Raw genomic sequence first — 57,370 nt, 5'->3', positions numbered from 1 at the left:
ACTGACCCCATAAAGCTGGACGATTACACGCCTATACCTAAACGGCCTGATTTCTGTATTCAACAGGATTCAGCCACCAAGGGCGGGGGTGCGCTGGCACCGTTAAACGGCGCATCGCCCATGCCGTGGGTTTTCAACTAACCTTGATAGTGTTCCTCATCCCGTTGATCGCCTGGTGGATGCGGCGCTGATCATTTTCATCCCGTGCTACACCTTCGCCTTCAACGGGTTGTTTGATCGCACGGTTGGTTTGCCAACTTCGGCGCTGCCGGATCCGGTTTGAAAACACTGAATGCCTGTTAGGTTCCTGAAGCGTCGAATCGCTAACGGAGTAGCTCAATGGAACATGCACTGAAGATTCTGGGAAAAGCCTCGTCCATCAACGTCAGAAAAGTCCTCTGGACCTGTGAGGAACTGGGTGTTGCCTACGAACGTGAAGACTGGGGCGGCGGTTATGCGTCGACCCACACGCCGGAGTTTCTCAGGCTCAACCCCAACGCACGGGTGCCGGTGATCATCGATGAGGCCGGCGTGCTGTGGGAGTCCAACACCATCTGCCGCTATCTGGCGGGCAAACACCACAACACCGATCTGCTACCCCACGAATCGGCGGCCCGCGCGCGGGTGGAACAGTGGATGGATTGGCAAGCGACTGAACTCAATACCTCCTGGAGCTATGCGTTCACGGCATTGATACGCAAAGATCCGGAGTTTCAAGACCCACATCACATTGCCGCCGGTGTACAACGCTGGAATCAGAAAATGGGCATCCTTGAACATCAACTCGCCGTCACCAAAGCGTATGTCGCCGGGCCGCACTTCACGCTGGCGGACATCGTCATCGGTCTGTCGGTCAACCGCTGGCTGATGACACCGATGGAGCGCCCCGACTGCCCGGCTATCGACGAGTATTTCCAGCGGTTGGCACAACGCCCGGGATTCCTGAAACACGGCTGCAACGGCCTGCCTTGAGCGGCTAAGTTTCTCCAACGATAAGCATTGGTTCAGCCCCGGCCTGATTCGCGACGGCATCTTCGCCACCGGCCGCCAAAGCGTGTTCGGCTTTTCCGATCAGGCCGCCTTCGCCTCGGCGACTTTCCTCGAGTTGTTCCTTGGCGCGAGTCCGTTGAGCCCATTGGCCGACCGCTTTGGTGCCTAAACGCATGCGCAGCTCGGCATTTTCCTTCGCGTTTTTCGTGCAGTGTCTGTCGGTGCCCGCGGTGGCGTTGATGGATTCGACGAAGCCAGCAAGATTCTCGATGGCATCGAAGCCCGCGGCGTGAAGGATCAGGGCACCGGGCGTTTCGCCGATATCTGGCAGCCGCCTTATCGCCGTCGGGCGTTGATACTGATCGTGTTCCACGTGTTCCAGGCCATCGGTTTCTTCGGGCCCAGAACCCGCAACCTGGCGCTGGAAAATATCGCTCACCGCTAAAGCGGTTGCCGTCTGCCGCCCGGCGGCAAGAACGACCGCTGCCATTGCCCAATCGTCCGGCCTGACCTCCGCCACCCAGCAGGTCAGCGCGGCAAGCACCCTCAGCGACAACGTTGATGAAGCGTTCGCGAAAACCCGCGCGGCCCTGCAAACCTCTATCCCGGACGATAGCAAAACCAAGTCCACCGACCGCGCGGCCATGACCGACTTCAAGGACTGCATGAGCAAAACGCCGGAACAACGGCTGCGCGACAGCATCCTGAAAGAGTCGTGCATTACCGACGATCAATTGAAAGCCATGCCGCCGGAGCAACAACTGGCCATTGGCAAAGAGATCGCCGAGCGCATCCAGGACAAGATGAAAACGGCGCCACTGAAAAGGCTAATGGCCCGCGAGTAGTCGAATGACCGCTCATCGGCTTTACCTGACTAAAGCCGCTTACCTGTCAATTGTGACAGTAGACAGTCGTGAGGGACTGGCAAATCATAAACGTGTTGCGGCAATCATTTGCTCGCACTAACGATCAACCGAATGGAGGCTGATATGTCTATAAATGCACCCGCTACTACCACACTTTCACTGGACGACAACGCAACCAGTCAATGCGAATCAGCGACTGTGACGTCAACCCAGTCATCAGAAAATTTTCGCGGAACCTGCACCGCAAAATTCATGAAAGAGGGTAACGAAGTGGCGCCAGCCTTTGATGGCTCGCGCTTTCAAATTAATTACGACTCGTTCTTTCCGAAAACGATCAGTTACATTCACATCGGCGACACCATCGATAACGGCCGCTATCTTGATTTCACCATCGACCCTGCGCGCGGAGACGGTACTTATCCAATCCCCCTGACCAATAGCAATACTCGCTTCATTTATTACCAGCATGGTTTCAATGTCGACGCGGGAGAATTGACTATTAACGTCGACAACGGCAATTGCAGCGGCACATTTAGCCTCACGGTTACTGGCAACCCAAGCGGGGGCGACGATGAAACTTTGAATATCGTAGAAGGTAAATTCGAAATCATAGCTTCTTGATTCGCCTTTAGACGGCCCCTCGAAAGCGTGAGCTTCCCGGGGGCCAAATCTCTCGGGTAATCAGTTAATCTGCAACGTCGAATTAAACTGACTGATCGCATCCACCACATGCCGTGACCCTTGCTGAATCTCCAGGATCACCTCCCCCGCTTCGTTCGCCAGTTCCACGCCTAACCCGGTGCGACTCAAACTCGATTGCATGCTCGACACCGCACTCAACGACAAGTCATGGTTCCTGCGCACCACATCGACAATCTCCAGCGTCGCCTGACTGGTGCGAGCGGCGAGGCTGCGAACTTCATCGGCAACCACCGCGAACCCGCGTCCGTGTTCCCCGGCCCGGGCCGCTTCGATCGCGGCGTTTAGCGCCAGCAGGTTGGTCTGATCGGCAATGCCGCGAATGGTCTGAACGATGGTGCCGATGATGTCGGACTGTTTGCTGACGGCATCAATGCTCAGCGCCGCTTCGTTCAAGTCTTTGGAGATATCCTGGATGATCTGCACCGTTTGCTGCACCACCTGAGAACCTTTCTGCGCACACGCGTCGTTTTGAACCGAGGTGCTGTGGGCCGACTCCGCGGCGGTTTGCAGGGTGGTCACCTGATCGGTGATGTCGCTGGCGAACTTGACCACTTTGTACAATCGACCCTTGGTGTCAAACAGCGGATTGTAGGAGGCTTCCAGGAACACCGTATGACCGTGCTTATCTTTGCGCTCGAAACGGTGCGAGTGATATTCGCCGCGATTGAGTGACGCCCAGAACGCCTTGTACTGCGGGGACTCGGCGTCGGCGCGGTGACAAAACAGGCTGTGGTGCTGGCCAACCACTTCGTTGAGCGAGTAATGCATTGTCTTCAAAAAGTTGTCGTTGGCTGTGATGACCTTGCCTTCCGGGGTGAATTCGATCACAGCCATGGAACGACCGATCGCCGCGAGCATGCTCTCGTTTTCATGCTCCTTGGAGACCTTGGCGGAGACATCAGTGGCGACTTTGATCACACTCCGAACCTGACGATCATCGCCGAACACCGGCATATAGCTGGCTTCGAGCCAGATCTCCTTGCCGCTCCTGTTCAAGCGTAAAAAGGTCCCGCTCACCGGTTCGCCACGGGCCAGGTCACGCCACAACTTGGCGTAGGCTTCACTTCGATAAAACGCTTCTTCGCAAAAGATCCGGTGATGCTTACCGCGCACTTCTTCGGCGCTGTATCCCATGACACTGCAAAAGTTGTCGTTGGCATCGAGCACGATCCCTTCGGGGGTGAACTCAATCATCGCCATCGAGCGGCTGACGGCGGCCAACTTCGCGTTAGCCTCGGCCAGCGCGCAACTGAATCGTTCGATTTCCAGCAGGTCAGTCTTGTGGCGTCGGTTAAACATAGTCGTATCACCTTCAGCGCAGTCTTTTGTTTGATGAAAGTTCTTTGCTCTTTCAACAGCTCCACCACTACGTTCCAAGGAACAGGCACACGCATCCCTCCACAGGAAGGACTTGGTCAGGTGATCAATGATGTTTAACCAGAGAGTCCATGCAGCAACGCTCTTATCAAGACATCCATCTCTTGGGTTGCGCACACTTTTAACGTATTTGACGGCCTTCACATGGCGAACAACATAGTGAGTAAGAGTCAGCATAGACAGGCGAGGCAGGTAAGCAAGGCCACTAGTCGGCCAGTATTGAGGACAAAATCGGTTCAGCTTCGGTATGGGTCATTTCTGAACGAGCATGCCCATCAATGCCTGCACCGCCGCCGAAGGTTGCTTATTTGCAGCGGCCACCAAAGCAAACTCTCGATCGATACGCGGTTTGACCGGCACCACGCGCAGCCCCTTAAGTTGGCTCGGCAGCGTCATTTCCGGCACCAGCGTCACGCCGATGTTTTCCCGCACCAGGGTGAACGCACTGCTCCATTCACGGACCTCGACCCGCACATCAAGCAGTTGCAGCCCGGCATCCTCCGCCAGGCTGCGTGCGTTGGTCGAACAACCGCCCGTGGCCAGTACAAAAGGTTGCTCCGCCAACTCCGCCAGGGAGACGCCTTCTTCATTGGAACGGCGAGCCAAGGGATGGCCGCCAGGCACCACCGCCATCCAGGCATCACGCCCCAGGCGAGCGGCATTACGCTCAGGCGCCGGGTTCAACACCACGCCGACATCCACCAGCCCGGCGCCGAGCAGCGTTTCCACTTCATCGTCGCTGACCTCCAGCGCGACCACCTGAATGCCGGGATAAAGCCGGTTGAACTGAAGCAGCAGCGGCGGCAGGAAAGTCGCCAACACCATGGGGAAACTGGCCAGGCGAATCGTCCCGCGTTGAATATTTTTGGTGGCATCGACGCTGCTGCGGATGTTTTCCAGGGCACCGAGCATGGTTCTCGCGTGTTCGATCACAGACAGGCCGATTGCCGTCGGCAAGGTCTGGCGATTCTCTCGACTGAACAGTTGAACGCCCAGGGCTTCTTCAATCAACGCCAAGGCCTGGCTGGCACCGGACTGGGTCATGCCGACCCGCTCGGCAGCCCGGGTTATGTTGCCCGTGTCAGCCACCGCCACCACCATTCGCCAATGCATCAGATTCATCATGGCAGTAGCTTTCCTTATGGCGGTTTTGTGAAAGATTAATTTTACCGAGGGTGCCGCGCACTATGACACTGGCGCAAATCCCCAGCCAGAGCCCTGCCAATGAAGTTGTATTACGCCCCACACGCCTGCTCGCTCGCGCCGCATATCGTGCTGCGCGAACTGGATTTGCCGTTCGAATTGATCCACGTCGACAACACCACCAAGAGAACCGCCAACGGCGAGGACTTCCTCGCCATCAACCCCAAGGGTTACGTCGCGGCATTGCAACTGGACAATGGCCAAGTACTGACCGAAGGCCCGACAATCCTGCAATACCTGGCAGACCTGCGACCCGAAGCGAACCTGGCACCGGTGAGCGGGACGTTCGAGCGGGTGCGGGTGCAGGAGTGGCTGAATTTCATCTCGACCGAGATTCATGGCGGGCTGGGCTGGCTGTTCAGTTCGCAGTTTCCGGATGAGGTGAAAACGCTGATCAAGGAGAAACTGTTCAAGCGTTTTGTTGTGTTGAGCCAGACGCTGGAACACCAGGATTATTTGATGGCTGACGGGTACAGCATTGCCGATGCGTATTTATTTACGGTGTTGCGCTGGGCGCACCTGTTTGCCATCGATTTGAATGAGTGGCCGGCGTTGGCACGGTTTCAGGCACGGGTTGATCAGCGGCCAGCCGTGAAGGCGGCGTTGGCCGCGGAGTTGCTGTAGGCCTCAAGACCATCGCGAGCAGGCTCGCACACAGGGGACCTCATTTCGCAATTAGTGGAATGGGGGTCTGGGCTGTCGATGGCCTTCACCCCGTGAAGCGGCGGGAGCCCGAGGGCCGAGCTCCCTTGTCGCGGAATCAATGACCGAACACATCCACCTTCTTGGCCTTCTTGTCCGCGCGCTTTTCATCGGCGGTTTTTGCCGGTTTTTTCTTTGCCGCTTTCTTTGAATCCATGCCTTTGGCCATGATACTTACTCCATTCATACGGGATGTGAGATCAGGTATACACCTATCGTTACACGCGCGTTCTTTTATAATCGCCCGCTTTGCGCACCGACAGTCGAAGACCATGCCCTACACCCAATACACCTTGCTCGCCGAGCCTTTATGGCCTTTGATGAACAAGTTTTATCGCGCTCACCAATCATCGATGAAAGCGGTCCGCGACGCTCAACTCTGGGTGGCCAGGCGCGAGGAGATCATTGGCGCACTGTGTTTACGACCGGTGGCGGACGGGCATTGGCTGACGGGTTTGTTTGTCGATCCGGCCTGCCGTGAACAGGGTATCGCGGCGACGTTGATCGCCGAGGCACTCAAGAACCTTGAAGGCCCGGTGTGGCTGTTTTGTCATCCGGACTTGCGCGGGTTTTATGAACGTCGGGGGTTTACCTTCGACCCGCCACTGCCCTACCCCATGGCGGAACGCTTGAGCCGTTATGCGCGCAGCAAACCGATGATCGCCATGGGTTTAAAAGCCTCTGGGTGATTCAGGAGAGTGTCATTGGTCTGCGTTCGGATCGAGATCCGGAAACATCACGTCGGTAAACCCGAACTTGCTGAAGTCACTGATGCGCGACGGGTACAACCTGCCGATCAGGTGATCGCATTCATGCTGCACAACCCGCGCATGGAATCCCGAGGCGATGCGTACGATCGGATTACCCTTGGGATCGAACCCTTCGTACCGAATGTGCTGATAGCGATCCACCGCGCCGCGCAGGCCGGGCACCGACAGACAGCCTTCGAAACCCTCTTCCAGCGTCGGGCTCAACGGCGTAATCAACGGGTTGATCAGAATCGTCTGCGGCACGGCTTCGGCGTCCGGATAACGTTCGCTGTGCTCGAAACCGAAAATCACCAGTTGCAGATCAACGCCGATCTGCGGCGCAGCCAGGCCAACGCCGCCGACGCTTTCCATGGTCTGGAACATGTCGTCGATCAGTTGCCACAGCTCCGGGCTGTCGAACATGTCGGCGGGCACCGGCGGGGCAATGCGCAGCAGGCGCTCATCGCCCATTTTCAGAATTTCACGGATCATTTGATGACTTCGTCAGTGGTCGGCTTGATCGAGTGGTCGCGACCCAGTCCCGACACGTGGTGTTTGGGTTCGTGGTTGTGCTCGTCGGGGACTTTTTCGCCATCATTCTTGCCCTCGGTCGACATGTGTTCGATCACGGCATTCATCTCTGCGCCGAGCAACAGCACCGCGGCGGAAATGTAGAAGTACAGCAACAGCACGATGATCGCGCCGATACTGCCATACATGGCGTTGTAGTTAGCAAACATCTTGACGTATAGGCCGAAACCCAGCGACGCGATGATCCACACCACCACCGCCAGCACCGAGCCCGGAGTAATGAAGCGAAACTCTTGTTTGACGTCGGGCATGACGTAATAAATCAGCGCCACCGCCATCATCAACAGAATCACAACCACCGGCCAGCGCACGATGGTCCAGAGCGTCACGATGAAATCTTCAAGGCCGACTTGCGAGGCGATCCAGCCCATCACCTGCGGCCCGAGCACCATCAGCGCGGCGGCCACCAGCAGCATGCCGGCGATGCCGATGGTGTAGATAATCGACAGCGGAAAGCGCTTCCACACCGGCCGACCTTCAACCACATCGTAGGCGGCGTTCATCGCGCTCATCATCAATCGCACACCCGCGGATGCGGTCCACAGGGCAATCACGATACCGACCGACAGCAAACCACCCTTGGATTGCTGGAGCTGGTCGATGACCGGGTTCACCTGCTCCAGCGCCTGGGGCGGCAGGACCAGCTCCGATTGCAAGCGCAGCCAGGAGAAGAAGTCCGGCAGGTGCAGGAAACCGATCAGAGCGATGAGGAACAGAATGAAGGGGAACAGCGAGAACAGCATCTGGTAGGCCAACGCCGAGGCATAAGTCGACATCTCGTCGTCGACGAACTCGGTGATCGTGCGCGCCATGACACGGTGCAGGCGCTGACCTTTCATGTGTGGGAAAAACATTAGCGTCTCCTTTCGCCGCAAAAAAAGTTGAAGTCGTGCCGACGCAGGGGCCGTTTTCTACATCAAAGTAGCCTACTTGGCGAGTTTGAAACAATTTCCTTGTGCAAGTTCAGGCCGACACATAAACGGCCATCCGCGGATGGCCGTTTATGTTGCTCATCAAAGGGCCTGATCAAGCCTTGTCGATGCCTTTTTTGAGAGCATCCTTGGCTTTGCCGACCGCTTGCTGGGCTTCGCCTTTCTTTTCCTGCACGACGCCTTCGGCGCGCATTTTGTCGTTATCGGTGGCCTTGCCGACGCCTTGCTTGACGTTGCCGGCGGCTTCGTTGGCCATGCCTTTTACTTTATCGCCAGTGCTGCTCATGGTGTTTCTCCTGTGAACCATTCAATGGGGAACGTCGTTACACAAGGTTGACCGGGGGCGTTTGCGCGGAGTTTCATTTATTATCCCGGCGACATTTCATCGTTCAGTGCAGGTTGGGCTTTATGTTTGCCGACCAACCCCCGAGAATGCGCAACGTATTCAGGCCATGGCGCTGAAGATCCAATCCCGTAGGAATGTTATGAAACTCGATAAAAAGCAGGCCATTGCCCGCAGAAACCATGAACTTGGCGGTGCTGTGCTTGGCGTCAACAACTGCCATTTCACCGAATTGAACCGCAACCGCAACATCTGGTGGTTTGATATTCAGGTCGCACGTCTGGCCATTGGTCAGTACGAATGGGTTCACCTGCTGATGCACACCCCGGATACCGACGAACTGCTGCACCTGAAAGTGCCGACGGTGTTCCTGCGCGAGAAGCTCGAAGGTCTGGTGGTGCGTAACGAAGGTAAACGCAAAGCGGCCCTGAGCCTGGAATTGAGTGCCGACAAGGACTCGTACCTCCAGGACATGCGCCCGGCGGGTACCAACGTCAATTTCGCGCAGTTCCGCCTCTGAATAGATCGTTCCCACGCGCGTGGGAACGATCAGCAGGCAACAAAAAGCCCCGCATTTGCGAGGCTTTTGTTTGTTACGCGCTTACCTTTTTGACGCCGAGCTTCTTCAGCTCTTCGTCGCGCAACTCGCGGCGCAGGATCTTGCCGACGTTGGTGGTCGGCAGCGCATCGCGGAACTCCACGGAGCGCGGAACCTTGTAGCCGGTGACGTTGGCGCGCATGTGCTCCATCACCTGTTCCTTGGTCAGCGTCACGCCTGGTTTGGCGACGATGAAGATCTTGATCGCCTCGCCCGACTTCTCGTCCGGCACGCCGATGGCCGCGCATTGCAGCACGCCCGGCAGGGTCGCCAGCACGTCTTCGAGTTCATTCGGGTACACGTTGAAGCCGGAAACCAGAATCATGTCTTTCTTACGATCGACGATGCGCATGTAGCCGTCAGGCTGGATCAGCGCGATGTCACCGGTCTTCAACCAGCCTTCGCTGTCGAGGATTTCATCAGTGGCGTCCTGACGCTGCCAGTAGCCCTTCATCACTTGCGGGCCTTTTACACACAGCTCACCGATGTCGCCTAACGGCTGTTCAACGCCGGCATCGTCGATGACTTTGCACAGGGTCGACGGAACCGGAATCCCGATGGTGCCGATCTGGATGTTCTGGATTGGATTGACGGTGGCCACCGGGCTGGTTTCGGTCATGCCGTAACCTTCGCAGATGGCGCAACCGGTGACCGCTTTCCAGCGCTCGGCGGCGGCCAGTTGCAGGGCCATGCCACCGGACAGGGTGACTTTCAATGCAGAGAAATCCAGCGTGCGGAAACCTTCGTTGTTGCACAGGGCGACAAACAGCGTATTGAGCCCGACGAAACCGCTGAATTTCCACTTCGACAGTTCCTTGACCATCGCCGTCAAATCGCGCGGGTTACTGATCAGGATGTTGTGGTTGCCGATCAACATCATCGCCATGCAATGAAAGGTGAAGGCATAGATGTGGTACAGCGGCAGCGGCGTGATCAGGACCTCGCAACCCTCATTGAGGTTGGAACCCATCAGCGCCTTGCACTGCAGCATGTTCGCCACCAGGTTGCGGTGGGTCAGCATCGCACCCTTGGCCACGCCGGTAGTGCCGCCGGTGTATTGCAGCACGGCAACGTCGCTGCTGACCGGGTTGGCTTCGGTGACTGGCTGGCCGCGGCCCTTGCTCAGCAGGTCATTGAACTTGATGGCCTTGGGCAAGTGATACGTCGGGACCATCTTCTTCACATACTTGATGACGCTGTTGACCAGCAGGCGCTTGAGCGGCGGCAGCAGGTCGGCTACTTCGGTGACGATCACGTGCTTGACACCGGTTTTCGGCACGACGATCTGGGCCAGGTGCGCCATGTTGGCCAGGCAGACCAGGGCCTTGGCACCGGAATCGTTGAATTGGTGTTCCATTTCCCGCGCGGTGTACAGCGGGTTGGTGTTGACCACGATCAGCCCGGCGCGGATGGCGCCGAAGACGGCGACCGGGTACTGCAACACGTTGGGCAACTGCACGGCGATTCGATCGCCCGGCTGCAAGTCGGTATGCTGTTGCAGGTACGCGGCAAAGGCACCGGACAACTCGTACAGTTCACCGTAGGTGATTGTCTTGCCCAGGTTGCTGAACGCCGGTTTGTCGGCAAAGCGTTGGCAGGACTGCTTCAACACCGTCTGAATATTCGGATACTCGTCCGGATTGATGTCGGCAGCAATCCCGGCAGGGTACTTATCCTTCCAAAAGTCTTCGATCATGGAAGCCCACTCCTCAGCAACGCGAATTCATCACCGCATTTGATGCGATTATTATTGGTGTGTGTTTGTTGGTGAGTCTGGCTTTTTATAGAGGCCGAGAAGTCACAAAGCGCGCCGAGAGTAGCAGCTTTGCCAAGGGCCGACTAGAGCCAAAAACAGCCTCTACAGTCACTTTGATGACTAAATAGAGGCCGGCGGTCATTTTAGAGCAAAGATTCTATATGGCTCTGCAAGCCTTTAAAACCGGGGCCTATCCAAAAATTCAACGATCAGGCGATATCACGCAACTCCCGCCGCAAGATCTTGCCCACCGGCGTCATCGGCAACGACTCACGCAAGACGATGTGCTTGGGCACTTTGTACGCCGTGAAGTTTTCCTTGCAGTAAGCCTTCAGCTCTTCAAGGCTGACACCCGTTTCACGGGCCACCACAAACAGCTTCACTGCCTCCCCCGAACGCTCGTCCGGCACACCGATCACCGCACAGTTGGCGACTTTCGGGTGAGCCATTACCACCTCTTCGATCTCGTTCGGGTACACGTTGAAACCCGAAACGATGATCATGTCTTTCTTGCGATCGACGATGCGCACAAAGCCGTCCGGGTCGATCACGGCGATGTCTCCGGACTTGAACCAGCCCTCGGCATCCAGCACTTCGGCGGTGGCCTCGGGTTTCTGCCAGTAGCCTTTCATGATCTGCGGGCCCTTGATGCACAGCTCGCCGCGCACGCCAAGCGCCTGCTCGACGCCTTCATCGTTGATGACTTTCAGCGTGGTGCCCGGGACCGGCAGGCCGACCGTGCCGATGCGCGACTTGTCGCCGTACGGGTTGGTGCAGGCCACCGGCGAGGTTTCGGTCAGGCCGTAACCTTCGGTGATGCGACAACCGGTGAGCTGTTCCCAGCGTTGCGCCGTGGCTTTGACCAGCGCGGTGCCGCCGGAGTTGGTGAGTTTGAGGCTGGAGAAATCCAGGGTCTTGAAATCCGGGTGGTCCATCAGCGCGACGAACAGCGTGTTGAGTCCCAAAAGGGCCGAGAACCGCCAGTTCTTCAGCTCCTTGATGAAACCGCCGATGTCCCGCGGATTGGTGATCAGCACGTTGTGGTTGCCCGAAACCATCATGCACATGCAATTCGCGGTGAACGCATAGATGTGGTAAAGCGGCAGCGGCGCGACCATGACCTCTTGCCCTTCGCGCAACAGCGGCTGGCCGTCATCGCCGAACTGCTCCAGGCACGCCCGCACTTGCTGCATGTTGGCCACCAGGTTGCCGTGGGTCAGCATCGCGCCCTTGGCCAGCCCGGTGGTGCCGCCGGTGTATTGCAGTACGGCGATGTCGTCGAGCCCGATCTGCAGCGGCTTGATGCTCAGGCCCCGGCCCAGGCGCAGCGCGCTCTTGAAAGAAATGGCCTGCGGCAAGGAGTACGCCGGGACCATCTTCTTGACCTTGCTCACCACGGTGTTGACCAGCCAGCCCTTCGCCGCAGGCATCAGGTCGCCCATCTTCGCTTCGATCAGGTACTGGATGTCGGTGTCGGGCAGCACCTCCTGGATTTTCTGCCCGAACATGTTCAGGTAAACCAGCGCCCGGACACCGGAATCCTTGAACTGATGACGCATCTCCCGCGCGGTGTACAGCGGGTTGGTGTTGACCACGATCAGTCCGGCGCGCAAGGCACCGAACACGGCAATCGGGTAATGCAGGATGTTGGGCATCTGCACCGCAATGCGATCCCCGGGCACCAGGTCGGTGTGGGCTTGCAGGTAACCGGCGAACGCGGCGCTGTAGCGCTCCAGTTCAGCGTAGGTCAGGGTTATGCCCATGTTGCTGAACGCCGGGCGGTCAGCAAATTTCTTGCAGGAACGCTCGAACACCTCGATCACCGACTTATAGGCCCCTTGATCGATGTCCAGGGGCACGCCGGCCGGGCGTTTGTCATTCCAGAAATCAGGTTGCATTGTTCTTGTCCTCGTTACCTGAACCTATCCGGGGCCGCTTTTCTGTCCTTCTTCACAAAGAGCAAAAAAGCGGGGCTCCACGGACACTAGCAGCTAAGGCGAATCAGGCAAATATGCGCACGGTCGACATTGATCGTGTGAATCTTGCTGCCGTGGCGTGGCCTGATCAGACGGCACGCTTTGGATGCGCTATACAATGCAACGACCTCGCGTAAAGGAATCGCCATGATCCACGACACTTTCTGGCTGACCACCAGCGACCGCAGCCGTCTCTTCGTCAACCAGTGGTTGCCCGCAGGCAATCTCAAGGCACTGATCCTGCTGGCTCACGGCATGGCGGAACACAGCGGCCGCTACGCGCGTCTGGCGGAAAAACTCTGCGATCAAGGCTACGGCGTGTACGCGCCGGATGTGCGCGGACATGGCAAAACTGCCGAAAACGGGACACTCGGCCATTTCGCCGATTCTGATGGCTGGGCCAAAGTGGTGGGAGACCTCGCGTGCCTCAATCAGCACATCGGCCAGCAGCATCCCGGCGTGCCAATTGTGTTGCTCGGCCACAGCATGGGCAGCTACATAGCCCAGGCCTATCTGCTGCATCACAGTGCCAGCCTGCACGGGGCGATTCTCAGTGGATCGAACTTCCAGCCCGTGGCGCTTTATCGCGCGGCACGGCAGATTGCCCGGCTCGAACGCCTGCGCCAAGGCCCGAAAGGCCGCAGCGCGCTGATCGAATGGTTGTCGTTCGGCGCCTTCAACAAAAAATTCAAACCGGCGCGCACCCGTTTCGACTGGCTCAGCCGCGACCCGGCGGAGGTCGACCTGTACGCCAACGACCCGCTCTGCGGCTTTCGTTGCACCAATCAGCTGTGGATCGATTTGCTCGGTGGGTTGCAGCAAATCAGCAAAGCGTCCAATCTCGCTCAGATTGATCCGGGGCTGCCGTTGCTGGTCATCGGCGGTGAATGTGATCCGGTGAGCGAAGGCAAGCGTCTGAAAGATCTGGCCCACGCGTTGCGCGTTGCCGGCAGTCAGAGCCTGCAACTGACCATTTACCCGCAGGCACGGCATGAACTGTTCAACGAGAGCAACCGCGATGAAGTGATCAATGACGTGTTGAGCTGGATCGCCCAGGCGCTGAGCCACCGCCGGCCACCCAGATCGGAATAGTTTTTTTGAATTTATTTATTCGTGACAGGAATTGAAACAGATGACCCAGGTTACCAACACCCCTTACGAGGCCCTTGAAGTCGGCCAGACCGCCAGCTACAGCAAGACGGTCGAAGAGCGTGACATTCAGTTGTTCGCCGCCATGTCCGGCGATCACAACCCGGTGCATCTGGACGCTGATTTCGCCGCCGGCACCATGTTCAAGGAGCGCATTGCTCACGGCATGTTCAGCGGGGCGCTGATCAGTGCTGCTGTAGCCTGTGAACTGCCTGGGCCGGGGACTATTTATATCGGTCAGCAAATGAGCTTTCAGAAGCCGGTAAAAATTGGCGACACGCTGACCGTGCGTCTGGAGATTCTCGAGAAGCTGCCGAAGTTTCGTGTGCGGATTGCCACTCGCGTGTTTAACCAGCGAGATGAGTTGGTAGTGGATGGCGAAGCGGAGATTCTGGCGCCGCGCAAGCAGCAGACGGTCACGTTGCCTAAGCTGCCCGCAATCAGCATCGGCTGAACCACTGCCCGCTACCTGACACTGATCGTTCCCACATCGAGGCGTCGAACCGTCCACGTGGGAACGATCAACGGCTACCCTCCTGCACCTGCACACTCGCCGTCATCCCCGAGCTCAAATTCATCCCCTCCGGCAACTTATCAATCTTGATCCTTACCGGAATCCGCTGCGCCAACCTCACCCAGTTAAACGTCGGCTCGACCTCTGCCAGCAACTGCCCATCCGGCGTGGTATTGCGATCGGTAATCCCACGACTGATGCTTTCCACATGCCCCTGCAACGCCTCCCCCGCACTCATCAACCAGATCTTCACCGGATCGCCAACACGAATCCGTGGCAACTTGGTTTCTTCGAAATACGCCTGCACATAGAAAGTCGAATCGTCGATCAACGCCATCACCGATTGCCCGGCATTCACGTAGTTGCCTTCGGCCAGACGCAGGTTGGTGATGTGACCGCTGCGTGGCGCATGGACCTGACTACGGGCGAGGTTGATTTCCGCCACCTTGGCTTCGGCCTGGGATTCACGCAGTTCGCCACGGGCGATGCCGGCGTTGATCTGCGCGTTCTCGCGCAGCTCGGCACTGATTGCCTGCGGACCGAGGGCTGCGCGACGACTGGCTTCGCGCTCGCGCAGATTGAGTTGCTGCTGTCGGGTCTGAACCACCGCGTGGGCTTTCTCCAGCGCCGCCTCGAAACGTTCACGGTCGATGCTCAGCAACACATCACCGGCCTTGACCTGCTGGTTATCAAAAGCCTTGAGCTCACGCACCCAACCCGAGACGTCCGGAGCGATCACCACCACGTCGGCGCGGATCCGCGCATCCCGAGTCCAAGGCGTGAGCATGTAGTACTGCCACAAATGGAAGCCGGCAAATATCGCCGCCACCACCAGGCACAAGGTCACCGCGACACGTATTGGTGTACGCATTTTCAACTCCTTATAAAGGTCCGAGGACGACGGTGATCAAGGTCAATACACAGACGTACAAGGCGCAATCAAATAATGCTTCGTGCCAGATCCAGCGGCCAACCGGCGTCAGGCGCAAGAGCATGCGCAAGGCCCCGGTCACGAGCAGCGCCAGCAGCACATAAATCAGAAACGGACTGAGCAGCACGCCACCCACCGACCACTCACGCAAGCCCATGGCTTTGCTCCTGTTGACGGCACCAGGCGCGCCAGCTGCTTTGCAATTGCAGCACCGCGCCTTGAGCCAGTTTCACCGCATCGCTGGGAGGCAATGCGTACAAGGTCTTCAAGAACTCTTCGCTCGGCTGCGCCAACGCCTCAGCGTGACTGCCGGCCGGGCCTTGCTCGAGGATTTTTTCCAGCTGGTCGAGATAACGCCGCTGAGGCGCACTGACCGGTGCCCGCGCCACCGCCAGACTCAAACGCAAATGCAGCAATTCGTCGCCAATGTCCAGGCCGAGCAGGCCATCGTCCCAGCGGCTGCGCGCCGGTTCCGGCAACTCGGGATAGTGCCGCGCCAATTGCAGCAAACGGTCGGCCATGCGCCCGCCAAACCAGCTTTCGGCTCCGCGCAGATTGCGCCGGGTCAGGCGCCCCAGATCGTCGAGGGTCGCCGCCAGCAAACGTTGGCCATGCCACGTCGGGTTGCGCAGGATCAGCAAGTGAAACGCCAGCACTGCGGCGCCGACACCAACCACGATGGATTGAGCGCTGTTGAAGAACATCGCAACATCAAATTTCATCGCGTTGAGCGGCGAAACCAGCACGATGAAGTGCAGACAAAATGAGGTAGCCGTCGCACCGATCTGCGGTTTGGCCATGCCCAGTGCACCGAGAAACAATGGCACACCCATGCCCATGCACAGCAAGGCAAAACCACTCCATTGCGGCAGCAGAATCTGCCCGACGATAAACGCAGCCGGAATTGCCAGGAAGATCCCGCGCATAAAACTCATGCCGATCTGAGCACCATTTTCGCGGCTGGCAAACAGACTACACACCACACACGTCAACAGCAGCGCACCGGAGGCAGCGGGCCAGGCGGTTGCCAACCAGAAGCACGAGACCACCAGAAACGCCAACGCACTTCGGGCACCGAACATCAGCGCCAATGACAGATCGCGGTGTGGTGTCAGGGTTCTTGGTGGATCGACCGTTTCCGTGCCCTCCTCAACGGCGTTCAACGCAGCGCTGGCCGCCATGGCGGTATCGAGCAACAAGGTGAAACGGGCCAGGCAGTAACTCTGTGCGGAGCTGATGTGCGGGTCGTGGGAAGCGTCGAGCAACCTTGGACGCAGCGCTTGCAGGGTCGTGGTATCCGGGCTGTTGAGCGCTTCTTGAACCTCCGTCATCCAGGTCAACAGCGGCTCGGTTTCCCGGGGTTCCAATTGCTTCCACTGGCGGCGTACCGAACGGGCAATGCGCAGCAGCATCAACAACTTTTGGCTCAAGCCGCTGACCGCGCGTGCTCGTTGCCGCCCCTGGCCTCCTTCAAACCAGGCATGTTCGCGCTGGGCATCGACGGCGACGATTCTCCCAAGGATTTCCAGCAAGCCTTTACGCGCTTGACCATCACCGGCCAACGTCGCACGCGCAGCGTTCATACCGCTTTGCCACGCTGCTCGCGCCTGATCCGCCAGTTGCCGTTCGACCCGCATCGGCCAGAGCAGCGCACTGGCGGCGGTGGCGCAAAGAATGCCCAGGCAGATCTCTGTGCAGCGAGCCACGGCTTGATCGAACACCGTCAGCGGATGAGTAATGGCCGGCAGTGCGATGATCGCCACCGTGTAACCGGCCAGCACGAACGAATAGGACCAGGCGCTGCGCAGCAGGGTCGAACTCGCCGTACACAGACCCAGCCATAACGCCAAGGCCAACAAAAATAGCCAGGGCGTCTGGGCAAACAACCCCATGAACACCACTGACATGAACGTCCCGACCAGAGTCCCCAACAGCCGCGCCAAACCCTTCTGCACCACCATCCCCGACAAGGGTTGGGCGACGATGAACGCCGTCATCAACGCCCAGGCCGGTTGCTCCAGACCCCAGCGTAATGCCAGCCACAATGCCAGGCCGCCACCGATCAAAGTCTTGATTGCGAACTGTAAGGCGCGGCGATCAGGCGCAAATAAAGCCTGCAGGGTGATAGGCACGTAAAGGACTCTTGGAAAGGCGATTTAACGATAGTCGGGATCGGTCCAGTCACTTTGACACACAATTTATTAGCTAGCTAACATCTATCCAGTGCTGATTTTCGAACATAAAAAAACGCCAGACTGGCTGGCGTTTTTTGACAGACAACGAACGCTTACGAGCGTGCGCGAGCCTGGTTACGCAGGGCTTTTACCTGATCGTGATTGCGTTGCACGCCATGGTACTGACGTTCAACCAAGTCACGAATGCCCACCAGGTTATGTTTGTTGATTTTTTCGATGGCTTCTTTGTAAGCCTTCAGTGCATGGTCTTCACCCCGCTCGGCTTCGTTCAGCACGGCTTCTTCATCCTTGCCGGCGAACATCGCTTTGACGTCGACCCAGCGACGGTGCAAGTCACCGCTGACACTGGTGGACGTTTCCGGATCACCGCCCATCGACCGCACCTGCGCTTGCAGTTCGCAAGCTGCAGTGGCGCAGTCCGCCGCGCGTTGCACGAACAGGGTTTTGAGTTCTGGGTGTTTGATGTCTTCAGCACACGTCTTGAACCCTTCCTGACCGTCTTTGCTGGTTTCAATCAGGTCGTTGAGTACAGAGATGGCTTCTTTATTCATATCGGTCATTTTCAATTCCTCGCGGGTTGATGAAAGATGCAATAGCTATTGCATCCTGCATGCCAGCTTTGAAATGACTATTTATTCCTTATATTTCAATCGCTTATAAATAAACGCAAAAACTGTATCCGCTTTATTTGCATGATCTGTCATTTGGCCTGCATGCAGAATGCCTGTACTTTCCAGACTGTTTGAATCAAGACGACTGATTGATGAACCCTGAAAAGCTCGAACTGTTGATTACCCGTCAAATGCCCTTCGGCAAATACAAGGGCCGAATCATTGCCGACCTCCCCGGCCAATACCTGAACTGGTTCGCCCGCGAAGGTTTCCCCCACGGCGAACTCGGCGGCTTGCTGGCCTTGATGCAGGAAATCGATCACAACGGCCTGTCCGAGCTGCTCGAACCCCTGCGCGCCAAACATGGCAAACCGGCCCCTCGCCATTGAGACCCGACACCCAGACCTGGCCTCTGATTGAGTAACCCATGCCCGATAACACCCGCCGCTCCCGTGACGAAGCCTTTTGGCGAACCTTTGCCGACCGATACGCGGTTGAACCCGGCCCGGTCAACCTCGAAAACGGATACTTCGGGCGCATGTCGCGCACGGTGGTCGAGGAGTATCAGCGCAACATCGAACTGATCAACCGCAGCAACTCGGTGCACGTGCGGCAACGCTTCGAACAGGGCGAAAGCCTGGAGATTCGCAAACAGCTCGCCGAACTGGTGAGCGTACCCGCCGACACCGTCGCCCTCACCCGCAACGCTTCGGACGGTCTGCAATCGCTGATCCGCAACTACAACCGCCTGATGCCGGGCGATCAGGTGCTGATGTGTGATCTGGAGTACGACACGGTCAAAGGGGCCATGCGCTGGCTGGCACGTCATCGCGGTGTCGAAGTGATCGAGATCGAACACTCGCACCCCGCCAGTTTCGACAGCTTGCTGGCGAGTTACCGCGAAGCCTTCGTGCGTTATCCACGACTCAAACTGATGGCCCTGACCCACGTCACACATCGTTCCGGGCTGGTGATGCCGGTGCAGGCCATTGCCGCAGCCGCCAGGGAACATGGCATCGACGTGATCCTTGATGGTGCCCATGCGCTCGGCCAGCTCGAGTTCAATCTCGATAAACTGGGTATCGCCTTTGCTGGCTACAACCTGCACAAATGGATGGGTGCACCGTTGACTCAGGGCTTCATTTACATCGCTCCCGAGCGCCTGGCCGACATCGACCCGGACATGGGCGAGATGCATTTCCCGGTCACCGACATTCGCGCCCGCACGCCGTACAGCACGCCCAACATTCCGGCGCTGCTGACCCTGCCGCTGGTATTCGAGGAGCATCGGGCCATGGGCGGTTCCGCCGCCAAGGGCGCTCGGCTCAATTACCTGCGCAACCGCTGGGTGAGCGCGGTACGCGAGTTGCCGGGAATCGAAGTCATGACCCCAGACGACCCGCGACTGTATTGCGGCATCACTTCGATGCGCTTTACCCGGCATGCCGATCAACAGGCGATGGTCGAGCGGCTGCTCAAGGACTACAACCTGTTTACCGTGGCGCGCAGTGGTGCCGCGAGTGGTCCGTGCATTCGCATAACCCCGGGGCTTACCACCACGGGGGCAGATATGGATCGACTGGCCCGGGCATTGACCGAACTGCGCTGACGTCACACGGTGTGTTTGTCGAAGTCCTCGGGTTTGATCTGCGTCGATACCGCGAAGGTGTCGATGCCGATGGTCGTGTACCCGAAGTAGCCGTCTTTATTGGAGTCTCGACTCAGGGTGTGAACGTTCAAGGTCGAGGCTTCGCCGCCCATGTTTTCATAGAAAAAGTCTTGATCGTTGGTCAGCGGCGAAACGGCTCGACCGCAGTACTCCCTGGCGTTGAGTACCGAGCGCGAGGCCACCTCGGGAAAGTAGAGCTGACCGACCCAGGCAACATGCCGCTCTTGCTGGTAGTTGTTGCCTTCCATAGTGCGTACCACGACGTGAATGTGCAGGGCACGGCCGGCGTAGAACCCCGGATAAATCGTGGTGAACCGCACGATGCCGTTCTTGTCCGTAAATTGCCCGCCTCGCAGGCAGGTGTCGGCGTCGGTTCGCGGGATCGAGCCTATGCCGTCGACGTCGATTTCCTTATTCGGGTTGATCTTGCTCCAGCCCGAATACGCACCACGCGCATTGCAATGCCAGATATCCACTGACGCGTCAGTCACCGGTTGACCGGTCATGGTATCGACGATCGCCAGCCTCAACACCAAGGGAATGCCATCCATCCCTTCGCTGATGTTTCTTCTGATCAGTTTCGGATTTCGGAAATACGGACCGGCGATCTGTTCGGGTGAAAGCAGGTAAATCACTGATGGGGGTGAAACCGCAGTGTTGTCGTCCATGACGTTCTCTCTTCCATAAGATGAACGCAGGTTAGGGCGGGACGAAAGCCGATGTGCGGTAATTATTTATCGCGCCAAGCGGTTTTCACCGGGCAAAAAAAAACGGTGCACCGACCAAGCGCACCGTAAAGCCGTAGAACACACAACGAAGTGTTTGGTAAAAGCCGATCAGTCCAGCAGCGCCAATGCTTCGGCTGTGCATTCCTGAATGCGGGCCCAGTCGCCGTTCTTGATCCACTCAGGATCAAGCATCCAGCTACCGCCCACGCACATCACGTTTTTCAACGCCATGTAGCTTTTGATGTTGGCCGGGCTGACGCCGCCAGTCGGGCAGAATTTCACTTCGCCGAACGGGCCGCCGAGGGCTTTGATAGCCGCGACGCCGCCGCTGACTTCCGCCGGGAACAGCTTGAAGCGCCGATAACCCAGGCCATAGCCTTCCATGATGCCGGAGGCGTTGCTGATGCCTGGCAACAGCGGAATCGGGCTGTTGACGCTGGCTTCCAGCAGGTCACGGGTGATGCCCGGCGTGACGATGAACTGCGAACCGGCGGCTTCGGCAGCCGCCAGCATGTTGCGATCCAGCACCGTACCGGCACCGGTCACCAGTTCCGGCCGTTGCTCGCGCAGAATCTGGATAGCCTTGAGGCCGAACTGTGAACGCAAGGTCACTTCCAGGGCGGTCAGGCCACCGGCCGCGAGGGCGTCGGCCAGCGGCAGAATGTCCTGCTCGCGAGCGATGGTAATCACCGGCAGGATCCGCGCCTTGGCGCAGAGGCTGTCGATCAGGGCAGCTTTGTCCGCCATGGAAACGGTCGGGGATGGGGTTGTCATAGCGGCTGATCCTTGGCTCATGGGCACCAGTAAATCTCTAACGTAGGTTGCAGAAACGCGCGAATCGGCATGGCGGCGACATCATCACCAGCCAATGCGGCACTCAGGGTGGTCAGCTTGGACTGACCGGAAATCGATAGAACGGTGGTCTTGGCCGAGGCCAGAAGCGCGCGGCTCATGGTCAGGCGTTGATGCGGCACGGTCGGCGCCAGCATCGGCCAGCAGCGACGGCTGCCGTCGACTTTCAAGGCATCGGTCAGGTTCGGGCTATTGGGGAACAGCGAGGCGGTGTGACCGTCATCGCCCATGCCGAGTATCAGCACGTCGATCGACGGCAATTCCGTGAGCAAGCGATCCGCCTGCTCAGCCGCCAGTTCAAGGTTGGCCGTGGCGCTGTACAGACTCAGAAACTGAGCCTTGGCCGCCGGGCCTTGCAACAGGTAACGCTTGAGCAGACCGGCATTGCTGTCGACATGCTCTACCGGCACCCAGCGCTCGTCGGCCAGGGTGACGACAACCTTGGACCAGTCCAGTGTCTGCTTGGCCAGGTGCTGGAAAAACGCCACCGGGCTGCGCCCACCGGAAACCACCAAGGTCGCGGTGCCGCGCGCGTCGATCGCGTCACTCAGTTGCTTGGCCACATTCAGCGCCAGGCCTTCGGCCAGCAGCACCGGGCTTTTGAACCCATGGGCGCTGACGCCCTGAGGCAGTTTCAATTCAGATATCGCCATACCACGACCTCCCATCCCGCGTGATCAGTGCAATGGAGCTCATCGGCCCCCATGACCCGGCCGCGTACGGCTTGGGCGCATCACCGGACTTTTTCCACCCGGCGATCAACTGGTCACACCACTTCCACGCGGCTTCGATTTCATCTTTACGGACAAACAGGTTCTGATTGCCGCGCATCACTTCCAGTAACAACCGCTCGTAGGCATCGGGAATCCGTGCGCTGCGATAAGTGTCGGAAAAATTCAGCTGCAACGGACCGCTGCGCAGCTGCATGCCCTTGTCCAGGCCTTGTTCTTTGGTCATCACGCGCAAGGAAATGCCTTCGTCCGGTTGCAGGCGGATAATCAGCTTGTTGCTGATTTGCAGGCGCTGCTCGGGGGCGAAGATGTAGTGCGACGGTTCCTTGAAGTGAATGACGATCTGCGACAGCTTCTGCGGCATGCGCTTGCCGGTACGCAGGTAAAACGGCACACCGGCCCAACGCCAGTTGCGGATATCGGCACGCAGCGCAACGAAGGTTTCGGTGTCGCTCTGGGTGTTGGAGTTCGGCTCTTCCAGGTAACCGGGAACCGATTTTCCTTCGCTGTAACCGGCGATGTATTGACCGCGCACGACCTGAGTGGTCAGGCCTTCCGGGCTGATCGGCGCCAGCGCCTTGAGCACTTTGACTTTCTCGTCACGGATGCTGTCGGCGGACAGGTCGGCCGGCGGGTCCATGGCGATCAGGCAGAGCAGTTGCAGCAGGTGATTCTGAATCATGTCCCGCAGCTGGCCGGCCTTGTCGAAGTAACCCCAGCGACCTTCGATCCCGACCTTCTCGGCCACGGTGATTTCCACGTGGGAGATGTAGTTCTGGTTCCACTGGGTTTCGAACAGGCTGTTGGCGAAACGCAGGGCGATCAGGTTCTGGACGGTTTCTTTGCCCAGGTAGTGGTCGATGCGGTAGGTGCGGTTCTCGGGGAAGAACTGCGCCACGGCGTTGTTAACCTTGCGCGAGGATTCCAGGTCCGAACCAATGGGTTTTTCCAGCACCACGCGAGTGTTTTCGGTCAGACCGACTTTCGACAGGTTTTCGCAGATCGCGCCGTACACGGCGGCCGGTGTCGCGAAGTAGGCAATCACCCGCTGAGCACTGCCAGCCATTTCGGCCAGGGCCACGTAATCGTCAGCCTTGAGGAAGTCGACGTGCAGGTAACTCAGGCGGGCCAGAAAGCGTTCGACCACGGCTTCGTCCAGCTCTTGGGCGACGACGTAGCGGCGCAGCTCGGAGGCGATGAACGCCAAATGCTGCTGCTCGCTGCCAGGCTCACGGGCCAGCGCGATAATTCGCGTGTCCTCGTGCAAGAGGCCTGCGCCATCGAGCTGATAAAGGGCAGGAAACAGCTTGCGCAGGGCCAGATCGCCGAGGGCGCCGAACAAGGCAAAGGTGCACGGTTCAACCGTAATCGAAGGCATGATGTTTGTTCTTTTATCAAGTTAAGCTACAAATACCTTTTTTCAAGGCATCACTCAAGGGAAAATGTAGTAATAACCACAACATTTTCGCAAAATACAGATTCCGAGTGGTGGACGGTCGGAGCCATCAGTAGGATAGGCCACCGCTTGGGGCCGTATCAAAGGCCCAATTTGCATAGCCGACCAAGGAATCCGTATGGACCGCGTGCGAAATTTACTGGAACAGATCCAGAATCGCCTTGAAGACCTGAACAAGGCAGAACGCAAAGTCGCCGAAGTGATCCTGCTCAACCCACAGCAGGCCACCCGGTTCAGCATTGCCGCCCTCGCCCAGGCCTCAAAGGTCAGCGAGCCGACGGTCAACCGTTTCTGTCGATCGTTCGGCGTCAGCGGCTACCCGGAACTCAAGCTTCAATTGGCCCAGAGCCTGGCCAGCGGCGCTGCGTATGTCAGCCGTGCCGTCGAGGCCGACGATGATCCGGAGGCGTATACCAAAAAGATTTTCGGCAGCGCCATCGCCTCTTTGGACAGTGCGTTGCAGGCGCTTGACCCGAACCTGATCAGCCGCGCCGTCGACCTGTTGATCCAGGCCCGGCAGATCCACTTCTTCGGCCTCGGCGCCTCGGCCCCGGTGGCGCTGGATGCGCAGCACAAGTTCTTCCGCTTCAACCTGGCGGTCACCGCTCACGCGGACGTGCTGATGCAGCGCATGATTGCGTCGGTGGCGCACACCGGCGAGTTGTTCGTGATCATTTCCTACACCGGCCGTACCCGTGAACTGGTGGAAGTGGCGCGTATCGCCCGGGAGAACGGCGCGTCGGTACTGGGTTTGACCGCCGAGGGCTCGCCACTGGCCAAGGCCAGCACGTTGAGCCTGAACATTCCGCTGCCGGAAGACACCGACATCTATATGCCGATGACGTCGCGGATCATTCAACTGACTGTGCTGGATGTGCTCGCCACCGGCATGACCTTGCGCCGAGGCGTGGATTTTCAGCCGCATTTGCGCAAGATCAAGGAAAGTCTGAACGCCAGTCGGTATCCGATTGGGGATGAGTTTAATTAACCCACCATGATCGTTCCTACGTTCCCATGCGCCCGCGTGGGAACAATCACCCGTGCCTGCAAACTCAAATGCGACGTCTCCCCGGGTGCCAGGCTCAGGCTATCGCTCCCGCCACTCGCGGCTTCAACACACACAAACTCCGAAATCTCATTCCAGCTCACTCCCAGTAACGGCCGTGAGCCCGGATGCCAAACCACCGTGTCCGCATGGTCACCGGTATCGATGCACAACTCGCGCTGCCAGGCGTGGTCCTTGAGCTGTAATTCGCCGTCATGCTGGAACACCCGCTGACAGCCACCCTCCACCCGCAACTCACCTTCCTGATGACAAATTTGCCGTTTCAACTGGTCGTAACCTTGAGCCCCGTCAAGACCAGACAGCGCTACCTCGCCGACGTCGCCAATACGCCAATACGCATGCAACGCCTGACTCAATTGGCACGGCAGGCTGTCCTGATGCTCGGTACTCAGACGTAAATCCATGCGTTCGCCCAAGTGCGCGTGCAGGTCCACTTGCCAGTCGCACAACTGAAGTTGCCAGTGCAGACGCACGCCATCGTCATCAGTGCGGCTGTCCAGAAGTTTCCAGTCGATCAGCCGTGCCCAGCCATGCGACGGCCAGGCGTTTTCGCTCGGATGACGGCCATACCACGGCCAGCACACCGGAACGCCACCACGTATCGCGCCGACCTGAGGCCACTTCGCCGCGCACCAGAGCCAGGGCTTCTGGCCCTTTGGCTGGAAGTGCAGCAACTGCGCACCCTGTCGACTGAACACCGCCTGACACAGCGGATGGTCGATCACCAGCACGTCGCGCTTCTGATAGCGCTCCCACGCAAACACCGGACGTTCGCGCAAGGACTTGAAGAAGCGTTGTAGCGGATGCTCATGCATGTGCCACGGTCCTGAATATCACCCGGGGTGTGCAGCCCCAAAAAAAGCGGACAGCCTGGGCTGTCCGTAAAAATGCGCACATAGAGAGGAGCTTATCGCAACAGCGCTAGAACACCGACTGAATTTTCAGGCCGGCGACCAGCGCGTTGTCGACTTCATCGACGCCGCCTGGGTGAGTGATGTATTGCAGGTTAGGACGCACAGTCAGCCAGTTGGTAACGTGGAAGCCGTAGTTGATCTCATAGTTGTACTCGGTGCTACGCAGCGGCGAGAACAGCGGATCTTCGTAGTCGCTGACACCATTGGAGGCGTTGATCAGCTCAGCGTTTTTCTTCACGTCATCGTTGACATGGATACGGGCAAAACCGATCCCCAGGTCATCTTTTGGACGTGCATCGAACGGGCCCTTGTACACAAACATCAGCGACTGGTAGTTGTCGACGACGTTGGTGTCCTTGTCGTGGAACGTGGCGTTGGCGGCAATGTTCAGACCGCGGGACGCGTCACCGTTGTGGCTCGTGAGTTGTTGCTGCGCCACGAACCAGTAGCCGTGTTTGCTATCGTGGCTGCGATAGGCGTTACCGCTGGTGGCTGCATCATTGCCGTTTTCGTCTTTGCGGACGTCATCGGCATTGGCCGTGCTTTTGTAGTAACCGACACGGTATTCGCCCGGCAGGTTGTTAGGTTTAGGCAGCCAGACCAACTCGACCGGCAAGACGGTGCCCGCCGTACCACTGCCGCTGAGCTTGAAGCCGTTACCATGTTCCAGTTGCGACGGGTTCTGGTTGTAAGCGCCGATCTGCGCATAGAACTCGGGCGAGATGTTGTACTTCACACGCACAGCAGCCTGCATGACGGGCCAGTTGTACCAGATGTTGGTGGCCCAGTTACCCGCCTGAGAACCGCAGAACGCCAGGTTCTGGAACTCGCAAGGGAAGGTGTTGAAATCCTCGCCTTCGCCGAAGTAACCGGCTTTGACGTCCAGTTTTCCGTCGAGGAACTGGTGCTTGATCCACAACTGGGTCAGGCGGACCATATGACCACGGCCGTAGACTTCCTGGGACGAACTCAAGGTGCCGGCACGCGGGTCACCCACACGGTCATTGGAAATGCTCTGACCATTACGGTTGGTGAGCTGGATCTTGGCCTGGGTGTTATCCCAGCCCCACAGTTTTTGCAGGTCCAGTGCCACGCCGAGACCAAACTGATCGGCGTAACGCGCAGTCTTGTCGTTGTTGTAGCCGCCGTGGAGGTTGCCACCCACTTCACCGACGTAGTCCATCTTGATGTCGATACCCTGCTCGATCAGCTTGGTCCGCTCGCCACCCCAATCACCGGTCATCCATTCAGAATCGGCGCTGAACGCATCAGCCGCGTGCACGCTACCGGCCAGCATCATTGCCGCAATGGCTGACAACTGGCAGATAAGCTGAGCGTTGTTTTTCTTCTTCATCCCTACATCCTCGTTTTATTGTTATTAACTGTTTTTATCTAACGCGGTGACATCTAGATCCTCTGTGGGAGCAGGTTTTCTCCCACACTTTGTTCTTTAACGGCCCTTGAACTGCGCCACATTGGCACGGTGAGTCTCGGTTTTAGACTGACCGGCCACCCCCAGGCGCTCCCCGGTCTTGGCATCGAACAACAGCACTTTCGATGGATCGAATTGCAGGGTCAGGGTCTCGCCTACCGCTGGCGCGACATCTGGCGCCAGACGGCAGCAGACTTTGGTTTCGTTGAGATTGACGAACACCAGCGTGTCGGGACCGGTTGGCTCGGTGACCTGGACTTCGGCGCGAATGACCGGCAAACCATTCGGCTCGCTGCCCCCCAGCACGATCTGCTCCGGGCGCATGCCGAGGATCACTTCGCGGTCTTCAAGACCGGCGTCCTGCATACCCAATGGCAATTCGCAGCGTGCCTGACCACTATCGAGCAGCGCCACCAGTCGACCGTCCTTGCGCTGCAAACGCAGGGGGATGAAGTTCATCGGCGGCGAACCGATGAAGCTCGCCACAAACAGGTTGGCCGGGTTGTTGTAGATGTCTTTCGGCGTGCCGAACTGCTGGATGATTCCGTCTTTCATCACCGCCACTTTGTCGCCCAGGGTCATCGCTTCGATCTGGTCGTGGGTCACGTAGACCGTGGTGGTTTTCAGGCGCTGGTGCATCAGTTTCATTTCGGTACGCATCTCGACGCGCAGCTTGGCGTCGAGGTTGGACAGCGGTTCATCGAACAGGTAAATCTTCGGCCGCCGCGCCAGGGCACGGCCCATTGCCACGCGCTGTTGCTGACCACCGGAGAGCTGGCCGGGTTTGCGGCCGAGCAAATGTTCGATCTGCAACAGCTTGGCCACGCGAGCGACTTCTTCGTCGATTTCAGCGGCGGGCATTTTGCGAATTTTCAGGCCGAACGCGATGTTGTCGCGCACGCTCATCGTCGGGTACAGCGCGTAGGACTGGAACACCATGGCGATGTCGCGATCTTTCGGGCTCATGCCGCTGATGTCGGCGTCGTCTACCAGGATCGCGCCGCCGCTGATGTTTTCCAGACCGGCGATGCAATTCATCAGCGTGGATTTACCGCAGCCCGACGGGCCAACCAGGATCAGGAACTCACCGTCATCGATCTTCAGTTCGATGTTTTTCAGGGTGTCCGGCAAACCGGCGCCATAGGTCTTATTGACGTTGCGTAATTCGAGAGTTGCCATTGTTCTACCCCTTGACCGCGCCGGACGTCAGCCCACGCAGGAAATACTTGCCAGCGAATATGTAGACCAGCAGTGTCGGCAGCCCGGCGATCATCGCGGCAGCCATATCAACGTTGTATTCCTTGGCCCCGGTGCTGGTGTTGACCAGGTTGTTCAGGGCCACGGTAATCGGCTGGGCATCTCCACTGGCGAAGACCACGCCGAACAGGAAGTCATTCCAGATTTGAGTGAACTGCCAGATCAGGCAGACCATCACGATCGGGATCGACATCGGCAGCAGGATCTTCCAGAAAATCGTGAAGAAGCCCGCGCCATCAAGCCGTGCAGCCTTGACCAGCGCATCCGGAATGCTCACGTAGTAGTTGCGAAAGAACAGCGTGGTGAACGCCAGGCCGTAGACCACGTGCACCAGCACCAGACCGGTGGTGGTGTTCGCCAGGCCAATCTTGCCGAGGGTGAACGAGGCCGGCAGCAGCACGGTCTGGAATGGCAGAAAGCAGCCGAACAGCAGCAGCCCAAAGAACAGTTGCGAACCGCGGAAGCGCCACATCGACAGCACGTAGCCGTTCATTGCACCAATGAAGGTGGAGATCAGCACTGCCGGCACGGTGATTTTCACCGAGTTCCAGAAGTAGCTGCCGACGCTGTCCCAGGCCTTGATCCAGCCGATGCCGTCAATCACTTGCGGCCAGCTCAACAGGTTGCCGGTGCGGATGTCTTCCGGGGATTTGAAACTGGTCAGCAACATCACCACCAGCGGGATCAGGTAGATCGCGGCGGCCAGCAACAGCGTGGCGTAGATGGCGACGCGGCTGAAGCTGATCGCCGGTTTTGCGAGTTGATTACTCATGGCGTTTGCCTCGCAATTCGGAATACAGGTACGGCACCAGAATCGCCAGGATCGCGCCGAGCATCATCATGGCGCTCGCCGAACCAATGCCCATCTGGCCACGGCTGAAGGTGAAGGAATACATGAACATCGCGGGCAGGTCGGAGGAGTAGCCCGGACCGCCAGCCGTCATTGCCGCCACCAGGTCGAAGCTCTTGATCGCGATGTGCGCGAGGATCATGAAGGCGCTGAAGAACACCGGGCGCAGGCTCGGCAAAACGATCTTCAGGTAGATGGTCGGCAGGCTCGCACCGTCAACTTGCGCGGCACGAATGATCGATTGATCGACACCACGCAGGCCGGCGAGGAACATCGCCATTACAAACCCGGAGGCTTGCCACACGGCGGCGATCACCAGGCAGTAAACGACGCGATCCTGATCCACCAGCCAGTCGAGACGGAAGCCTTCCCAGCCCCAGTCACGCAGCATCTTGTCCAGGCCCAGACCTGGGTTGAGCAGCCATTTCCACGCGGTACCGGTGACGATCATCGAGAGCGCCATCGGGTACAGGTAAACGGTGCGGATGAAGCCTTCCTTGCGAATGCGCTGATCCAGCAGCACCGCCAGGAACACCCCCAACACCAGGCTGATGCCGATAAACATGCCGCCGAAGACCGCGAGGTTTTTGCTCGCGACCCACCAACGATCATTGCCCATCAGGCGGATGTATTGCTGCAGGCCGACCCATTTGTAGCTCGGCATGAAGCTGGAATTGGTGAAGGACAGAACGAATGTCCAAATGATGTAACCGTAAAAACCAACCAGGACGATCAGCATGCTTGGCGCCAAAACCAGTTTGGGGAGCCAGCGCTGCAGTGCGTCGAACGGTGAGGCTTTGCTGAAAACCGCCACAGAGCTCATCGGGATAATCCAGGTGAAGAAGTGGAATCGGGACTGCACGCGCCCGCCGCATGAGCGTGGGCACATGCAGGGCGGCGACAATCAGGGGTGTGACGCAGGTTTCACCTGCGCCGTTTTATGAACTTACTGGGCGGCTTTGACGGCCGATGCCAGTTGGGCGCTGGCCTTGACCGGGTCAGCATTCTTGTCGTTCATGAAGTTGGTCACTACATCGAAGATCGCGCCCTGCACGGCCAGGGACGTGGCCATGTTGTGCGCCATGCTCGGTTGCAGGCCGCCAGTCTTCTCGTCGGCAAGGAAATCCTTGGCAGCCGCTTGAGCGCAGGAATCGAAGCCCAGGCCGCTCATGTCGTTAAGCATGTCGGTACGCACCGGAATCGAGCCTTTGTTGATGCTGAAGACTTTCTGGAAGTCTTTACCCAGCGCGACCTTGGCCAGGTCTTGCTGAGCGGCGATGTCGCCTTTTCGATCAGACTTGAGCTTGAACACCGCCAGGGAATCGATGTTGTAGGTGAAGGCTTTTTCGGTACCCGGGAACGGCACGCACTGGTAGTCCTTGCCCGCTACTTTCTCGGCGGCGGTCCATTCGCTCTTGGCCCAGTCGCCCATCATCTGCATACCGGCCTTGCCGTTGATGACGTCGGCGGCCGCGATGTTCCAGTCACGACCGGCGCGGTTCGGGTCCATGTAGCCCGTGATTTTTTTCAGCTCGGTGAACGATTTGGTCATCTCGGCGCCCGAGAGGGTTTTCTGATCCAGGTCTACCAGGGCTTTCTTGTAACCGTCAGCGCCCATGACCGAGAGCACCACGTCTTCAAACACGGTGCTGTCCTGCCAAGGCTGGCCACCGTGGGCAAGCGCGATGAAGCCGGCGGCTTTCAGTTTGTCGCCGGCGGCATAGAATTCTTCGAGGGTAGTCGGGGCTTTTGCGATCCCGGCTTTCTTGAAGACTTGCGGGTTGATCCACAGCCAGTTGACGCGGTGAATATTCACCGGCACGGCGACGTAGTCACCTTCGAATTTGACGGTGTCGGAGACTTTCTTCGACAGCAGGCCATCCCAACCTTCGGTTTTGGCAACGTCTTTCAGGGCATCGGTGCTGAGCAGGCCAGTGCTGCCCCACTCCTGGATGTCCGGTCCCTTGATCTGTGCAACGCCCGGCGGGTTACCGGCGACGGCGCGGCTTTTAAGTACGGTCATGGCTGTGGAACCGCCACCACCGGCGACTGCGCCGTCCTTCCAGGTAAAGCCGTCTTTTTCGACTTGGGCCTTCAGAACATCGACCGCGGCCTTTTCACCACCGGAGGTCCACCAGTGAACGACTTCCACCGAACCTTTGGAATCGGCGGCAAGTGCACTCAGCGGGAACGCAGACAGGGGAAGCAGTGAGGCGAGAGAAATGACAGTAGCGAGGCGAGAAATCGCATTCATCTAGTAGTACCTTTCTTGTTGTTATGCATGCAAGTCTGGTGCTTGCGCTGCCTAGGATTTTAAACAGGAGTGATCCCTTCGCAGGTAACGAAGGGACGCTCGAATGTCACCACATGGTTACACAGGAGCGTTCCGGGATAACTGTGCCAGGGCGCTCGCCAGGCTCGGCGCCAGAGGCAATCGCGGGATCAGCACGGCTTGCCAGGCGTGATAAAGGTCGGGTTTACCCGCCCAGATATCGGCGCTCGGGCGGTTCTGCGGATTGAGTTCGTGGTGCCAGCTGCCGCGTTCACGGTCGATGAAATGGTTGTCGCAGAATTCCCAAAATAGTCGGTACCAGCGTTCGTATTGCGCATCGCCTGTGCGTTTAAGCAGCGCACTGGCGGCGGCGCTGGCTTCGCAATGGGTCCAGTGCAGGCGATGGCGAACCACGGCGCGATTGTCCCAGTCGAGGGTGTAGACAATCCCCGGTGCCCCGTCGACATTCCACCCGTGACGGCAGTTTTGGTCGAAGAGTTTTTGCGCGTCGCTGGCGAGCCAGCCCGGCGTCAGCATCCCGGCCTTAACCCGCGCCGCTTCGAGATGCAGCATCAGCCGGGCCCACTCGAAACCGTGACCCGGCGTGGTGCCGTAGGGGCGAAAACCATCAGCCGGGTTGTCGTGGTTGTATTCGCGCAAGGGTTGCCAGTCGCGGTCGAAATGCTCGACCACCCGGTAATCGTTGGCAACGGCGTAACCATGGATCACGCGCTCGACAATGCGCTGGGCACGGCACAGCCAGCGGTTCTCTTCGGTGACATCGGCCAATGCGAGAAACGCTTCGGTGGCGTGCATGTTGCTGTTGGCGCCGCGATAGCTTTCCTCTTCACTCCAGTCGCGGTTGAAAGATTCGCGCATCGCGCCCTCCTCCTCGCTCCAGAAATGCGCGTCGATGATGTGGATGGCATCGTCGAGCAAGGCCTGCGCGCCAGGACGCTGAGCGACGACCGCAGAACTGGCGGCCAGCGCGACGAAGGCGTGCAGGTAAGCCGCTTTGCCGGTGTTGCCGTCACGATGCTCGGGGGCAGCAAACCAGCCACCGTGTTCGGCGTCACGCAATGGGCCGCTGAGGGCTTTGACACCGTGATCCACCAGCTCGGCGAAACCCGGCAGACCCTGGATGTGGGCCATGGCGAAACTGTGGGTCATGCGCGCGGTGTTCATGGTTTCAGCGTGGGCGTTGGCCGGCAGGCAGCCTTTTTGATCAAGATTGCCGAAGCCTGCGGCGAGCTTTGAAGCCTTGGCAAACGCCAGCAGGCGCAGGCCTTCGGCAGCGAGCCAGCGCTGATGGGCAGGTGCGTTCAGCCAACTGCCGAAGGCGGGTTGGAAGGTGTCCATGGGGTGCCTTTTTTGTTGTTATGACTGGGGGCAGTCTAAACAACGGGCGGTGGTGGGTTTGTAACGAAGGGGGCGAGTTATGTCACTGGCTTGTGACAAAACCAGATCTTTTGATCTTTTCAGTCGACGGAACGAGGAAGCTGCAACGTCACCCGTAACCCGCCTTCACGCAAATTCTGCAGGCTGACTTCACCCCCATGGCTATGCGCAATATTTCGCGCAATACCCAACCCCAGCCCATAACCCTGCTGCTGCCCGGCCAGGCGGAAGTGCGGTTCGAACACCTGCTCCATCCGCTGCTCCGACACGCCTGGTCCTTCATCGTCCACATGCAGGATGAACGCACTCGGGTCGTCATCAATGTGCAAATGCGCTTTTTGCCCATACTTCAAGGCATTGTCGATCAGGTTGCCGATGCAACGCTTGAGCGCCAAAGGCTTACCGGGATACGTCGCCAACGCACGCCCTTGCTGGGTGACGCGACCATTGCCGCTGGGCGCCAGATACGGTTCCACCAGACAATCAAGTACATGGTTGAGGTCCACCGGTTCGATGTTTTCGTGGATGTCGGTGTCTTTCACGCATTGCAGCGCGCCTTTGACCAGCAGCTCCAACTCATCCAGATCCCGCCCGAACTTGGCTTGCAGCGTTTCGTCTTCAAGCAGTTCAACCCGCAACCGCAAACGGGTAATCGGCGTGCGCAGGTCATGGGAAATAGCGCTGAACAACTGGCTGCGCTCGGTCAGGTAACGGCTGATACGTTCGCGCATTGCATTGAAGGCGCGGCCGACCTCAACCACTTCACTGCCGCCCCCCTCCGCCACGGGCTCGACTTCCGCGCCGAGGGACATGTCCCGTGCCGCCCGCGCCAAGCGCTTGAGCGGCCGGCTCTGCCAGTGCACCAGCAGGCCAATGAACAACAACAAGAAGCCGCTGGTCAGCACGATAAACCAGACTTGCTGCGCCGGCAGGCCTTGTTCTTCAAGACTGGTGTAGGGCTCAGGCAACAGCGAGGCGATGTACAGCCACTCGCCCGGCGCCATCTGGATTTGCGTGACCAATACCGGTGGATTCACCGGTTCCAGGGTCAGCGCGTAATGCGCCCAGGAACGCGGCAATTCATCGAGTTTCAGGCCTCCGTTGAAGATCCGCAGGTCTTCGGGGCTGACGAATGTCACCGAGATATCCGTGTCCTGGCCCAGGGACTTGCGCAACACTTCGTCCACCGCGTTTAGCACGGCTTCTTTGCGCGGGGTGATCGGCAGCACTTCCATGCCCAAGGGTTTGTCGTTGAGCGTCACCACAAAACGGGTGCCGCCCATGCTGCGCAACTGGTCGAGTACCAATGGCCGAAACGCTACTGGCAGAGAGCGGAAGTAACTGACGCTGGCCGTCATCGAATGAGCGAGGCTACGAGCGCTGGTGACCAGGCCTTCAAGTTGCGTGGCGCGCAGTTGCGACACCCAGATCACGCTCGACAGCGTCTGGGCGAACAACACCGCCAACAGCGTCAGCAGCAACATCCGCCCGAGCAATGAGCGCGGCACGGGAATCCGCGCGGCGAGCTCGCGGAAAAACTCAATGGCCATTGCTTGCAACCACATTGGCGGCCAGTTGGTAGCCGCTGCCGCGCACGGTACGGATAAGGCGTGGCGGTTTTTCGGTGTCGCGCAGACGCTGGCGCAAACGGCTGACGGCCATGTCGACGATGCGATCCAGCGGCATCAAATCACGACCACGGGTAGCGTTGCCTATGGTGTCGCGATCGAGGATTTCCTGGGGGTGATCGAGGAACAGTTTCAGCAGCGCGAAATCGGCGCCGGAGAGAATCACTTCTTCGCCATCGATGTGGAACAGCCGATGGCTGACCATGTCCAGCCGCCAGTCATCGAAGACCAGCACTTCACTGCCGGAACGCTCTTGCCCGAACTGCGCGCGACGCAACAAGGCTTTGATGCGCGCCTGCAGTTCACGCGGGCTGAAGGGTTTGCCAAGGTAATCGTCGGCGCCCAATTCAAGGCCGATGACGCGGTCGGTCTCGTCGGAGCTGGCCGTCAGCATGATGATCGGCACCTGTGCCTGACGCGGGTGCTGACGGATCCAGCGACACAGACTGAAGCCGTCTTCGTCCGGCAGCATCACGTCGAGGATGACCAGATCGCTCGACGCCTCGTTCATCGCCTGACGGAAGCCAGCACCATCAGGCGTGGTCCGAACCTGGAAACCGGCGCGGGTCAGGTAGGTGTCCAGCAACTCGCGTATCTCTTGATCGTCATCGACCAACAAAATCGACTTGTTGACTGAGCTCACAGGGACGGCATCCTTGTTGTTTGAATTGGGCGGATTATGCCTTAAGCGCGGAACCAACAAACACCGCGAACTACGGTGGGATTCAGGTTGGGCGGGATAGCTCCAATGCGACCCCGGCCCCCATCAACCCGGAGTACGGCGCCGTCACCAGCCACACCGGGATGCCGTTGAAGTAATCGCTCATGCAGCCCTTGTCGGCAAAGCACCGGGCAAAGCCGCTATTGATGAAGAAATCGGCGAACCGCGGAATCACCCCGCCCACGATGTACACGCCGCCCCGTCCGCCCGTGGTCAGCACGTTGTTGCCGGCCACACGCCCCAGCCAGCAGCAGAACTGCTCAAGCACTTCCAGGGCAATCGGATCGCCCGCCAGAGCAGCCGCCGTAATCGACTCGGGGGAGTCCAGCACGGGATCATGACCGTCCACGGCACAAATCGCCCGATAGATGCGCGGCAAGCCGCTGCCGCTCAATGCCGTTTCAGCGCTGACATGACCGATTTCATTGAAGATGTGCTGCCACAGTTGAGTTTCCCGCAGGCTGCTCAGCGGCAAATCGACGTGACCGCCCTCCCCCGGCAACGCGGCAAATCGCCCTTCACCGAGATCGAGCAACGTGCCAACCCCGAGGCCCGTCCCCGGCCCCATCACCACCGCCGGCCGCAACGGTTCCGGCGTGCCTTCGCAGACCACCCGGAACTCGTCCGGCTGCAAACGGGTCATGCCCAGCGCCATGGCCGAGAAGTCGTTGACCAGCAACAGTTGATCCACCTGCAAGGTCTTGCAGAACCCCTTGCGGCTGAGTCGCCAGTGATTGTTGGTGAACTTGAATTCATCGCTGCTCACCGGACCGGCCACCGACAGGCACACCGAACCGATCGAACCCGGCGCCAGGCCAAGCCCGCTCAGGTAGAGGCTGATCGCCTCTTCCGGGCTGGCGTGGTCGGCCGTTGCCAGCACCTGGATCGATTCCAGCTGCTGGTTTTTCCACAACGCGAAACGTGCGTTGGTCCCACCGATATCACCGACCAAAGCCAGTTTCAATTAAGCGTCTCCAGGGCAGAAGTAAAGGCGCTGGCGCCCTGCTCTGCGGAGCTGAAGGCCATGCGCATGAAACCAAACAGTTCGCGACCGCTGCCAATGTTATTGCCCAACAGGCCTTTGGCAGGTTCGCGCGCTGCGAACTCTTCGGCGTTCACCTTAAGCTCCAAGGTGCCTTTGACGCCATCGACACGGATAATATCGCCCTCTTGGACGCGCGCCAAAGCGCCGCCCACATACGCTTCGGGGCTGACGTGAATCGCCGCCGGGATTTTCCCCGACGCACCGGACATGCGCCCGTCGGTGACCAGCGCGACATTGAAGCCGCGATCCTGCAACACACCCAGGAACGGCGTCATCTTGTGCAGTTCCGGCATGCCGTTGGAACGCGGGCCCTGGAAGCGCATCACCGCGACAAAGTCCTTCTCCAGCAAACCGGCCTTGAACGCATCGGCCAGATCCTGCTGATCCTGGAACACCATCGCCGGTGCTTCGACGATCTGGTTTTCCAACGCGACGGCGGACACTTTCATGACACCGCGACCGAGGTTGCCTTCCATCACCCGCAAACCGCCCTCTGCCGAGAACGCACGAGCGACCGGGCGCAGGATGGTTTCGTCGAGGCTTTCGATCGGGCCTTCGCGCCAGACCAGTTCGCCGTTCTCGAGGAACGGTTCCATGGTGTAGCGGCTCAGACCATGGCCCAGCACCGTGTTGACGTTTTCGTGCAGCAAGCCAGCTTCCAGCAGTTCGCGGATCAGGAACGACATGCCGCCCGCCGCCTGGAAGTGGTTGATGTCGGCTTTGCCGTTCGGGTAGACGTGGCTCAGGGTCGGCACCACCTCGGAGAGGTCGGCCATGTCCTGCCAGGTCAATTGAATGCCCGCCGCCATGGCGATCGCCGGCATGTGCAAGGTGTGGTTGGTCGAGCCGCCGGTGGCGTGCAGTGCGACGATGGAGTTGACCAGCGAACGTTCGTCGACGATTTCGCCGATCGGCATGAAATCGCCGCTCTGCTTGGTCAGACGCGTGACTTGATGCGCCGCTTCGCGGGTCAGGGCATCACGTAACGGGGTGTTCGGGTTGACGAAAGAGGCGCCCGGCAAGTGCAGGCCCATGACTTCCATCAGCAACTGGTTGGTGTTGGCGGTGCCGTAAAAGGTGCAGGTCCCCGGGCTGTGGTAGGACTTCATCTCCGATTCCAGCAGCTCTTCGCGGCTGGCCTTGCCTTCGGCATAGCGCTGGCGCACGTCGGCTTTCTGCTTGTTGGAAATGCCCGAGACCATCGGCCCGCCCGGCACGAAAATCGTTGGCAGATGACCGAAGCGCAGCGCGCCCATCATCAAACCCGGCACGATTTTGTCGCAGATGCCGAGCATCAGCGCGCCATCGAACATGTTATGGGACAGCGCCACGGCGGTGGACAGCGCAATCACTTCGCGGCTCGGCAGGCTGAGTTCCATGCCCGGCTCACCCTGGGTCACGCCATCGCACATGGCCGGGGTGCCGCCGGCGAACTGGCCGACGGAGCCGATTTCGCGCAGGGCTTTTTTGATCTGTTCAGGAAAGACTTCGTACGGCTGGTGCGCCGAAAGCATGTCGTTATAGGACGAAACAATCGCAATGTTCGCGGCGTTCATCATCCGCAGACTGTTCTTGTCGTCGGTGTCACAACCGGCCACGCCATGGGCGAAGTTGGCGCATTGCAGCTTGCCGCGCATCGGACCGTCGCTGGCGGCGCCGCGAATGAGCGCAAGGTAAGCCTCACGAGTTGCACGGCTGCGGGCGATAAGCCGTTCGGTGACCTCAAGGACGCGGGGATGCATGTGTAGAACTCCAGGCTAACGGATGTGGCGACCTGATTGTCTATGCTGATCAAGGGCCGATGTCCATGGGCTGACAGGCGGTCTCTTGATCGATCGGACCAGTTGATTCAGGTCACTCGTTGTAGATTGAACAAAATATTGCCATTAAAAAGGCTTGTTTTCTATTTTTATGCGAATAATCTTGTAATTCCAACAACAAAACGACGGCGGCCCTGTTAAATGACTCTTCGAATCGCAATCAATGGTTTTGGCCGAATCGGCCGTAACGTTCTGCGCGCACTGTATACCCAAGGTTATCGTCAGGATCTGCAGATCGTTGCCATCAATGACCTGGGCGATAGCGCGATGAACGCTCATCTGCTCAAGTACGACACTGTTCACGGCACGTTCGATGCCGATGTCCAGCACGATCAGGAAAGCCTGACCGTCAACGGCGACCGTATTTCTGTCAGCGCCATCCGCAACCCGGCCGAACTGCCTTGGGCTGCCGAGAAGATCGACGTCGTATTCGAATGCACCGGTTTGTTCACCGACCGCGACAAGGCCGCCGCGCATATTACGGCCGGCGCGCGCAAAGTGATCATCTCGGCCCCGGCCAAAGGCGCCGACGCCACGGTGGTGTATGGCGTTAACCACGACATTCTGCGCCAATCGCACCAGATTATTTCCAACGCGTCGTGCACCACCAACTGCCTGGCCCCAGTGGCCCAGGTGCTGCACCGCGAACTGGGCATCGAAAGCGGTCTGATGACCACGATCCACGCCTACACCAACGACCAGAACCTGACCGACGTCTACCACACCGACCCGTACCGCGCGCGCTCGGCCACCCAGAACATGATCCCGAGCAAGACCGGTGCCGCTGAGGCGGTGGGCCTGGTGCTGCCGGAACTGGCAGGCAAACTGACGGGCATGGCCGTGCGTGTTCCGGTGATCAACGTGTCGCTGGTGGACCTGACCGTGCAACTCAAACGCGAAGCATCGGCCGATGAAGTGAATGCGCTGCTCAAAGAAGCCAGCCAACACTCTAAGGTTCTCGGTTACAACACCCTGCCGCTGGTCTCCAGCGACTTCAACCACAACCCGCTGTCGTCGATCTTTGACGCCAACCACACCAAATCCAGCGGCAAGCTGCTCAAGGTATTGGCCTGGTACGACAACGAATGGGGCTTCTCCAACCGCATGCTCGATAACTGCCTGGCGCTGTGCAACGCTGAATAACCCGCCGTGAAAAGCAGGAGCAGCAACCGATGATCGGTATCAGCTTTACGCAAAAGACCCTGGCAGCGCGCAAGCGTATTGCCTTGGTTGCCCATGACCACTGCAAGGTGTTTTTGCTGGACTGGGCCCAGCGGCAGAAAGACAGGCTCGCACAGCATGAACTGGTCGCCACTGGCACCACCGGGTTGTTGTTGCAACAACGCCTGGATTTGCCTGTGGAGAGCATGATCAGTGGCCCGTTGGGTGGCGACCAGCAACTCGGTGCGCGAATCGCCGAGCAGCGGGTCGACATGCTGGTGTTCTTCTGGGACCCGTTCGAACCACAACCGCACGACCCGGACATCAAGGCGTTGCTGCGAGTCGCGGCGGTCTGGAACATTCCGGTGGCCTGCAATGAATGCAGCGCCGACTACCTGCTCAGCAGCCCGATGATGGAACAGGCGCACGAACACCGGATCCCCGATTACGCGACCTATCTGCTGGGCCGCGCTTAAACCTTCACAAATCTATACTTGACCACTCGAGCGGATGATAAGCATTATCATCCGCTCGAAATGGATCAGGTTCTCCCGTGAGTCAATCTCGCTTCAATCACGTCTTCATCGCCCAGCGAATCTCTCTGCTGCGCACATTGGAGCGGATGGTCAACAACCACAGCACCGCCGAAGACCTCCTGCAGGAGACCTACCTGCGAGTGACCCGGGCGCTCAGTGAGCGGGCCATCGATCACCTTGAGCCGTTCGTTTTCCAGACCGCCCGCAACCTGGCACTGGACCATTTGCGTGCGCGGCGTATTCAGTCCCGCACCCTGCTCGACGACGTGCCGCTGGACGTGGTGGAAAGCGTCGCCGCGCCCGCCAGCAGTGCCGAGGACGCCGCCCATGCCGAACAATTGCTTGAGCGCTTGAACGTGAGCCTCAATGAACTCAGCGCCCGCCAGCAGCAGATTTTCATCCTCAGCCGTCTGCACGGGCACAGCTATCTGGAGATCGCCGAGAAGCTCAGTGTGTCGTTGAGCACCGTGCAAAAGGAGCTGAAACTGATCATGGCGATCTGCATCGGCGTGGCCGAACGGTTAAACGGAGACTGAAGCGGTAGGTTTATTCTCTGAGCATGAGGATGAGCGGCACTGACTATCGGGCTTTGCTACCCTTGCCCCACTTTCAAGCTTCACTAAAAAACAGCAGTGCCAAGACACTGCCGAGGAAACACCGTGACGGACACGCTTCCAGTGCCTCCCCCCGCCCCCCCTCCGCCCTCCCCGGCACGGGACACCGCAAGTGCGATGGACCAGGCCCTGGACTGGCTGATCGTGCTGGACAGTCCGAGCGAGGAGCAGACCCGACAGTTTCACGACTGGCTGGCCGCCAATCCGTCGCATGCCGAAGCGTTCGCCAAGGCTCAGGCGATCTGGGAGGGCCCGCAAGTGGTGCAATGCGCGCAAAGCCTGGTTGCACGGCCACCGAAAGTGACCGTCCTGTCGCGCCTGCAACCGCACTGGAAACCCTTAGCCACCGCCGCCGTGCTGATCCTCGGTTTGTTCAGCTTCAGCAATCTGCCAATTCGCCTGCAGGCTGATCACCTGACCGTGATCGGTGAACGCCAGCGGCTGCAACTGGAGGACGGCTCGAAGGTCCTGCTCAATACCAATTCGGCCTTCTCCAGCACCATCAACGATCAACAACGCGTTGCCCGTTTGTATCAGGGCGAAGCATTTTTCGAGGTGGCGGCCAATCGCGGCCAGCCGCTGGAAATCGACGCCGGGCCGGTCAAGGCCAGTGTTCGGGACACCGCCTTTGCAGTGCGTTATCTGGACGGCGTGGCACAGGTTCAGGTGCAGCGTGGGGATGTCGACTTGCGAGCGACCCGCGACGACGCGCGAATTCGATTGTCCGCCGGAGAAAGCATTCGCATCGGCCCCAACGGTTTCGATCGCCCCGCCAGACTCGATGCCGCGACCGACCTGGCGTGGGTCCAGGGTCGACTGGTGTTCGAAAACTGCCCGCTGAATCAGGTGCTGGCGGAGCTGCGTCGTTACTATCCAGGCTGGATCATCAACAACAACGAGCAGTTGGCCGACATCGCCGTCACCGGCAATTACCGCCTCGACCAGCCGTTGGATGTGGTCCGCTCGCTGGCCCACATCACCTCGGCGCGGCTCCAGGAATTTCCGGCGCTGGTGATTTTGAACTAAATGAGAATTATTTTTACTCGATAGCCAAACCCCGTACGTCTCGTTATAGCCAATGCAATTGATTCGCATCCTCAGATGCCTATCAGCACCTATAAAGATTCGTGCGACACGGAGCGCTATCGATGTCCTCTCGCCTTACCCGCCAACCTTCTTCACCTTCTCGCGTACTGTCGCTGCTGACCGCCGCCATCCTGATGGCCGGCAGCGCGCAGCTCTGCGCCGCCACCCCTGCAGAGCAACCGACCCGCAACATGGGTGATTACTCGTTCGCCATCCCTCAGCAGTCGTTGGTCTCGGCACTCAATGCCTTTACCGCCGTGACCGGTTGGCAGGTCGGCTTGCCGGCAGAACTGGCTGAAGGCGTGGCCTCGCCGGGCGTACGAGGTTCGCTGTCGCCAGAGGAAGCCCTCGATCGCCTGTTGGTGGGGACCCGCCTGCGCTATCGCAAACTGGGCCCCCACAACATCGTGCTGCACAAGCGCAGCAACAGCAACGCGCTCAACCTGGACCAGGTGACCATCAGCGCCACTCGCCAGGAGCAAAGCATCGACAGCGTGCCGAACACTGTCACCGTTCACACCCGTGAAGAGCTGGACCGCAACAACGTCAATACCATCAAGGATCTGGTGCGCTACGAGCCTGGTGTTTCGGTGGGCGGCGCCGGTCAACGCGCTGGCCTCACTGGCTACAACATCCGCGGTATCGACGGCGACCGTGTACTGACCCAGGTCGACGGTGTGCAGGTGCCCGACAGCTTCTTCAACGGCCCTTACGCCCAGACCAACCGCAACTACGTCGACCCCGAGATTATCAAGCGCGTCGAGATTCTGCGCGGCCCGGCGTCCGTGCTCTACGGCAGCAACGCCATCGGTGGCGCGGTCAGCTACTACACGCTGGACCCGGACGACATCATCAAACCGGGCAAGGATGTCGGTACACGCCTGAAAACCGGCTACAGCTCGGCCGACGACAGCTGGTTGACCTCCGGTACCGTGGCCGGTCGCACCGGCGACTTCGATGGCCTGCTGCACTTAAGTCAGCGCAATGGTCATGAAACAGAGTCCTACGGCGAAACCGGCGGCAACGGCCTGAACCGCACCGAGGCCAACCCCGAGAACGTGCGCACCACCAACGTGTTGGCCAAACTGGGCTGGGACTACGCCGACGATGCGCGCTTCGGTCTGACTTACGAGCACTACAAGGATGACCGCGACACCCATCAACTGAGCGCAGTGGGCGGCCCGTTCAACGCAGGACACGGTTTCGGCTTCTATAAATCCCGTAACGGCAACGACACCGTCACCCGCGAACGCTTCGGTCTGGAGCACAGCTTCGGCCTGGACAGCGTTCTGGCTGACCACATCAAGTGGACGTTGAACTACCAGATCGCCAAGACTGACCAGAGCACCGAAGAAATCTACGCGCCCTCGCGCACCGTGCTGCGCCACCGCGATACCACCTACAAGGATCGCCAATGGGTGTTCGATGCCCAGGCCGACAAGTCGTTTGCCATCGCCGATACCGACCACCGCGTCACTTATGGCACGACCATCAAACAGGACAAAGTCACTGGTCTGCGAACCGGTAGCGGCACCTGCCTGACCGTGGCCGGCGCGTGCCGGGTCATCGGTGCCGCCAGCGCCGCCGACACACTGAAACCCGCCAGTGATTTCCCGGACCCAACCATCAACAGCTACAGCTTGTTCGCCCAGGATCAGATCAGTTGGGGCAACTGGACCTTCCTGCCCGGCGCACGCTACGACTACACCCAGCTCAAACCACACATCACGGATGAGTTTCTGGTCACCGCCGACCAAAACGGCAACGGTGTGGTGAGCGACGACACCAAGACTTGGCATCGTCTGTCGCCAAAATTCGGCACCACCTATAGCTTCAACGACAACTACACCGGGTATGGTCAGTACGCAGAAGGCTTCCGCACACCGACCGCCAAGGCGCTGTACGGTCGCTTTGAGAACCTGGCCGGCGGCTATCAGGTCGCACCAAATCCCGACCTGGAACCGGAAAAAAGCAAGAGCTATGAAACCGGCCTGCGCGGCCAGTTCGAGGCAGGCACTTTCGATGTGGCGGTGTTCTACAACAAATACCGCGACTTCATCGACGAGAACGCCATCACGCCTGGCTACACCGAGACCACATTCCAGAGCAACAATATCGCTCACGCCACCATCAAAGGCGTGGAGCTCAAGGGTCGCCTGAATCTCGACAGCTTCGGCGCGCCGACCGGTCTCTACACCCAAGGTTCGGTGGCCTACCTGTATGGCCGTAACGATGACAACGGCCAGCCGCTGAACAGCATCAACCCGCTGACTGGCGTGTTCGGCCTGGGTTACGACCAGGACAACTACGGCGCCCTGTTGAGCTGGACACTGGTCAAACGCAAGACTCGCGTCGACAGCACCCGCTTCAAAACCCCCGACGGCACCAGCACCCAGTTCAAGACCCCGGGCTATGGCGTGCTCGACCTGGCCGGCTTCTACAAGGTGACCGACGACATAACCGTCAACGCCGGTTTGTACAACCTGACCAACAAGAAGTACTGGCAGTGGGATGACGTGCGCGGTTACGACAGCGTCGGCGAAGCCTCGGTCACTCAACCGGCCAACCTTGATCGCCTGACCCAACCGGGTCGCAACTTTGCGGTCAATCTGGTCTGGGATATCTGACCCTGTCACCGCTCTGCGCTGCTTCTAGAGAAGTGGTGCAGTGAGTTTTTTTACTGTCAGGCGCCTTCTTGTTCGTCTCGTTACCAAACGCCACTTTTTCTCAAGGATTTCTCATGACCACTCAGGACACTGCTCAACGCCCTGCTCTGCGTTCGCAACGTTTGAACCAGATCACACACGAGCCTCACACCCAGCTTGATGCCTTGGTCAAAGCCCACGCACCGTTTGAAACCCAGGCCAACTTCGCGCGCTTCGTGGTGGCTCAATATTTGTTTCAGTCGGAACTGGTGTCGCTGTACAACGATGCCGAATTGACCGCCATCGTCCCGGACCTGGCAGCTCGCTGCCGTGCTGAAGCGGCCAAGGCTGATCTGGCGGACCTGGAAGCTGAAATTCCAGCACCCGTCGCCGGTGCGGTGAAGAACCCAACCAAAGCCGAGGCGCTGGGTTGGCTGTTCGTATCAGAAGGTTCGAAACTTGGCGCGGCGTTTTTGATCAAGCGTGCTGTGGGTCTTGGGTTAAGCGAAACCTTCGGCGCTCGTCATCTCGGGGAACCGACCGGTGGCCGCGCTGAAGGTTGGAAGCGCTTCGTCAAAACCCTCGACGGGCTGGAACTCAGCGCACAAGACGAAGCCGGGTTGGATAAAGGCGCTATCGACGCGTTCAACCGCTTCACCGTATTGCTGGAACAGGCTTACACCCCAGCGCTCGCCTGACGGAACGAAGCCTGCTCCCACAAGGGGTCTTTGCTGACCATGCGCCAATGAGCCCCATGCCTCATCCAACCGCCTCGAAACTCACCCGAATCCTCTTCGGTCTCCTGGCCTACATCAGCTTGGGCATCGGCCTGATCGCCATCGTCGTACCGGGTCTGCCGACCACCGAGTTCATCCTGCTGGCCGCCTGGGCCGCCACCAAGAGTTCGCCGCGCTTGAGTGCCTGGCTGGAAAACCATCGGCTGTTCGGCGCCATCCTGCGCAACTGGCGCAACGGCAAAATCATCGCCCGGCGAGCCAAGGTCAGTGCCTCTGTCAGCATGCTGCTGTGCGCCGGGTTGATGCTGACGATGCTCGATCCTGGCTGGCCGATTTTTCTGGCGATTGCCGGCATGGGCCTCGGCAATCTGTGGATCTGGTCGCGGCCGGAATCGCCGCTGAAAATCTCCTGAATTTCTGCCATTTTCAGGGCATTTCCCTGCGCAAACGGTCACTTACTACCGTTCGTCGGCTTCGCGTTCATGCAACCTGCACCCACGCCGATGTGCATTAAATGGCGCTGAATGGACTTGGCGAACCGGGTCGATCCCGACTCACAGCCAACACCTCATCCATTCGCGAGTTCGCCTTATGATCGACGCTCTCTCCATCCGCTTGAAAATCGTCCTGCTGTCCGGTCTGTGCCTGCTTGGCGTGGTCGCGTTGATTGTTGGCATGAACATCTACCAGACCGATCAGAACGATGAACTGGTCAGTGCCTCCAGCAGCAAGATGCTCACCGCCAGCGTGCAGAACCTGCTCCAGGCCAAGGCCGCCGAGCAAGCGGTGCGGGTGCAGAAGACCTTCGGTGAAAGCCTGCTGGTGGTGACCGCCCTGGCTGATCAGATCAAGGACATGCGCACCATGGCGAGCAAGCGCGCCCTTGACGCCGGCGTCCTGCGTGAAGAATTGAACCAGCGCCTGAAAACCGCCTTCGAGCGCAACAGCAAGGTGCTCGGCATTTGGCTGGCATTCGAACCCAATGGCCTCGACGGCAAGGACAGCGAGTTCGCCAACGATGCCGCTCGCCAATCCAACGAAGTCGGTCGTTTCGCCAGCTACTGGAGCCGTGCCGGCGGTGCCGGGATCAATACGATCATGGTCGAAGACGACATGACCAAAACCACCTTGAGCCTCAGCGGCACCCCCTATAACAGTTGGTACACCTGCCCTCGCGACAGCAAACGCACCTGTCTGCTCGACCCCTATGCCGACACCGTCGCCGGCAAGGAAATGCTGATGACCACCATTTCCGTACCGCTGCTGGTCGATGGCAAATCCATCGGGGTGGTCGGGGTGGACATCGCCCTCGACGCGCTGCAAGCAGCGGCGGTCGACTCCCAACGTGACCTGTTCAACAGCGCCGGGCACATGCTGATCGTCTCCGGCAGCGGCGTGCTCGCGGGTTACAGCGTGGACGCGAGCAAGGTCGGCAAAAGCATCGGCGACACCCTGGGCGCGGACGGTAAGGAGGTCCTGCAATTGCTCAGCGGGGGTACACCGAAGATTCTCGAACAAGGCGACCTTATCCGTGCGGTGTACCCGGTCAGTCCGATTGCCGAGTCCAATGCCTGGGGCGTGGTGATCGACCTGCCGAAACAGGTGCTGCTGGCCGACTCGGTCAAGTTGCAGACCGTACTTGATGACGCCCAGCAAAGCGGCACGATCAAAGCCGTTTTGATGGCAGTGATTGCCGGCCTGGTCGGACTGTTGCTGATCTGGCTGACGGCGTCCGGCGTGACCCGGCCGATCAACAGCGTGGCCCAGATGCTCAAGGCGATTGCCAGCGGCGACGGCGACCTGACGCAGCGTCTGCACTACAGCAAGAAAGACGAGCTGGGCGAACTGGTGAGCTGGTTCAACCGCTTCCTCGACAAGCTGCAACCGACCATCGCGCAGATCAAACAAAGCATCACTGATGCGCGCGGCACAGCCGACCAGTCTTCGGAAATCGCCCGCCAGACCAGTGAAGGCATGCAGGTGCAGTTCCGCGAAATCGACCAGGTCGCCACCGCGTCCAACGAAATGAGCGCCACCGCCCACGACGTCGCCAACAGTGCCTCGAACGCAGCGAACGCGGCCAAGGGTGCCGACCAGTCAGCCCGCGACGGCCTGCAGATCATTGAACGCAGTACCCGCGACATCAATCAACTGGCCGACGAAGTCAGTAAGGCGGTGACCGAAGTCGAAGCGTTGGCAGTCAACAGCGAGCAGATCGGCTCGGTGCTGGAAGTGATCCGCAGCATCGCCGAGCAAACCAACCTGCTCGCGCTCAACGCGGCGATTGAGGCTGCGCGTGCCGGCGAGAGCGGTCGCGGGTTTGCGGTGGTCGCTGATGAAGTGCGCAACCTGGCCAAACGCACACAGGATTCGGTGGAAGAAATTCGCATCGTGATCGAACGCATCCAGACCGGTACTCGCGGCGTGGTTGCCACCATGCACTCGAGCCAGACCCAGGCCCACAGCAACGCCGGACAGATCCAGCAAGCGGTGCAGGCGTTGAGCAAAATCAGCGACGCGGTGACGGTCATCAGCGACATGAACCTGCAAATCGCCAGCGCCGCCGAACAGCAAAGCGCCGTGGCCGAGGAGGTCAATCGCAACGTCTCGGCGATTCGTACCGTCACCGAAACCCTGACCGGCCAGGCCACCGAATCGGCGCAGATCAGCAGCCAGCTCAATGCCCTGGCAACCCAGCAGATGACACTGATGGATCAGTTCCGCGTTTAATGGAGCACCACCACCCCCCCGTGCGAGCATGCCCGCTCCCACAGGGGGAATTTCATCTGGCCTGTCAGCTGATTTGATCTATGATCGAACCCTCTTTCCGGAGGCCTTCGATGACTGATTTATTCACGTCCATTCAAGCAGCACTCGGCTTGCCGCGCACCCCCATCCCTTTCACATCGAGCGGCGCCCTGCCCTCGGTGTTTGCCGTGACTGACCTGGCCTGCGCCAGCATTGCCGCGGCCGGCCAGGCGGTCAGCGAGTTGCTGCACCAGCAAACCGGTCGTTTGCCCAGCCTTGAAGTCGACCGTCGCCTGGCTTCGTTCTGGTTCGCCACCTCGATTCGCCCGCAGGGCTGGAGCGTGCCGCCGCTGTGGGACCCGGTGGCCGGTGACTATGCGACCACCGACGGCTGGATTCGCCTGCACACCAACGCCCCGCATCACCGCGTTGCCGCTGAACGCGTGCTCGGCGCCTGTGCCGACCGCACCGCCATGCAGAGCAAAGTAGCGGTATGGGCCAAAACCGATCTGGAACACGCCGTGATCGAGGCCGGTGGTTGCGCCGCCCAAATGCACACGTGGGCGCAATGGCAGGCCCATCCCCAGGGCATCGCGGTGAACGCCGAGCCATTGATTCAATTCACCGCCGGCAGCCGCCAAAACACAACACCGTGGCAAGGCTCGGTGGCGCGACCGCTGGCCGGGATCAAGGTGCTGGATCTGACCCGTGTACTCGCCGGCCCGATCGCCAGCCGCTTTCTCGCCGGCCTCGGCGCCGATGTGTTGCGCATCGATCCACCGACCTGGAACGAGCCCGGTGTCGTCCCGGAGGTCACCCTCGGCAAACGCTGCGCACGCCTGGATTTGCACGACAAGACTGATCGCGCGGTGTTCGAGAGTTTGCTCAAGGACGCCGACATTCTGCTTCACGGCTACCGCGCCGATGCGTTGGCGCGGCTGGGTTACGGCGCAGCCGACCGCGAGCGACTGGCCCCCGGCCTGCTAGACGTCAGCCTCAACGCCTACGGCTGGAGCGGCCCGTGGCAGAACCGTCGGGGTTTCGACAGCCTGGTGCAAATGAGCTGCGGGATCGCCGAGGCCGGTCAACAGTACAAGCAAGCCAACAAACCGACACCCTTGCCGGTGCAGGCGCTGGATCACTCCACCGGGTATTTGATGGCGGCCGCGGCGATCACGCTGTTGGGGCGCGGCGGATCGGCACGATTGTCGTTGGCGCGGACGGCGAAGTTGTTGATTGAACACGGACGCGGGACGGATGAGCCGTTGCGGGCGGAGGATGAAAACGATCAAGGTTTGTTGGTCGAACAGACACCCTGGGGGCCGGCGCATCGGTTACACGTACCGCTGAAGATCACCGGGACGCCGTTGCAGTGGGCCATTGCGGCTTCGGAATTGGGTTCCCACCGCGCACAGTGGTGGTGATCTTCAAATAGCGTTCGCGAGCAGGCCGGAACACAAACGCCAGGGCGATCAACGCGCTCAGGCGTAGCGTTGTGTCGATGGCGACATCCTGCGCGCTCGCTTTCCCCCACACGGTGAAAGCGACTATTGCCGCACATTCGTCACAGGGTTGTGTTTTAACTAAATAGATAAAGCGCATTAACGTTTATTAATAAGCGCTTACTGAGTTTTTTTATTGATAACCGATAAATCTATAGCCATCGGTGTACAGTAATTTTGTGCACCCATCGTAATAATCCTCTTCTGCACTGAAAACACACGTCGTCATTTGCAAAAACGAGAAAACGAACGGACTGCAAAAACTCGATGCGCTACGCATTGTGCCTGTTTGTTCCGCCAGAGCCCTCTGAACCGGGCTTTCCAGCAATACAGTTATGCGCATGAAAAGTTCATAAGTCTTTCATTAACAATGGAATGTGCCCATGTACTGATCTATGTCAGCTGACTGAACAGTTAACAGATTTAATCTGTTGTCTCTCTTCTCCTGCATTGGAGTCATGCAATGTCTGAATCCCCAAAAAAACTGAAACTCGGCGCACTTGTAGCGTTAGTAGTTGGTTCAATGATTGGTGGCGGGATTTTTTCCCTGCCGCAAAACATGGCGGCCAGCGCTGACGTCGGCGCCGTGTTAATTGGTTGGGCCATTACGGCTGTTGGCATGCTGACCCTCGCGTTCGTGTTCCAGACCCTCGCCAACCGCAAACCGAACCTGGACGGCGGGGTCTACGCCTATGCCAAGGCTGGTTTCGGCGACTACATGGGGTTCTCTTCAGCCTGGGGTTACTGGATCAGTGCCTGGCTGGGCAACGTCGGCTACTTCGTGTTGCTGTTCAGCACCCTGGGTTACTTCTTCCCGATATTTGGAGAGGGAAATACTCCTGCGGCGGTGATCGGCGCGTCGGTGCTGCTCTGGGCCGTGCACTTCCTGGTGCTGCGCGGGATCAAGGAAGCAGCGTTCATCAACCTGGTGACCACCGTTGCCAAAGTCGTGCCGCTGGTGCTGTTTGTATTGATCGCCGTGTTCGCCTTCAAACTGGACATCTTCACCGCTGACATCTGGGGCACCAAGAATACCAGCCTGGGCAGCGTGATGAACCAGGTGCGCAACATGATGCTGGTCACCGTCTGGGTGTTCATCGGCATCGAAGGCGCGAGCATCTTCTCGGCCCGGGCGGAAAAACGCAGCGACGTCGGTAAAGCCACCATGATCGGTTTTATCACGGTGCTGCTGTTCCTGGTGTTGGTGAACGTCTTGTCCCTGGGGATCATGACCCAACCGGAACTGGCCAAGTTGCAGAACCCGTCGATGGCGGCGGTGCTGGAACATGTGGTCGGTCACTGGGGCGCGGTGCTGATCAGCGTCGGTCTGATCATCTCGTTGCTCGGCGCGTTGCTGTCCTGGGTGCTGCTGTGTGCGGAGATCATGTTCGCCGCTGCCAAGGACCACACCATGCCGGCGTTCCTGCGTAAGGAAAATGCCAACCACGTGCCGGTCAATGCCCTGTGGCTGACCAACGCGATGGTCCAGGTATTCCTGATCATTACCCTGTTCTCGGCCAGCACTTACCTGTCACTGATCTACCTCGCCACCTCGATGATCCTGGTGCCGTATCTGTGGTCGGCGGCCTATGCGCTGCTGCTGGCGGTGCGCGGCGAGAGTTACGAAAACGCCCTGGCCCAACGTAAGAAAGACCTGATCATCGGCGGCATCGCCGTGATCTACGCGGTCTGGCTGCTGTACGCCGGTGGCATCAAATACCTGCTGCTTTCCGCTTTGCTCTACGCCCCCGGCGCGATCCTGTTCGCCAAGGCCAAGATGGAAGTCGGCAAACCGGTTTTCACTAATGTCGAGAAGCTGATTTTCGCGGCCGTAGTCGTCGGCGCCTTGGTGGCTGCCTACGGGCTGTATGACGGATTCCTGACCCTGTAACACCTGATTGATTTGTTATCTGGAGGATCACTGTAATGACCACCGAAAAAGTTAAGTACGGCGTACATTCCGAAGCCGGCAAACTGCGCAAAGTCATGGTTTGCTCCCCTGGCCTGGCCCACCAGCGGCTGACCCCGAACAACTGCGATGAACTGCTGTTCGATGACGTGCTGTGGGTCGCCCAGGCCAAGCGTGACCATTTCGATTTCGTCACCAAAATGCGCGAACGCAACGTCGATGTGCTGGAGATGCACAACCTGCTGACCGACATCGTCGCGATCCCCGAGGCGCTGGACTGGATTCTAGACCGCAAGATCACCGCCAACATGGTGGGCCTGGGCCTGGTCAACGAAGTCGGCTCGTGGCTGCGCAGCCTGGAACCGCGCAAGATCGCCGAGTTCCTGATTGGCGGCGTGTCGGCCGATGACCTGCCGACCAGTTTCGGTGGCAAGACCCTCGAGATGTTCCGCGACTTCCTCGGGCATTCGAGCTTCATTCTGCCGCCGCTGCCCAACACCCAGTTCACCCGCGACACCACCTGCTGGATCTACGGTGGTGTGACCCTGAACCCAATGCATTGGCCGGCGCGCCGTCAGGAAACCCTGCTGGCCAGCGCCATCTACAAATTTCACCCCGAGTTCACCAACGCCGACTTCCAGGTCTGGTACGGCGACCCGGATCAGGCACACGGCAACGCCACCCTTGAAGGCGGCGACGTCATGCCGATCGGCAATGGCGTGGTGTTGATCGGCATGGGCGAGCGTTCGTCCCGTCAGGCCATCGGTCAACTGGCGCTGAGCCTGTTCAAGCACAAAGCCGTTGAGCGAGTGATTGTTGCAGGCCTGCCGAAGTCCCGCGCCGCGATGCACCTGGACACCGTGTTCAGCTTCTGCGACCGCGACCTCGTGACGATTTTCCCGGAGGTGGTCAATCAGATCGTCGCCTTCACCCTGCGCCCTGACGAAAGCAAACCGGGCGGCATCGACATCCGTCGCGAAGAAACCAACTTCCTCGACACCGTGGCCGCGGCCCTCAATCTCAAGACCCTGCGCGTAGTGGAAACCGGCGGCAACAGCTTCGCCGCCGAACGCGAGCAGTGGGATGACGGCAACAACGTGGTGGCCCTGGAACCGGGCGTGGTGATCGGTTACGACCGCAACACCTACACCAACACCCTGCTGCGCAAAGCAGGCGTGGAAGTGATCACCATCAGCGCCAGTGAACTCGGTCGCGGCCGTGGCGGCGGCCATTGCATGACTTGCCCGATCATTCGCGACCCCATCGATTATTAATTTGTGTACCCGACCTCACCCTTATAAAGCGTGAGGTCGGGGGATAACCGAAACCCAAGGAGATCCACCATGGCTTTTAATATGCGCAACCGCAGCTTGCTGAGCTTGATGCACCACACCACTCGCGAGCTCAACTACCTGATCGACCTGTCCCGGGACCTCAAACGCGCCAAGTACACCGGCACCGAGCGTCCACACCTGCAAGGCAAGAACATTGCGCTGATCTTCGAAAAAACCTCGACCCGCACCCGTTGCGCCTTCGAAGTCGCGGCCCACGACCAGGGCGCCCACGTCACCTACATCGACCCGGTGTCGTCGCAGATCGGCCACAAAGAAAGCATGAAAGACACCGCCCGCGTGCTGGGCCGGATGTTTGACGCTATCGAATACCGTGGCTTTGAACAGGAAATCGTCGAAGAGCTGGCCAAGTTCGCTGGCGTGCCGGTATTCAACGGCCTGACCGCTGAATTCCACCCGACGCAAATGATCGCCGACGTGCTGACCATGCGCGAGCACAGCGACAAGCCGATGCATGACATCAGCTACGCCTACCTGGGCGATGCGCGTTACAACATGGGCAACTCGCTGCTGATGATCGGCGCCAAACTGGGCATGGACGTGCGCATCGCCGCACCGAAAGCCCTGTGGCCACATGCGGACTTCATCGCCCAGTGCAAAGCCTTCGGCGAAGAAAGCGGCGCGCGCATCACCATCACCGAAGACCCGAAAGAAGCGGTCAAGGACGTGGACTTCATCCACACCGATATTTGGGTGTCGATGGGTGAGCCCGTGGAAGCGTGGGACGAGCGCATCGAGCAACTGCTGCCATACCAGGTCAATGCCAAAATGATGAAAGCCTCGGGCAACCCGCGCGTGAAATTCATGCACTGCCTGCCGGCATTCCACAACAGCGAAACCAAGGTCGGCAAAGACATCGCCGCGCGCTATCCGCACCTGGCCGGTGGCGTTGAAGTGACTGAAGAAGTCTTTGAATCGCCGGCCAACATCGCCTTCGAGCAAGCGGAAAACCGCATGCACACCATCAAGGCGATCCTGGTGTCGGCGTTGGCGGATATCTAACAGCCAAACACAGGTTCATGACCTGCCCCCGCAGGAGCTGTCGAAGGCTGCTTCTGCGGGGGTCACCGAACTCTGAAAGGACTGCATTATGCGTATCGTCGTTGCTCTGGGCGGTAACGCCCTGCTCCGCCGTGGTGAACCCATGACCGCGGACAATCAACGCGCCAACATCCGCGTCGCCACCGAACAGATCGCCAAAATCTACCCCGGCAACCAACTGGTCATCGCCCACGGCAATGGCCCGCAAGTCGGGCTACTGTCGCTGCAAGCGGCGGCCTACACCCCGGTGTCGCCTTATCCGCTGGACGTGCTCGGTGCCGAAACCGAAGGCATGATCGGTTACATCATCGAACAGGAACTGGGCAACCTGCTGGACTTCGAAGTGCCGTTTGCCACCTTGCTGACCCAAGTTGAAGTCGATGCCAAGGACCCGGCGTTCCAGAACCCGACCAAACCCATCGGCCCGGTGTACTTGAAAGCGGAAGCGGAAAAACTCGCCGCTGAAAAAGGCTGGGCAATTGCCCCGGACGGCGACAAATATCGCCGCGTGGTCGCCAGCCCACGGCCCAAACGCATCTTCGAAATTCGCCCGATCAAGTGGCTGCTGGATAAAGGCAGCATCGTGATCTGTGCCGGCGGTGGCGGCATCCCGACCCTGTACGGCGCCAGCGGCAAACTCGAAGGCGTCGAAGCGGTGATCGACAAAGATCTGTGCTCGGCGCTGCTGGCCGAGCAGCTGGAAAGCGATCTGTTGGTGATCGCCACTGACGTCAGCGCGGCGTTCATCGACTTCGGCAAACCGACCCAGAAAGCCATCGCCCAGGCCCACCCGGACGACCTGGAAAAACTCGGCTTTGCCGAAGGTTCCATGGGGCCGAAGGTCCAGGCTGCCTGCGAGTTCGCGCGCAATACTGGCAAAGTCGCGGTCATCGGTTCACTCTCGGACATCCAAGCGATCGTCCAGGGCAAGGCCGGCACCCGCATCAGCACGGCGACACCCGGCATTACTTACCGCTAAATGAAACTCAGCGGCAGGCCAAGGGTCTGCCGTTCTCCAATGCCTTCGAAGGAGAGATGTTTATGGCCACGTTTGAACCGGGTCACCTGCACATTGAGCGTCATGCGTTGAACAAGGACGATTACAGCTACAACTTGTGCATCGACTATGAAGTCGGCCAGGACCCCAAGGAAGGCAAAGGAATGTTGTTCAAGATGCATGGCAGCATCGAGGGCAAGGACATGCAGGAGGAATTTTTCCTGCCCAAGGACCAGGCGTTTGATTTCGCCCGGCACGCCATGGACATTGCCCACAAATATGGCCTCCCCAAAGAAGCCAGCATCGCCTCAATGCACAAGACCTACGACGCCATGTTCGAGGATGTGCGGGCGCAGCTGGAGGTAAAATCCGGCGACCCGGTGAAACCCGAACACCTCGAATAAAGCGTATAAGGTCAAAAGATCGCCGCCTTTGGCAGCGCCTGCGCCCTGCGCGTACCCCTGCAGGCGCTGCCAAAAGCGGTGATCTTTTCAGGCGATCCCGGTTGCCGATTTCACCTCCTACCCTCCTCCAAGGCATACTTGCCACCCTCTGCCTTCCAGAACCAAAAACCGCCCCATGCGTATCCACGTCAGCTTCATCGACCGCGTCGGCATTACCCAGGAAGTCCTGGCCCTGCTCGGTGGGCGCAATCTCAATCTGGATGCGGTGGAAATGGTCCCGCCCAACGTCTACATCGACGCCCCGACCTTGAGCCCGCAAGTCCTCGAAGAGCTGCGCGATGCGTTGTTCAGCGTGCGCGGCGTGCAAGCGGTGACGGTGGTCGACATTCTTCCTGGTCAGCGTCGGCACTTGCAGCTTGATGCGTTGCTCGCGGCCATGACGGATCCGGTCCTGGCGCTGGACAGCGTCGGCAAGGTGCTGCTGGCCAACCCGGCACTGATTGCGTTGTACGGTCGCGAGCCTGACGGCGAAAGCATCGCCGATCTGTTCACCGACCCGGCACTGCTCGAAGCCCTGCTGGAAAACGGCTTCCGCCTGCCGCTGCGGGAAGTCACCGTCAACGGCCAGACGTTACTGTTGGACGCCACACCGATTACCGACGCCGGCGCCCTGCTGACCCTGTATCAACCCAACCGTATCGGCGAACGCCTCTCGGCGCTGCACCACGATCATGCCGAAGGTTTCGATGCGCTGCTGGGTGAGTCCCCGGCGATTCGGACCCTCAAGGCCCGCGCCCAGCGCGTTGCCGCCCTTGATGCGCCGTTGCTGATCCAGGGCGAAACCGGCACCGGCAAAGAACTGGTGGCGCGTGCCTGCCACGCCATCAGCGCTCGACACAGTTCGCCATTTTTGGCGCTAAACTGCGCGGCATTGCCGGAGAACCTCGCCGAAAGCGAACTGTTCGGCTACGCCCCCGGCGCTTTCACCGGCGCACAAAGGGGCGGCAAACCGGGGCTGATGGAGCTGGCCAACCAGGGCACGGTGTTTCTCGATGAGATCGGCGAGATGTCGCCGTACTTGCAGGCCAAGTTACTGCGCTTCTTGAACGACGGCAGCTTCCGTCGGGTGGGCGGGGATCGTGAGGTGAAGGTCAATGTGCGGATCCTCAGCGCCACGCACCGCGATCTGGAAAAAATGGTCAGTGAAGGGTCATTCCGCGAAGATTTGTTCTATCGCCTCAACGTCCTCAATGTCGAAGTCCCGCCGCTGCGCGAACGCGGCCAGGACATCCTGCTGCTGGCGCGCTACTTCATGCAGCAGGCCTGCGCGCAGATCCAGCGCCCGGTCTGTCGCCTGGCGCCCGGCACCTATCCGGCACTGCTGGGCAATCGCTGGCCGGGCAACGTGCGGCAACTGCAGAACGTGATCTTCCGCGCCGCCGCCATTTGCGAAAGCAGCCTGGTCGACATTGGCGACCTCGATATCGCCGGCACATCTGTGGCGCGTCAGAGTGACAACGACGTCGACAGCCTCGAACAGGCGATGGAAGCATTCGAAAAAACCCTGCTGGAAAAACTCTACGTCAGCTATCCCTCGACCCGCCAACTGGCCAGCCGTTTGCAAACCTCTCACACGGCGATTGCCCATCGATTGCGCAAATACGGCATTCCCAACAAGCCCTGAAGCTTGATCGCTCCCACGTCTGCGAGGGAACGATCATTGACTCAATTCAAAAGCGACCTCCATCTGTACTGAAAGCGCTACAGCGGAACGATATCGATACACTCTCTTCCGATCACCGCTGTGCAAGGCTTTGATCCACTTAGGCTTTTTTCTCCACCTCATGCTGTAGCGATTTCGCTACGGCCAGCAAATCCTTGCACCTGTTAAAGCCATTCAAGTTATTGATTTATAACGATTTAATAACATTGGCCGCGATTTTGCTTAGTAACCGCTTATAAAACAGGGCTTTTGCCCACGCATTCAATCGCGTCCACCAGACGAGTCTGGCCCCCTTAGGAGTTTCCATGAGCGAGTTGCGTTTTACTGAAGATCACGAATGGCTGCGTACCGAAGCTGACGGCAGCGTCACAGTCGGCATCACTGCTTTCGCACAGAACGCCCTCGGCGACGTGGTTTTCGTACAACTGCCTGAGCTGCAGTCCTACGACAAAGGCGCCGAAGCCGCCACCGTGGAATCGGTAAAAGCCGCCAGCGGCGTGTACATGCCGCTGGACGGTGACGTGCTGGAAGTGAACCCGGCGCTGGACAGCCGCCCTGAATTGGTCAACGAAGACCCGTTGGGCGAAGGCTGGTTCTTCCGCTTCCAGCCAACCGATGCATCGGCTGTCGCCAAACTGCTGGATCAAGACGCTTACGACCGTCTGATCAAAGCCAACGCCGAAGCCTGAGGAGCGCCGACATGACTCAAGTACTTCCTGTTTCTGTAAATGTGACCACCGCCAACGAATTCATCGCCCGCCACATCGGCCCGCGCGCCGGCGACGAACAAGCCATGCTCAATAGCCTCGGCTTCGACTCGCTGGAAGCCCTGAGCGTCAGCGTCATCCCCGACAGCATCAAAGGCACCAGCGTCCTCGGCCTCGAAGACGG

At 59.2% G+C, this 57,370-nt stretch carries 53 protein-coding genes and 5 pseudogenes; 31 read left to right on the top strand and 27 right to left on the bottom strand.

What is annotated here, in order from left to right; genetic code table 11:
* Positions 1-98: 98 nt before the first annotated feature.
* From ACXPVS_RS17475 to ACXPVS_RS17455, 5 genes and pseudogenes are all read left to right on the top strand, one after another.
* Positions 99-283: pseudogene (locus tag ACXPVS_RS17475) on the top strand (chlorhexidine efflux transporter); the annotation flags it as partial.
* A gap of 56 nt (positions 284-339) precedes the next feature.
* Positions 340-972 (top strand): glutathione S-transferase family protein, encoded by a 633-nt coding sequence (locus tag ACXPVS_RS17470; protein ID WP_458511045.1) that lies wholly within the window; start codon positions 340-342, stop codon positions 970-972.
* Between the two features lie 28 nt (positions 973-1,000).
* A pseudogene (locus ACXPVS_RS17465) lies at positions 1,001-1,390 on the top strand (MFS transporter); the annotation flags it as partial.
* A gap of 244 nt (positions 1,391-1,634) precedes the next feature.
* Positions 1,635-1,835, top strand: a complete 201-nt coding sequence (locus tag ACXPVS_RS17460; RefSeq protein ID WP_458511044.1) for a hypothetical protein — start codon at positions 1,635-1,637, stop codon at positions 1,833-1,835.
* 144 nt (positions 1,836-1,979) lie between these two features.
* Positions 1,980-2,477: a hypothetical protein gene (locus tag ACXPVS_RS17455; protein WP_458511043.1), complete on the top strand. Its 498-nt coding sequence runs from the start codon at positions 1,980-1,982 to the stop codon at positions 2,475-2,477.
* Between the two features lie 60 nt (positions 2,478-2,537).
* On the opposite strand, the pseudogene ACXPVS_RS17450 reads toward ACXPVS_RS17455, so the two are convergent.
* The 3 genes and pseudogenes from ACXPVS_RS17450 to ACXPVS_RS17440 all read right to left on the bottom strand — a co-directional run.
* Positions 2,538-2,969 (bottom strand): annotated as a pseudogene (locus ACXPVS_RS17450) (methyl-accepting chemotaxis protein); the annotation flags it as partial.
* 111 nt (positions 2,970-3,080) lie between these two features.
* Positions 3,081-3,752, bottom strand: a pseudogene (locus tag ACXPVS_RS17445) (PAS domain-containing protein); the annotation flags it as partial.
* Positions 3,753-4,187: 435 nt separating this feature from the next.
* Positions 4,188-5,060 carry a LysR family transcriptional regulator gene (locus tag ACXPVS_RS17440; protein WP_458511042.1) on the bottom strand — a complete coding sequence of 291 codons (873 nt, stop codon included), beginning with the start codon at positions 5,058-5,060 and terminating at the stop codon, positions 4,188-4,190.
* A 99-nt stretch (positions 5,061-5,159) separates the two neighbouring features.
* Between ACXPVS_RS17440 and gstA the strand changes: the two genes are divergently transcribed.
* Complete coding sequence (gene gstA, locus ACXPVS_RS17435; protein ID WP_458511041.1) at positions 5,160-5,762, top strand: glutathione transferase GstA; 603 nt, start codon at positions 5,160-5,162, stop codon at positions 5,760-5,762.
* Between the two features lie 350 nt (positions 5,763-6,112).
* Positions 6,113-6,529: a GNAT family N-acetyltransferase gene (locus ACXPVS_RS17430; protein WP_458511040.1), complete on the top strand. Its 417-nt coding sequence runs from the start codon at positions 6,113-6,115 to the stop codon at positions 6,527-6,529.
* Positions 6,530-6,541: 12 nt separating this feature from the next.
* Here ACXPVS_RS17430 and def read toward each other — a convergent pair whose 3' ends face one another.
* The 3 genes from def to ACXPVS_RS17415 all read right to left on the bottom strand — a co-directional run bounded on the left by def (position 6,542) and on the right by ACXPVS_RS17415 (position 8,398).
* On the bottom strand, positions 6,542-7,081 hold the full coding sequence (def, locus tag ACXPVS_RS17425) for a peptide deformylase (protein WP_458511039.1): 540 nt from the start codon (positions 7,079-7,081) through the stop codon (positions 6,542-6,544).
* On the bottom strand, positions 7,078-8,034 hold the full coding sequence (locus ACXPVS_RS17420; RefSeq protein ID WP_458511038.1) for a YihY/virulence factor BrkB family protein: 957 nt from the start codon (positions 8,032-8,034) through the stop codon (positions 7,078-7,080). The genes def and ACXPVS_RS17420 overlap by 4 nt, the downstream gene beginning before the upstream one ends.
* 172 nt (positions 8,035-8,206) lie before the next feature.
* A complete protein-coding gene (locus tag ACXPVS_RS17415) occupies positions 8,207-8,398 on the bottom strand; it encodes a CsbD family protein (RefSeq protein ID WP_458511037.1) in 192 nt (63 codons plus the stop codon).
* 199 nt (positions 8,399-8,597) lie between these two features.
* Here ACXPVS_RS17415 and ACXPVS_RS17410 point away from each other — a divergent pair, with 199 nt between their 5' ends.
* Positions 8,598-8,975 carry a hypothetical protein gene (locus ACXPVS_RS17410; protein WP_458511036.1) on the top strand — a complete coding sequence of 126 codons (378 nt, stop codon included), beginning with the start codon at positions 8,598-8,600 and terminating at the stop codon, positions 8,973-8,975.
* A gap of 73 nt (positions 8,976-9,048) precedes the next feature.
* Here ACXPVS_RS17410 and fadD1 read toward each other — a convergent pair whose 3' ends face one another.
* Together fadD1 and fadD2 are read right to left on the bottom strand one after the other, a co-directional pair.
* Positions 9,049-10,749 (bottom strand): long-chain-fatty-acid--CoA ligase FadD1, encoded by a 1,701-nt coding sequence (gene fadD1 / locus ACXPVS_RS17405; protein ID WP_458511035.1) that lies wholly within the window; start codon positions 10,747-10,749, stop codon positions 9,049-9,051.
* A 269-nt stretch (positions 10,750-11,018) separates the two neighbouring features.
* Positions 11,019-12,707 (bottom strand): long-chain-fatty-acid--CoA ligase FadD2, encoded by a 1,689-nt coding sequence (fadD2, locus tag ACXPVS_RS17400; RefSeq protein WP_458511034.1) that lies wholly within the window; start codon positions 12,705-12,707, stop codon positions 11,019-11,021.
* Positions 12,708-12,932: 225 nt separating this feature from the next.
* Between fadD2 and ACXPVS_RS17395 the strand changes: the two genes are divergently transcribed.
* Together ACXPVS_RS17395 and ACXPVS_RS17390 are read left to right on the top strand one after the other, a co-directional pair.
* Complete coding sequence (locus ACXPVS_RS17395; RefSeq protein WP_458511033.1) at positions 12,933-13,877, top strand: alpha/beta hydrolase; 945 nt, start codon at positions 12,933-12,935, stop codon at positions 13,875-13,877.
* Positions 13,878-13,917: 40 nt separating this feature from the next.
* Positions 13,918-14,388 carry a MaoC family dehydratase gene (locus ACXPVS_RS17390; protein WP_458511032.1) on the top strand — a complete coding sequence of 157 codons (471 nt, stop codon included), beginning with the start codon at positions 13,918-13,920 and terminating at the stop codon, positions 14,386-14,388.
* Positions 14,389-14,455: 67 nt separating this feature from the next.
* Here the strand turns inward: ACXPVS_RS17390 and ACXPVS_RS17385 are convergent, their stop codons facing one another.
* From ACXPVS_RS17385 to ACXPVS_RS17370, 4 genes are all read right to left on the bottom strand, one after another.
* Positions 14,456-15,319, bottom strand: coding sequence for an efflux RND transporter periplasmic adaptor subunit (locus ACXPVS_RS17385; protein ID WP_458511031.1), 864 nt, complete (start codon positions 15,317-15,319; stop codon positions 14,456-14,458).
* A 10-nt stretch (positions 15,320-15,329) separates the two neighbouring features.
* Entirely contained in the window at positions 15,330-15,536 is a 207-nt protein-coding gene (locus ACXPVS_RS17380; RefSeq protein ID WP_008151119.1) for a DUF1656 domain-containing protein, read from the bottom strand.
* Positions 15,523-17,511, bottom strand: a complete 1,989-nt coding sequence (locus ACXPVS_RS17375) for an FUSC family protein (protein WP_458511030.1) — start codon at positions 17,509-17,511, stop codon at positions 15,523-15,525. The genes ACXPVS_RS17380 and ACXPVS_RS17375 overlap by 14 nt, the downstream gene beginning before the upstream one ends.
* Before the next feature lie 155 nt (positions 17,512-17,666).
* The gene (locus ACXPVS_RS17370) at positions 17,667-18,134 is read right to left on the bottom strand and encodes a ferritin-like domain-containing protein (RefSeq protein WP_458511029.1); all 468 of its coding nucleotides are present in this window, start codon (positions 18,132-18,134) and stop codon (positions 17,667-17,669) included.
* Between the two features lie 203 nt (positions 18,135-18,337).
* Here ACXPVS_RS17370 and ACXPVS_RS17365 point away from each other — a divergent pair, with 203 nt between their 5' ends.
* Complete coding sequence (locus tag ACXPVS_RS17365) at positions 18,338-18,574, top strand: DUF3820 family protein (RefSeq protein WP_017340422.1); 237 nt, start codon at positions 18,338-18,340, stop codon at positions 18,572-18,574.
* A 38-nt stretch (positions 18,575-18,612) separates the two neighbouring features.
* On the top strand, positions 18,613-19,794 hold the full coding sequence (locus ACXPVS_RS17360; RefSeq protein ID WP_458511028.1) for an aminotransferase class V-fold PLP-dependent enzyme: 1,182 nt from the start codon (positions 18,613-18,615) through the stop codon (positions 19,792-19,794).
* Between the two features lie 2 nt (positions 19,795-19,796).
* On the opposite strand, the gene ACXPVS_RS17355 is transcribed toward ACXPVS_RS17360, so the two are convergent.
* The 4 genes from ACXPVS_RS17355 to zwf form a co-directional block, all read right to left on the bottom strand.
* The gene (locus ACXPVS_RS17355) at positions 19,797-20,522 is read right to left on the bottom strand and encodes an intradiol ring-cleavage dioxygenase (protein WP_458511027.1); all 726 of its coding nucleotides are present in this window, start codon (positions 20,520-20,522) and stop codon (positions 19,797-19,799) included.
* Positions 20,523-20,690: 168 nt separating this feature from the next.
* Positions 20,691-21,356 carry a bifunctional 4-hydroxy-2-oxoglutarate aldolase/2-dehydro-3-deoxy-phosphogluconate aldolase gene (locus tag ACXPVS_RS17350; protein ID WP_458511026.1) on the bottom strand — a complete coding sequence of 222 codons (666 nt, stop codon included), beginning with the start codon at positions 21,354-21,356 and terminating at the stop codon, positions 20,691-20,693.
* A gap of 17 nt (positions 21,357-21,373) precedes the next feature.
* Positions 21,374-22,087: a 6-phosphogluconolactonase gene (gene pgl / locus ACXPVS_RS17345; RefSeq protein ID WP_458511025.1), complete on the bottom strand. Its 714-nt coding sequence runs from the start codon at positions 22,085-22,087 to the stop codon at positions 21,374-21,376.
* Positions 22,074-23,543 (bottom strand): glucose-6-phosphate dehydrogenase, encoded by a 1,470-nt coding sequence (gene zwf / locus ACXPVS_RS17340; protein WP_458511024.1) that lies wholly within the window; start codon positions 23,541-23,543, stop codon positions 22,074-22,076. Before zwf ends, pgl begins: the two co-directional genes overlap by 14 nt.
* A gap of 205 nt (positions 23,544-23,748) precedes the next feature.
* Between zwf and ACXPVS_RS17335 the strand changes: the two genes are divergently transcribed.
* Complete coding sequence (locus ACXPVS_RS17335; RefSeq protein WP_458511101.1) at positions 23,749-24,609, top strand: MurR/RpiR family transcriptional regulator; 861 nt, start codon at positions 23,749-23,751, stop codon at positions 24,607-24,609.
* On the opposite strand, the gene ACXPVS_RS17330 is transcribed toward ACXPVS_RS17335, so the two are convergent.
* The 11 genes from ACXPVS_RS17330 to edd all read right to left on the bottom strand — a co-directional run bounded on the left by ACXPVS_RS17330 (position 24,606) and on the right by edd (position 37,946).
* A complete protein-coding gene (locus ACXPVS_RS17330; protein WP_458511023.1) occupies positions 24,606-25,502 on the bottom strand; it encodes a D-hexose-6-phosphate mutarotase in 897 nt (298 codons plus the stop codon). The two genes, ACXPVS_RS17335 and ACXPVS_RS17330, sit on opposite strands and share 4 nt — an antisense overlap.
* Before the next feature lie 106 nt (positions 25,503-25,608).
* Positions 25,609-26,955 carry a carbohydrate porin gene (locus ACXPVS_RS17325; protein ID WP_458511022.1) on the bottom strand — a complete coding sequence of 449 codons (1,347 nt, stop codon included), beginning with the start codon at positions 26,953-26,955 and terminating at the stop codon, positions 25,609-25,611.
* A 96-nt stretch (positions 26,956-27,051) separates the two neighbouring features.
* Positions 27,052-28,212 (bottom strand): ABC transporter ATP-binding protein, encoded by a 1,161-nt coding sequence (locus tag ACXPVS_RS17320; protein WP_458511021.1) that lies wholly within the window; start codon positions 28,210-28,212, stop codon positions 27,052-27,054.
* 4 nt (positions 28,213-28,216) lie between these two features.
* Positions 28,217-29,062, bottom strand: coding sequence for a carbohydrate ABC transporter permease (locus ACXPVS_RS17315; protein ID WP_458511020.1), 846 nt, complete (start codon positions 29,060-29,062; stop codon positions 28,217-28,219).
* Positions 29,055-29,963 carry a carbohydrate ABC transporter permease gene (locus ACXPVS_RS17310; protein ID WP_458511019.1) on the bottom strand — a complete coding sequence of 303 codons (909 nt, stop codon included), beginning with the start codon at positions 29,961-29,963 and terminating at the stop codon, positions 29,055-29,057. The genes ACXPVS_RS17315 and ACXPVS_RS17310 overlap by 8 nt, the downstream gene beginning before the upstream one ends.
* A gap of 123 nt (positions 29,964-30,086) precedes the next feature.
* On the bottom strand, positions 30,087-31,394 hold the full coding sequence (locus ACXPVS_RS17305) for an ABC transporter substrate-binding protein (RefSeq protein WP_458511018.1): 1,308 nt from the start codon (positions 31,392-31,394) through the stop codon (positions 30,087-30,089).
* Positions 31,395-31,511: 117 nt separating this feature from the next.
* Complete coding sequence (locus ACXPVS_RS17300) at positions 31,512-32,771, bottom strand: D-mannose isomerase (RefSeq protein WP_458511017.1); 1,260 nt, start codon at positions 32,769-32,771, stop codon at positions 31,512-31,514.
* A 119-nt stretch (positions 32,772-32,890) separates the two neighbouring features.
* A complete protein-coding gene (locus ACXPVS_RS17295; protein ID WP_458511016.1) occupies positions 32,891-34,360 on the bottom strand; it encodes an ATP-binding protein in 1,470 nt (489 codons plus the stop codon).
* On the bottom strand, positions 34,350-35,081 hold the full coding sequence (locus ACXPVS_RS17290; RefSeq protein WP_458511015.1) for a response regulator: 732 nt from the start codon (positions 35,079-35,081) through the stop codon (positions 34,350-34,352). Before ACXPVS_RS17290 ends, ACXPVS_RS17295 begins: the two co-directional genes overlap by 11 nt.
* 82 nt (positions 35,082-35,163) lie before the next feature.
* Entirely contained in the window at positions 35,164-36,123 is a 960-nt protein-coding gene (locus ACXPVS_RS17285) for a glucokinase (protein ID WP_458511014.1), read from the bottom strand.
* Positions 36,120-37,946: a phosphogluconate dehydratase gene (edd, locus tag ACXPVS_RS17280; RefSeq protein WP_458511013.1), complete on the bottom strand. Its 1,827-nt coding sequence runs from the start codon at positions 37,944-37,946 to the stop codon at positions 36,120-36,122. The genes ACXPVS_RS17285 and edd overlap by 4 nt, the downstream gene beginning before the upstream one ends.
* A 219-nt stretch (positions 37,947-38,165) precedes the next feature.
* Between edd and gap the strand changes: the two genes are divergently transcribed.
* From gap to ACXPVS_RS17190, 18 genes and pseudogenes are all read left to right on the top strand, one after another.
* Positions 38,166-39,167: a type I glyceraldehyde-3-phosphate dehydrogenase gene (gap, locus tag ACXPVS_RS17275; RefSeq protein ID WP_458511012.1), complete on the top strand. Its 1,002-nt coding sequence runs from the start codon at positions 38,166-38,168 to the stop codon at positions 39,165-39,167.
* 29 nt (positions 39,168-39,196) lie between these two features.
* Complete coding sequence (locus ACXPVS_RS17270) at positions 39,197-39,661, top strand: methylglyoxal synthase (protein WP_458511011.1); 465 nt, start codon at positions 39,197-39,199, stop codon at positions 39,659-39,661.
* A 77-nt stretch (positions 39,662-39,738) separates the two neighbouring features.
* Positions 39,739-40,257 (top strand): RNA polymerase sigma factor, encoded by a 519-nt coding sequence (locus ACXPVS_RS17265; protein WP_458511010.1) that lies wholly within the window; start codon positions 39,739-39,741, stop codon positions 40,255-40,257.
* A 195-nt stretch (positions 40,258-40,452) separates the two neighbouring features.
* Positions 40,453-41,361 carry a FecR family protein gene (locus ACXPVS_RS17260; protein WP_458511009.1) on the top strand — a complete coding sequence of 303 codons (909 nt, stop codon included), beginning with the start codon at positions 40,453-40,455 and terminating at the stop codon, positions 41,359-41,361.
* A gap of 122 nt (positions 41,362-41,483) precedes the next feature.
* A complete protein-coding gene (locus ACXPVS_RS17255) occupies positions 41,484-44,048 on the top strand; it encodes a TonB-dependent receptor (RefSeq protein ID WP_458511008.1) in 2,565 nt (854 codons plus the stop codon).
* A gap of 113 nt (positions 44,049-44,161) precedes the next feature.
* Complete coding sequence (locus tag ACXPVS_RS17250; RefSeq protein ID WP_458511007.1) at positions 44,162-44,764, top strand: biliverdin-producing heme oxygenase; 603 nt, start codon at positions 44,162-44,164, stop codon at positions 44,762-44,764.
* Between the two features lie 56 nt (positions 44,765-44,820).
* On the top strand, positions 44,821-45,216 hold the full coding sequence (locus tag ACXPVS_RS17245; protein WP_458511006.1) for a YbaN family protein: 396 nt from the start codon (positions 44,821-44,823) through the stop codon (positions 45,214-45,216).
* A gap of 178 nt (positions 45,217-45,394) precedes the next feature.
* Positions 45,395-46,675 (top strand): annotated as a pseudogene (locus tag ACXPVS_RS17240) (PDC sensor domain-containing protein); the annotation flags it as partial.
* Positions 46,676-46,777: 102 nt separating this feature from the next.
* Complete coding sequence (locus ACXPVS_RS17235) at positions 46,778-47,533, top strand: methyl-accepting chemotaxis protein (RefSeq protein WP_458511100.1); 756 nt, start codon at positions 46,778-46,780, stop codon at positions 47,531-47,533.
* A gap of 110 nt (positions 47,534-47,643) precedes the next feature.
* Complete coding sequence (locus tag ACXPVS_RS17230) at positions 47,644-48,975, top strand: CoA transferase (protein WP_458511005.1); 1,332 nt, start codon at positions 47,644-47,646, stop codon at positions 48,973-48,975.
* A 541-nt stretch (positions 48,976-49,516) separates the two neighbouring features.
* Entirely contained in the window at positions 49,517-50,944 is a 1,428-nt protein-coding gene (gene arcD, locus ACXPVS_RS17225; RefSeq protein WP_458511004.1) for an arginine-ornithine antiporter, read from the top strand.
* A 35-nt stretch (positions 50,945-50,979) separates the two neighbouring features.
* Entirely contained in the window at positions 50,980-52,236 is a 1,257-nt protein-coding gene (gene arcA / locus ACXPVS_RS17220; protein WP_458511003.1) for an arginine deiminase, read from the top strand.
* A gap of 69 nt (positions 52,237-52,305) precedes the next feature.
* Positions 52,306-53,316, top strand: a complete 1,011-nt coding sequence (locus tag ACXPVS_RS17215; RefSeq protein ID WP_458511002.1) for an ornithine carbamoyltransferase — start codon at positions 52,306-52,308, stop codon at positions 53,314-53,316.
* Positions 53,317-53,404: 88 nt separating this feature from the next.
* Complete coding sequence (gene arcC / locus ACXPVS_RS17210) at positions 53,405-54,334, top strand: carbamate kinase (RefSeq protein WP_458511001.1); 930 nt, start codon at positions 53,405-53,407, stop codon at positions 54,332-54,334.
* A gap of 62 nt (positions 54,335-54,396) precedes the next feature.
* Complete coding sequence (locus tag ACXPVS_RS17205) at positions 54,397-54,756, top strand: DUF5064 family protein (RefSeq protein WP_458511000.1); 360 nt, start codon at positions 54,397-54,399, stop codon at positions 54,754-54,756.
* 175 nt (positions 54,757-54,931) lie between these two features.
* Positions 54,932-56,440 (top strand): sigma-54-dependent transcriptional regulator, encoded by a 1,509-nt coding sequence (locus ACXPVS_RS17200; RefSeq protein WP_458510999.1) that lies wholly within the window; start codon positions 54,932-54,934, stop codon positions 56,438-56,440.
* Between the two features lie 344 nt (positions 56,441-56,784).
* On the top strand, positions 56,785-57,168 hold the full coding sequence (gcvH, locus tag ACXPVS_RS17195) for a glycine cleavage system protein GcvH (protein ID WP_458510998.1): 384 nt from the start codon (positions 56,785-56,787) through the stop codon (positions 57,166-57,168).
* Between the two features lie 11 nt (positions 57,169-57,179).
* Positions 57,180-57,370: hypothetical protein (locus ACXPVS_RS17190; protein ID WP_458510997.1), on the top strand; the 191-nt coding region annotated here is incomplete at its 3' end.

It is taken from the genome of Pseudomonas sp. Ma2-10 (genome assembly GCF_054330215.1).
Note: the sequence above shows the minus strand (reverse complement) of the source record. Positions and strands in the feature narration are given on the sequence as shown.

Excerpts from the sequence above, each read along its gene's own strand:
- edd (WP_458511013.1), bottom strand. The coding sequence starts at position 37,946 with ATGCATCCCCGCGTCCTTGAGGTCACCGAACGGCTTATCGCCCGCAGC.
- ACXPVS_RS17380 (WP_008151119.1), bottom strand. The coding sequence starts at position 15,536 with ATGGGCTTGCGTGAGTGGTCGGTGGGTGGCGTGCTGCTCAGTCCGTTT.
- ACXPVS_RS17250 (WP_458511007.1), top strand. The coding sequence starts at position 44,162 with ATGACCACTCAGGACACTGCTCAACGCCCTGCTCTGCGTTCGCAACGT.
- gstA (WP_458511041.1), top strand. The coding sequence starts at position 5,160 with ATGAAGTTGTATTACGCCCCACACGCCTGCTCGCTCGCGCCGCATATC.
- arcA (WP_458511003.1), top strand. The coding sequence starts at position 50,980 with ATGACCACCGAAAAAGTTAAGTACGGCGTACATTCCGAAGCCGGCAAA.
- ACXPVS_RS17350 (WP_458511026.1), bottom strand. The coding sequence starts at position 21,356 with ATGACAACCCCATCCCCGACCGTTTCCATGGCGGACAAAGCTGCCCTG.
- ACXPVS_RS17370 (WP_458511029.1), bottom strand. The coding sequence starts at position 18,134 with ATGACCGATATGAATAAAGAAGCCATCTCTGTACTCAACGACCTGATT.
- fadD1 (WP_458511035.1), bottom strand. The coding sequence starts at position 10,749 with ATGATCGAAGACTTTTGGAAGGATAAGTACCCTGCCGGGATTGCTGCC.
- ACXPVS_RS17430 (WP_458511040.1), top strand. The coding sequence starts at position 6,113 with ATGCCCTACACCCAATACACCTTGCTCGCCGAGCCTTTATGGCCTTTG.
- ACXPVS_RS17355 (WP_458511027.1), bottom strand. The coding sequence starts at position 20,522 with ATGGACGACAACACTGCGGTTTCACCCCCATCAGTGATTTACCTGCTT.
- ACXPVS_RS17440 (WP_458511042.1), bottom strand. The coding sequence starts at position 5,060 with ATGATGAATCTGATGCATTGGCGAATGGTGGTGGCGGTGGCTGACACG.
- ACXPVS_RS17305 (WP_458511018.1), bottom strand. The coding sequence starts at position 31,394 with ATGAATGCGATTTCTCGCCTCGCTACTGTCATTTCTCTCGCCTCACTG.
- ACXPVS_RS17205 (WP_458511000.1), top strand. The coding sequence starts at position 54,397 with ATGGCCACGTTTGAACCGGGTCACCTGCACATTGAGCGTCATGCGTTG.
- ACXPVS_RS17330 (WP_458511023.1), bottom strand. The coding sequence starts at position 25,502 with ATGCATGAGCATCCGCTACAACGCTTCTTCAAGTCCTTGCGCGAACGT.
- ACXPVS_RS17390 (WP_458511032.1), top strand. The coding sequence starts at position 13,918 with ATGACCCAGGTTACCAACACCCCTTACGAGGCCCTTGAAGTCGGCCAG.
- fadD2 (WP_458511034.1), bottom strand. The coding sequence starts at position 12,707 with ATGCAACCTGATTTCTGGAATGACAAACGCCCGGCCGGCGTGCCCCTG.
- ACXPVS_RS17300 (WP_458511017.1), bottom strand. The coding sequence starts at position 32,771 with ATGGACACCTTCCAACCCGCCTTCGGCAGTTGGCTGAACGCACCTGCC.
- arcD (WP_458511004.1), top strand. The coding sequence starts at position 49,517 with ATGTCTGAATCCCCAAAAAAACTGAAACTCGGCGCACTTGTAGCGTTA.
- ACXPVS_RS17200 (WP_458510999.1), top strand. The coding sequence starts at position 54,932 with ATGCGTATCCACGTCAGCTTCATCGACCGCGTCGGCATTACCCAGGAA.
- ACXPVS_RS17385 (WP_458511031.1), bottom strand. The coding sequence starts at position 15,319 with ATGCGTACACCAATACGTGTCGCGGTGACCTTGTGCCTGGTGGTGGCG.
- ACXPVS_RS17325 (WP_458511022.1), bottom strand. The coding sequence starts at position 26,955 with ATGAAGAAGAAAAACAACGCTCAGCTTATCTGCCAGTTGTCAGCCATT.
- ACXPVS_RS17235 (WP_458511100.1), top strand. The coding sequence starts at position 46,778 with ATGCAGGTGCAGTTCCGCGAAATCGACCAGGTCGCCACCGCGTCCAAC.
- ACXPVS_RS17470 (WP_458511045.1), top strand. The coding sequence starts at position 340 with ATGGAACATGCACTGAAGATTCTGGGAAAAGCCTCGTCCATCAACGTC.
- ACXPVS_RS17255 (WP_458511008.1), top strand. The coding sequence starts at position 41,484 with ATGTCCTCTCGCCTTACCCGCCAACCTTCTTCACCTTCTCGCGTACTG.
- ACXPVS_RS17315 (WP_458511020.1), bottom strand. The coding sequence starts at position 29,062 with ATGAGTAATCAACTCGCAAAACCGGCGATCAGCTTCAGCCGCGTCGCC.
- ACXPVS_RS17215 (WP_458511002.1), top strand. The coding sequence starts at position 52,306 with ATGGCTTTTAATATGCGCAACCGCAGCTTGCTGAGCTTGATGCACCAC.
- ACXPVS_RS17260 (WP_458511009.1), top strand. The coding sequence starts at position 40,453 with ATGGACCAGGCCCTGGACTGGCTGATCGTGCTGGACAGTCCGAGCGAG.
- arcC (WP_458511001.1), top strand. The coding sequence starts at position 53,405 with ATGCGTATCGTCGTTGCTCTGGGCGGTAACGCCCTGCTCCGCCGTGGT.
- ACXPVS_RS17415 (WP_458511037.1), bottom strand. The coding sequence starts at position 8,398 with ATGAGCAGCACTGGCGATAAAGTAAAAGGCATGGCCAACGAAGCCGCC.
- ACXPVS_RS17230 (WP_458511005.1), top strand. The coding sequence starts at position 47,644 with ATGACTGATTTATTCACGTCCATTCAAGCAGCACTCGGCTTGCCGCGC.
- def (WP_458511039.1), bottom strand. The coding sequence starts at position 7,081 with ATGATCCGTGAAATTCTGAAAATGGGCGATGAGCGCCTGCTGCGCATT.
- ACXPVS_RS17455 (WP_458511043.1), top strand. The coding sequence starts at position 1,980 with ATGTCTATAAATGCACCCGCTACTACCACACTTTCACTGGACGACAAC.
- ACXPVS_RS17420 (WP_458511038.1), bottom strand. The coding sequence starts at position 8,034 with ATGTTTTTCCCACACATGAAAGGTCAGCGCCTGCACCGTGTCATGGCG.
- ACXPVS_RS17295 (WP_458511016.1), bottom strand. The coding sequence starts at position 34,360 with ATGGCCATTGAGTTTTTCCGCGAGCTCGCCGCGCGGATTCCCGTGCCG.
- ACXPVS_RS17270 (WP_458511011.1), top strand. The coding sequence starts at position 39,197 with ATGATCGGTATCAGCTTTACGCAAAAGACCCTGGCAGCGCGCAAGCGT.
- ACXPVS_RS17365 (WP_017340422.1), top strand. The coding sequence starts at position 18,338 with ATGAACCCTGAAAAGCTCGAACTGTTGATTACCCGTCAAATGCCCTTC.
- pgl (WP_458511025.1), bottom strand. The coding sequence starts at position 22,087 with ATGGCGATATCTGAATTGAAACTGCCTCAGGGCGTCAGCGCCCATGGG.
- zwf (WP_458511024.1), bottom strand. The coding sequence starts at position 23,543 with ATGCCTTCGATTACGGTTGAACCGTGCACCTTTGCCTTGTTCGGCGCC.
- ACXPVS_RS17245 (WP_458511006.1), top strand. The coding sequence starts at position 44,821 with ATGCCTCATCCAACCGCCTCGAAACTCACCCGAATCCTCTTCGGTCTC.
- gap (WP_458511012.1), top strand. The coding sequence starts at position 38,166 with ATGACTCTTCGAATCGCAATCAATGGTTTTGGCCGAATCGGCCGTAAC.
- ACXPVS_RS17410 (WP_458511036.1), top strand. The coding sequence starts at position 8,598 with ATGAAACTCGATAAAAAGCAGGCCATTGCCCGCAGAAACCATGAACTT.
- gcvH (WP_458510998.1), top strand. The coding sequence starts at position 56,785 with ATGAGCGAGTTGCGTTTTACTGAAGATCACGAATGGCTGCGTACCGAA.
- ACXPVS_RS17360 (WP_458511028.1), top strand. The coding sequence starts at position 18,613 with ATGCCCGATAACACCCGCCGCTCCCGTGACGAAGCCTTTTGGCGAACC.
- ACXPVS_RS17310 (WP_458511019.1), bottom strand. The coding sequence starts at position 29,963 with ATGAGCTCTGTGGCGGTTTTCAGCAAAGCCTCACCGTTCGACGCACTG.
- ACXPVS_RS17460 (WP_458511044.1), top strand. The coding sequence starts at position 1,635 with ATGACCGACTTCAAGGACTGCATGAGCAAAACGCCGGAACAACGGCTG.
- ACXPVS_RS17395 (WP_458511033.1), top strand. The coding sequence starts at position 12,933 with ATGATCCACGACACTTTCTGGCTGACCACCAGCGACCGCAGCCGTCTC.
- ACXPVS_RS17320 (WP_458511021.1), bottom strand. The coding sequence starts at position 28,212 with ATGGCAACTCTCGAATTACGCAACGTCAATAAGACCTATGGCGCCGGT.